Origin of the sequence: Xylanibacter ruminicola Ga6B6 (assembly GCF_000687715.1) — a bacterium.
Taxonomy (GTDB): Bacteria; Bacteroidota; Bacteroidia; order Bacteroidales; family Bacteroidaceae; genus Prevotella; species Prevotella ruminicola_B.
On record NZ_JHXD01000001.1, the window covers coordinates 344,997 to 402,667 of the forward strand.

47 protein-coding genes and 1 tRNA gene (2 of these 48 cut by a window edge) are annotated in these 57,671 nt (G+C 48.2%); 22 read left to right on the forward strand and 26 right to left on the reverse strand.

Annotated elements, in window-relative coordinates:
* On the forward strand, window positions 1–536 hold the 3' portion of the coding sequence (gene upp / locus T500_RS0101445; protein ID WP_028906643.1) for a uracil phosphoribosyltransferase. 148 nt of this gene lie to the left of the window's left edge; 536 of the gene's 684 nt are visible here — the last part of the coding sequence; its start codon lies off the left edge, out of view; its stop codon occupies window positions 534–536.
* Window positions 537–579: 43 nt separating this feature from the next.
* On the opposite strand, the gene T500_RS0101450 is transcribed toward upp, so the two are convergent.
* From T500_RS0101450 to T500_RS0101480, 7 genes are all read right to left on the reverse strand, one after another.
* Entirely contained in the window at window positions 580–2,085 is a 1,506-nt protein-coding gene (locus T500_RS0101450; protein ID WP_080694741.1) for an SLC13 family permease, read from the reverse strand.
* Window positions 2,086–2,282: 197 nt separating this feature from the next.
* Entirely contained in the window at window positions 2,283–3,290 is a 1,008-nt protein-coding gene (locus T500_RS0101455) for a 2-oxoacid:ferredoxin oxidoreductase subunit beta (protein WP_028906645.1), read from the reverse strand.
* A 46-nt stretch (window positions 3,291–3,336) separates the two neighbouring features.
* A complete protein-coding gene (locus tag T500_RS0101460) occupies window positions 3,337–5,181 on the reverse strand; it encodes a 2-oxoacid:acceptor oxidoreductase subunit alpha (RefSeq protein ID WP_028906646.1) in 1,845 nt (614 codons plus the stop codon).
* Between the two features lie 167 nt (window positions 5,182–5,348).
* Window positions 5,349–5,421 (reverse strand) — tRNA-Pro (locus T500_RS0101465).
* 90 nt (window positions 5,422–5,511) lie between these two features.
* Entirely contained in the window at window positions 5,512–7,566 is a 2,055-nt protein-coding gene (locus T500_RS0101470) for a hypothetical protein (protein ID WP_155267383.1), read from the reverse strand.
* Window positions 7,544–8,389, reverse strand: coding sequence for a hypothetical protein (locus T500_RS0101475; protein WP_051611808.1), 846 nt, complete (start codon window positions 8,387–8,389; stop codon window positions 7,544–7,546). The genes T500_RS0101470 and T500_RS0101475 overlap by 23 nt, the downstream gene beginning before the upstream one ends.
* A gap of 63 nt (window positions 8,390–8,452) precedes the next feature.
* Window positions 8,453–9,811: a UDP-N-acetylmuramoyl-tripeptide--D-alanyl-D-alanine ligase gene (locus T500_RS0101480; protein WP_028906649.1), complete on the reverse strand. Its 1,359-nt coding sequence runs from the start codon at window positions 9,809–9,811 to the stop codon at window positions 8,453–8,455.
* A gap of 87 nt (window positions 9,812–9,898) precedes the next feature.
* On the opposite strand from T500_RS0101480, the gene folP reads away from it, so the two are divergent.
* Genes folP through T500_RS0101500 form a run of 4 tightly spaced genes read left to right on the forward strand, consistent with a single transcriptional unit; the run spans window position 9,899 to window position 13,760 of the window.
* Complete coding sequence (folP, locus tag T500_RS0101485) at window positions 9,899–10,699, forward strand: dihydropteroate synthase (protein ID WP_028906650.1); 801 nt, start codon at window positions 9,899–9,901, stop codon at window positions 10,697–10,699.
* Between the two features lie 2 nt (window positions 10,700–10,701).
* On the forward strand, window positions 10,702–11,484 hold the full coding sequence (gene cdaA / locus T500_RS0101490) for a diadenylate cyclase CdaA (protein WP_028906651.1): 783 nt from the start codon (window positions 10,702–10,704) through the stop codon (window positions 11,482–11,484).
* 39 nt (window positions 11,485–11,523) lie between these two features.
* On the forward strand, window positions 11,524–12,534 hold the full coding sequence (gene pta / locus T500_RS0101495; protein WP_028906652.1) for a phosphate acetyltransferase: 1,011 nt from the start codon (window positions 11,524–11,526) through the stop codon (window positions 12,532–12,534).
* A 32-nt stretch (window positions 12,535–12,566) separates the two neighbouring features.
* Complete coding sequence (locus tag T500_RS0101500) at window positions 12,567–13,760, forward strand: acetate kinase (RefSeq protein ID WP_028906653.1); 1,194 nt, start codon at window positions 12,567–12,569, stop codon at window positions 13,758–13,760.
* A 54-nt stretch (window positions 13,761–13,814) separates the two neighbouring features.
* Here the strand turns inward: T500_RS0101500 and T500_RS16220 are convergent, their stop codons facing one another.
* The 5 genes from T500_RS16220 to T500_RS0101525 form a co-directional block, all read right to left on the reverse strand.
* Entirely contained in the window at window positions 13,815–14,300 is a 486-nt protein-coding gene (locus tag T500_RS16220) for a hypothetical protein (protein WP_155267384.1), read from the reverse strand.
* Window positions 14,297–15,469 carry a porin family protein gene (locus tag T500_RS0101510; protein WP_028906654.1) on the reverse strand — a complete coding sequence of 391 codons (1,173 nt, stop codon included), beginning with the start codon at window positions 15,467–15,469 and terminating at the stop codon, window positions 14,297–14,299. Before T500_RS0101510 ends, T500_RS16220 begins: the two co-directional genes overlap by 4 nt.
* Window positions 15,466–16,005, reverse strand: a complete 540-nt coding sequence (locus tag T500_RS0101515) for an RNA polymerase sigma factor (protein WP_028906655.1) — start codon at window positions 16,003–16,005, stop codon at window positions 15,466–15,468. Before T500_RS0101515 ends, T500_RS0101510 begins: the two co-directional genes overlap by 4 nt.
* 6 nt (window positions 16,006–16,011) lie before the next feature.
* Window positions 16,012–16,698: a hypothetical protein gene (locus T500_RS0101520; RefSeq protein ID WP_155267385.1), complete on the reverse strand. Its 687-nt coding sequence runs from the start codon at window positions 16,696–16,698 to the stop codon at window positions 16,012–16,014.
* Between the two features lie 70 nt (window positions 16,699–16,768).
* Window positions 16,769–17,791: a sugar kinase gene (locus T500_RS0101525; protein WP_028906657.1), complete on the reverse strand. Its 1,023-nt coding sequence runs from the start codon at window positions 17,789–17,791 to the stop codon at window positions 16,769–16,771.
* Between the two features lie 161 nt (window positions 17,792–17,952).
* Between T500_RS0101525 and T500_RS0101530 the strand changes: the two genes are divergently transcribed.
* The gene (locus T500_RS0101530) at window positions 17,953–18,498 is read left to right on the forward strand and encodes a hypothetical protein (RefSeq protein ID WP_196243446.1); all 546 of its coding nucleotides are present in this window, start codon (window positions 17,953–17,955) and stop codon (window positions 18,496–18,498) included.
* Between the two features lie 401 nt (window positions 18,499–18,899).
* Here the strand turns inward: T500_RS0101530 and T500_RS0101535 are convergent, their stop codons facing one another.
* The 5 genes from T500_RS0101535 to efp are packed head-to-tail and all read right to left on the reverse strand — an operon-like array spanning window position 18,900 to window position 22,247.
* Window positions 18,900–19,664, reverse strand: coding sequence for a UDP-2,3-diacylglucosamine diphosphatase (locus T500_RS0101535; protein WP_028906659.1), 765 nt, complete (start codon window positions 19,662–19,664; stop codon window positions 18,900–18,902).
* 1 nt (window position 19,665) lies between these two features.
* Complete coding sequence (locus tag T500_RS0101540; protein WP_028906660.1) at window positions 19,666–19,986, reverse strand: metal-sulfur cluster assembly factor; 321 nt, start codon at window positions 19,984–19,986, stop codon at window positions 19,666–19,668.
* A gap of 19 nt (window positions 19,987–20,005) precedes the next feature.
* Window positions 20,006–20,695: a RadC family protein gene (radC, locus tag T500_RS0101545; RefSeq protein WP_028906661.1), complete on the reverse strand. Its 690-nt coding sequence runs from the start codon at window positions 20,693–20,695 to the stop codon at window positions 20,006–20,008.
* Entirely contained in the window at window positions 20,692–21,681 is a 990-nt protein-coding gene (locus tag T500_RS0101550) for a glycosyltransferase (RefSeq protein ID WP_028906662.1), read from the reverse strand. The genes radC and T500_RS0101550 overlap by 4 nt, the downstream gene beginning before the upstream one ends.
* Window positions 21,681–22,247, reverse strand: a complete 567-nt coding sequence (gene efp / locus T500_RS0101555) for an elongation factor P (RefSeq protein WP_028904062.1) — start codon at window positions 22,245–22,247, stop codon at window positions 21,681–21,683. The genes T500_RS0101550 and efp overlap by 1 nt, the downstream gene beginning before the upstream one ends.
* Window positions 22,248–22,421: 174 nt before the next feature.
* Here efp and rpmH point away from each other — a divergent pair, with 174 nt between their 5' ends.
* From rpmH to T500_RS14885, 6 genes are all read left to right on the forward strand, one after another.
* On the forward strand, window positions 22,422–22,577 hold the full coding sequence (gene rpmH, locus T500_RS0101560; protein WP_013063965.1) for a 50S ribosomal protein L34: 156 nt from the start codon (window positions 22,422–22,424) through the stop codon (window positions 22,575–22,577).
* Window positions 22,578–22,683: 106 nt separating this feature from the next.
* Window positions 22,684–23,334, forward strand: a complete 651-nt coding sequence (locus T500_RS0101565) for a PASTA domain-containing protein (protein ID WP_028906663.1) — start codon at window positions 22,684–22,686, stop codon at window positions 23,332–23,334.
* Entirely contained in the window at window positions 23,331–24,374 is a 1,044-nt protein-coding gene (locus T500_RS0101570) for an RluA family pseudouridine synthase (RefSeq protein ID WP_028906664.1), read from the forward strand. Before T500_RS0101565 ends, T500_RS0101570 begins: the two co-directional genes overlap by 4 nt.
* Window positions 24,375–24,395: 21 nt before the next feature.
* Window positions 24,396–25,388 (forward strand): D-alanine--D-alanine ligase, encoded by a 993-nt coding sequence (locus T500_RS0101575; RefSeq protein ID WP_028906665.1) that lies wholly within the window; start codon window positions 24,396–24,398, stop codon window positions 25,386–25,388.
* A gap of 3 nt (window positions 25,389–25,391) precedes the next feature.
* Window positions 25,392–26,534: a hypothetical protein gene (locus T500_RS0101580; RefSeq protein WP_028906666.1), complete on the forward strand. Its 1,143-nt coding sequence runs from the start codon at window positions 25,392–25,394 to the stop codon at window positions 26,532–26,534.
* A complete protein-coding gene (locus T500_RS14885) occupies window positions 26,531–27,187 on the forward strand; it encodes a hypothetical protein (RefSeq protein WP_036908130.1) in 657 nt (218 codons plus the stop codon). Before T500_RS0101580 ends, T500_RS14885 begins: the two co-directional genes overlap by 4 nt.
* 3 nt (window positions 27,188–27,190) lie before the next feature.
* On the opposite strand, the gene T500_RS14890 is transcribed toward T500_RS14885, so the two are convergent.
* Entirely contained in the window at window positions 27,191–29,449 is a 2,259-nt protein-coding gene (locus T500_RS14890; protein WP_036908132.1) for an alpha-xylosidase, read from the reverse strand.
* A 9-nt stretch (window positions 29,450–29,458) separates the two neighbouring features.
* A complete protein-coding gene (locus T500_RS16225; protein WP_051611810.1) occupies window positions 29,459–31,213 on the reverse strand; it encodes a glycoside hydrolase family 5 protein in 1,755 nt (584 codons plus the stop codon).
* A 333-nt stretch (window positions 31,214–31,546) separates the two neighbouring features.
* Between T500_RS16225 and T500_RS0101600 the strand changes: the two genes are divergently transcribed.
* The 3 genes from T500_RS0101600 to T500_RS0101610 are packed head-to-tail and all read left to right on the forward strand — an operon-like array spanning window position 31,547 to window position 38,178.
* Window positions 31,547–34,810 carry a SusC/RagA family TonB-linked outer membrane protein gene (locus T500_RS0101600; protein ID WP_028906667.1) on the forward strand — a complete coding sequence of 1,088 codons (3,264 nt, stop codon included), beginning with the start codon at window positions 31,547–31,549 and terminating at the stop codon, window positions 34,808–34,810.
* Between the two features lie 24 nt (window positions 34,811–34,834).
* The gene (locus T500_RS0101605) at window positions 34,835–36,694 is read left to right on the forward strand and encodes a RagB/SusD family nutrient uptake outer membrane protein (RefSeq protein ID WP_080694742.1); all 1,860 of its coding nucleotides are present in this window, start codon (window positions 34,835–34,837) and stop codon (window positions 36,692–36,694) included.
* Between the two features lie 32 nt (window positions 36,695–36,726).
* Entirely contained in the window at window positions 36,727–38,178 is a 1,452-nt protein-coding gene (locus T500_RS0101610; RefSeq protein WP_155267386.1) for a hypothetical protein, read from the forward strand.
* Between the two features lie 242 nt (window positions 38,179–38,420).
* Here T500_RS0101610 and T500_RS0101615 read toward each other — a convergent pair whose 3' ends face one another.
* Both T500_RS0101615 and T500_RS0101620 read right to left on the reverse strand, forming a co-directional pair.
* Window positions 38,421–39,056 (reverse strand): AAA family ATPase, encoded by a 636-nt coding sequence (locus T500_RS0101615; RefSeq protein WP_028906670.1) that lies wholly within the window; start codon window positions 39,054–39,056, stop codon window positions 38,421–38,423.
* 60 nt (window positions 39,057–39,116) lie between these two features.
* Window positions 39,117–41,474 carry a glycoside hydrolase family 9 protein gene (locus tag T500_RS0101620; RefSeq protein WP_028906671.1) on the reverse strand — a complete coding sequence of 786 codons (2,358 nt, stop codon included), beginning with the start codon at window positions 41,472–41,474 and terminating at the stop codon, window positions 39,117–39,119.
* A gap of 123 nt (window positions 41,475–41,597) precedes the next feature.
* On the opposite strand from T500_RS0101620, the gene T500_RS0101625 reads away from it, so the two are divergent.
* Genes T500_RS0101625 through T500_RS0101645 form a run of 5 tightly spaced genes read left to right on the forward strand, consistent with a single transcriptional unit; the run spans window position 41,598 to window position 48,306 of the window.
* On the forward strand, window positions 41,598–43,064 hold the full coding sequence (locus tag T500_RS0101625; protein ID WP_036908135.1) for a DUF6057 family protein: 1,467 nt from the start codon (window positions 41,598–41,600) through the stop codon (window positions 43,062–43,064).
* Window positions 43,061–44,527: a TolB family protein gene (locus T500_RS0101630; protein ID WP_028906673.1), complete on the forward strand. Its 1,467-nt coding sequence runs from the start codon at window positions 43,061–43,063 to the stop codon at window positions 44,525–44,527. Before T500_RS0101625 ends, T500_RS0101630 begins: the two co-directional genes overlap by 4 nt.
* A gap of 2 nt (window positions 44,528–44,529) precedes the next feature.
* Window positions 44,530–45,183, forward strand: coding sequence for a DUF4369 domain-containing protein (locus tag T500_RS16230; protein ID WP_051611812.1), 654 nt, complete (start codon window positions 44,530–44,532; stop codon window positions 45,181–45,183).
* The gene (locus T500_RS14905; protein WP_051611813.1) at window positions 45,164–46,840 is read left to right on the forward strand and encodes a DUF6057 family protein; all 1,677 of its coding nucleotides are present in this window, start codon (window positions 45,164–45,166) and stop codon (window positions 46,838–46,840) included. Before T500_RS16230 ends, T500_RS14905 begins: the two co-directional genes overlap by 20 nt.
* Complete coding sequence (locus T500_RS0101645; protein ID WP_036908137.1) at window positions 46,837–48,306, forward strand: TolB family protein; 1,470 nt, start codon at window positions 46,837–46,839, stop codon at window positions 48,304–48,306. Before T500_RS14905 ends, T500_RS0101645 begins: the two co-directional genes overlap by 4 nt.
* Window positions 48,307–48,320: 14 nt before the next feature.
* On the opposite strand, the gene T500_RS0101650 is transcribed toward T500_RS0101645, so the two are convergent.
* From T500_RS0101650 to T500_RS0101660, 3 genes are read right to left on the reverse strand one after another with little or no spacing between them, the layout of a single operon-like run.
* A complete protein-coding gene (locus T500_RS0101650) occupies window positions 48,321–49,727 on the reverse strand; it encodes a TolB family protein (protein WP_028906675.1) in 1,407 nt (468 codons plus the stop codon).
* Complete coding sequence (locus tag T500_RS0101655) at window positions 49,724–51,130, reverse strand: DUF6057 family protein (protein WP_028906676.1); 1,407 nt, start codon at window positions 51,128–51,130, stop codon at window positions 49,724–49,726. Before T500_RS0101655 ends, T500_RS0101650 begins: the two co-directional genes overlap by 4 nt.
* Window positions 51,127–52,155 (reverse strand): threonine aldolase family protein, encoded by a 1,029-nt coding sequence (locus T500_RS0101660; protein ID WP_028906677.1) that lies wholly within the window; start codon window positions 52,153–52,155, stop codon window positions 51,127–51,129. Before T500_RS0101660 ends, T500_RS0101655 begins: the two co-directional genes overlap by 4 nt.
* Before the next feature lie 104 nt (window positions 52,156–52,259).
* On the opposite strand from T500_RS0101660, the gene T500_RS16235 reads away from it, so the two are divergent.
* Together T500_RS16235 and axeA1 are read left to right on the forward strand one after the other, a co-directional pair.
* A complete protein-coding gene (locus tag T500_RS16235; RefSeq protein WP_051611814.1) occupies window positions 52,260–53,234 on the forward strand; it encodes a DUF3089 domain-containing protein in 975 nt (324 codons plus the stop codon).
* 18 nt (window positions 53,235–53,252) lie between these two features.
* Window positions 53,253–54,695, forward strand: coding sequence for an acetylxylan esterase AxeA1 (gene axeA1, locus T500_RS0101670; protein ID WP_028906678.1), 1,443 nt, complete (start codon window positions 53,253–53,255; stop codon window positions 54,693–54,695).
* 40 nt (window positions 54,696–54,735) lie between these two features.
* Here the strand turns inward: axeA1 and T500_RS0101675 are convergent, their stop codons facing one another.
* Window positions 54,736–56,715, reverse strand: a complete 1,980-nt coding sequence (locus T500_RS0101675; protein WP_080694743.1) for a sensor histidine kinase — start codon at window positions 56,713–56,715, stop codon at window positions 54,736–54,738.
* An 81-nt stretch (window positions 56,716–56,796) separates the two neighbouring features.
* Window positions 56,797–57,671: the 3' portion of an acetylornithine carbamoyltransferase gene (locus tag T500_RS0101680; protein ID WP_028906680.1), read on the reverse strand. Its footprint extends 91 nt past the window's final position; 875 of the gene's 966 nt are visible here — the last part of the coding sequence; the start codon falls outside the window, past its right edge; its stop codon occupies window positions 56,797–56,799.

The following is a 57,671-nucleotide window of genomic DNA, read 5'->3' on the forward strand; positions in this document are numbered from 1 at the left end:
CTCTGGAGTACAAAACCAAGACTATCACCACACCTCTGGGAACAATTGATATTCCCCTGCCAAAGGACGATATGGTGGTAGCTACGGTGCTGCGTGCAGGACTGCCCTTCCATGAGGGATTCTTGAATGTGTTCGACAAGGCTGACAACGGTTTTGTGTCAGCTTTCCGTATGTATATCAATAGAGAGCATACCGAGGTGGGTGTACATACAGAGTATATCGCCACACAAAGCGTGAAGAACAAAACACTATTGGTGGTAGACCCCATGCTAGCTACCGGAGGAAGTTTGGCTGCTGCAATTGAATCACTATTGGAGTCGGGAAAACCAAAGAAAATTCATTTGTGCTGTGTGATAGCTGCTCCCGAGGGAATCGAAGTGGTGAAAGAGGCATTGCCTGATGGTTCTACTATCTGGTGTGCGGCCATCGACCAGGGTATGAACGAACAGAAGTATATCGTACCAGGATTTGGCGACTGCGGCGATCTGTGCTACGGTGAAAAGCTACAGAGTTTCCGTAAGCACGCTGATAAATAAAAAAAGAAAATCCCGCTCAACCGAGCGGGATTTCTTTTTCTATTTAGATGAGGTGAAGTGTTCCCATCAAGTAAACCAGACCGAAGCCTAATGCCATTGAAATGATACCCATGATGATACCAATCTTAGACATTTGTGACTGCTTTACATAGCCTGTTGCAAATGCCAGAGCATTTGGTGGGGTAGAGATAGGCAGAATCATGGCTGATGATGCTGCAATAGCTACACCGATCAGTATGGTTGGTGTGCCGCCGATGGGTGCCAGCTTGTCGCCCATAGCACCGCAAACCATAGCCAAGATAGGCATCAGCAGAGCTGCAGTAGCTGAGTTAGAGATGAAGTTACTGAGCAGATAGCAGATTGCACCACCAATCATAAGAATTACCAATGGTGAGAATTCTCCGAATGGGATGCTTTCAACAGCGTTGGCTGACAGACCGGATTTGTCCAATCCGTAACCCAGTGCGAAACCGCCGGCTACCATCCAGATAACACTCCAGTTAATCTGCTCCAGGTCGCGCTTATTGATAACACCCGTGAGGGCGAAGATACAGAAAGGAACCATAGCTACTGTGTTGGCGTTGATACCTGTGATTTGGTCAGAAAGCCAAAGCAGTACAGTAACGATGAATGTAATGATGACTACTGTTGACTGGAAGCCCTTCTGCATACCACCATCAATCTTCAACTCAATGGTCTTCTGACTGAATGGGAAGAACTTAAGCAACAGACGCCAGCTGATGAACAGCAGCAGAATCACAAGGGGGAACATGAACATCATCCACTGTCCGAAACCAAGACCCATATTCAATCCCTCAGGGTCGTTCAGGTACTTCAGGGCAATAGAGTTAGGAGGTGTACCGATAGGGGTTCCCATACCACCAAGGTTGGCAGCAACAGGGATAGACATGGCCAACGCAATTCGGCCCTTACCCTCGGGAGGCAGCTGGTGGAATACTGGGGTGAGGAATGTCAGCATCATAGCAGCAGTAGCTGTGTTAGATACGAACATCGAGAACAAACCGGTGATGAGCAGGAAGCCTAACAGTACCATCTCACTGCGTGTTCCGAAGGGACGGAGCAGGACTTTGGCCAACTGTGCATCGAGACCTGTCTTGGTGGCAGCAATGGCCAGTACGAATCCGCCAATAAACAGCATGATGATTGGGTCGGCAAACGAAGCCATCACACCTTTGTGTGAGAGAAGTTTTCCCACTACCTCAGGGTCTACCATCGGTTTTATACCGCTATCCGAGCAGAATAGCAGCATCAGTACGATGATAGCAATAGATGTGGCCCACGATGAAACAATCTCAAGGATCCACATGAGCGTGGCAAAGGCAAAGATAGCGATGACGCGCTGCTGGATAACGGTGAGGTTCTGGATGCCATACCATTCAGCTGGCATGTTCCAGAGTAATAAAGTGACGAGCGCTACCAAAGCTATCTTGATAGCACGTTTGGTACCATCAGCAGGATGGTATTTACGCTGGTGACGCATTTTGTGATACGTCTCAACGAGATGAAATCCTTCGTAAATGTGAAACATATGTTATAAGTTATTATTTAATATTTGGTTTTAAGTAAAAATCGAGCGCAAAGATAATCATTTATTGAGAAATTAGTTTTATAGTTGAGAGAAAAAACGATAAATGAGTGTATTTTTACACAAAAATCATCCCCACGACAATTTGCCATGGGGATGATTGATATGTGGAGTTTACAAACTCGCGGGTTATTTAGAGGTTATTTAACCTCCCAAATGTCATTGGTCTCGAGCAGCTCCTCAAAGTTGTGATACTTCTTCTGAGCAGCTACCTCAGCCAGCTGAGCATGAACGGCATCGTTGTAGGTAGGAGCCTCTACATCGCGGATTACACCGAGAGCGATGGGGAATCCATCCTCAGGTGTCATCATGGCCAGCTTCAGCTGCAGAGTGTTATCCTCGCAGTGAGCGTCGTGAACCAGTACGTCGTCGATGGTGTAGCCATCCTTACCGATCTCAACAACCTTCAGTCCGAAGCCCTGCTGTACCAGTCCGAACTCATTGTTCTCACCGAACACGAGCTTCTCACCGTGCTTAACGTAGATAGCGTTCTTCTTACGGCCCTCGTTGTTATATACTACATCGTGGCAGTGGTCGTTGAATATTACACAGTTCTGCAGAACCTCAGTAACGCTGGCACCTTTGTGCTCGTAGGCAGCCTTCAGTACCTCAACAGTACCCTTGGCATCAGTAGCCACGCAACGGGCAAAGAAGTGTCCGCGTGCACCGAAGCAGAGCTCTGCTGGGCGGAAGGGATCCTCAACGGTTCCGTAAGGGCTCGATTTTGATACGAAGCCACGAGGTGAGGTGGGTGAGTACTGACCCTTAGTCAGACCGTAGATGCGGTTGTTGAGCAGGATCATGTTGAGGTCGATGTTACGACGGTTGGCGTGGATGAAGTGGTTACCACCGATAGCCAGTCCATCACCATCACCTGATACCTGCCATACGGTCAGGTTGGGGTTAGCCACCTTAGCACCAGTAGCGATGGCAGCGGCACGACCGTGGATAGTGTTCATGCCGTAGGTAGCCATGTAGTGTGGCAGACGGCTTGAACAGCCGATACCTGAGATGACTGCTACGTTCTCGGGAGCTACGCCAATCTCGGCCATAGCCTTATGGAGTGAAGCCAGGAAGAAGTGGTCGCCGCAACCAGGGCACCAACGAGGCTGGCCTTTCTTAAAATCTTGTGCTGTATAACTCATAATAGTTTACTTCTTTTAGTCGCTACGCTTTGTAAAAGCGCTAAAGCGGTTACTTTAAAATTTCCTCGAATGCGTTCACTAACTCTTCTACTACGAAAGGCTGACCCTTAACCTGATTGAACTGGTAAGGTACGAAGCCGTCAACCTTCATGCGGAGGTAAGCGGCCAGCTGACCCATGTTCTGCTCGGCTACTACCACCTTCTTGTATTTAGTAAGAACGGCAGTAGTGTTCTTTGGCAGTGGGTTCAGGTACTTGAACTGTGCCTGAGCTACCTTGTAGCCCTTAGCCTTCAGTTCATCCATAGCAGAGTGCAGGTGGCCGTAGGTTGAACCGAAACCTACAATCAGCAGGTCGGCATCTGCAACGTCGCCGTCAACTTCGAGGTCGGGCACCTGGATATTGTCGATCTTCTGCTGGCGCAGACGAGTCATCAGGTCGTGGTTCTCAGGGTTGGTAGAGATGGCACCAGTGTTAGAGTCCTTCTCCAGTCCACCGAGGATGTGAGCGAAGCCCTCGCGACCAGGAACTGCCCAGTAGCGTGTTCCGTTTTCGGCACGCATGTATGGTGTCCACTTACCCTTCAGCTCCTCAGGAACGTAAGGAGGATTGATGGCATCGAGCTTAGCCATCTCGGGCAACTTAAAGGCACCCGAACCATTAGCGATATAAGCATCGGTAAGCAGTACAACAGGTGTCATATGCTCCAAAGCCATCTTGGCTGCTTGGTAAGCAGCGTCGAAACAGTCGGCAGGACTGGTAGCAGCCATTACAGGCATGGGGCTTTCACCGTTACGTCCAAACAAAGCCTGCAGCAGGTCGGTCTGCTCACTCTTGGTTGGCAGACCAGTAGCAGGACCACCACGCTGTACGTCGAGTACTACGAGTGGCAACTCCATAATCACAGCCAGGTTCATGGCCTCGCTCTTCAAGCAAACACCAGGACCAGAGGTTGAGGTAACACCCAGTGCGCCGGCGAACGAAGCACCGAGAGCCGAGGCGCAGCCTGAAATCTCATCCTCGCACTGTACGGTGATGACACCGCACGACTTGTGCTTACTGAGCTCGTGCAGCACGTCGGTTGCAGGAGTGATAGGATAAGAACCTAAGTAAAGGCGCAGACCAGCCTTCTCGGCAGCAGCGATGAAGCCGTAAGCGGTAGCCTTGTTACCGGTGATATCCATATAGCGTCCAGGAGTTTTCTCCTTGGTTTCTACGCGATAAACATTGATAGCGCTTGAGTGGGTGTTGTGACCGTAGTCCCAACCAGCCTGAATCACCTTGATGTTAGCCTCGGCGATAGCAGGTTTCTTGGCAAACTTTTCACGCAGGAAGTTAGCTACGAGGTTCAGGTCGCGATCGAAGAGCCAGCAAACCAATCCGAGCGCGAACATGTTTCTACATTTCAACATAGCCTTGTTGTCCATACCGCTGTCGGCCAGACAATCCTTAACCATGGTAGTGAGAGGGCACTGGATCACACGGTCGGGGTCGATACCCATCTCGCCGAGGTAATCCTCGGTGGCAAACTGGGCCTTCTCCAGATCCTTAGGACCGAATGAGTCTGTGTCGATGATAATCGTTGCACCGGGCTTGGCGTAACGATACTGAGTCTTCAGGGCGGCTGCGTTCATGGCTACGAGCACGTCGCACTTGTCACCAGGGGTGTAAACTTTACCAGCACCGATGTGTACCTGGAAACCTGATACGCCAGTGAGCGAACCTTGCGGGGCGCGGATGTCGGCTGGATAGTCGGGGAATGTTGAAATGCCGTTACCAACGGTGGCACTGACCGTAGAGAAGATGTTTCCAGCAAGCTGCATGCCGTCGCCGGAGTCACCAGAGAAGCGTACGACCACTTGGTCAAGCTCCTTCACTTCCAATGTTTCTGCCATAATATTCAGTTTTGTTTCTAACGTTTCTAACTTACGGGGTGCAAATTTATTCAATTTTAGCGGAATATCCAAGGAAAAACGCAAAAAAATGCATTTCTGGACGAAAATTTATACATAAAGCAATAAAAAAGGTGGCCGTTTTACACAGTCACCTCTCTTGCTCTAGGTCGGGATGAGGCGACTCGAACGCCCGACCCCTACGTCCCGAACGTAGTGCGCTACCAACTGCGCTACATCCCGATTTTGCGGGTGATCCCGAAGAATCGCCTGCAAAGGTACATCTATTTTTTGAAATACGTGCACGAAAAGGGATAATTTTTACTAAATCCCTTATTTATGCTTACTGTAGTATTGACGGAACTGGTCGTACTCATCACACTTGGTAATATACGCTGGTTTGTTGGGCGTATTCTCAACCATATTGTACAGATTCTGGAAGGCACGGAACTGCCACGATTCGCGGTTATACTGCCTGATATAGTCGGCTGCCTGCTCGTTCCATTCATTGCTGGTCCACAGCTTGGCACCAGGTGTGGCATTATAGAGTTCCTGCCAGCCCATGGCAAACATAGCTTTCAACTTCAGGTTCTTATCTTTTGTCATGGTTGTTTTCTGCAACAGCTCAACAGCTTTAGCACCAAAGTCAATTTCGTTTACACGTACCGAGTCGTAGATATTCTTCGAGTTGCGGAGCAGCCACCAGCAGTCGCCCTTCAGGCTGGCTTGAGCATAGCGTACGGCCAGGTCGTAATAACGTTGGTCGAGGGCTTTGTCTTGTAGCAGGTTCAGCGAACTTTCCATGGCCTGCATCTCCTTACAGAATTCGAGTTTGATGTTTTTGTCCCACTTCTGCTCGCGCTTGTAGGCATTGCTGCTATCAAGCCACTGGCGTGTTATCCAAGGTTCAACATCGTACTTGCGTGCTGTAGAATAATAAAGGTATTCCTGACTGTGGTGATAGTTAAAGTATGTCAGGGGCAGTTTGCTGAGCCACTCGATGGCTTTGTCCCATTTGGCTAAGCGCATGTACTTGGTGCCAATGAGTTCGATGTACGATGAGTCGTTAATCTGGAATTGACGCTGCAGGAACTGGTCGAAGGGCTTGTCGCCTGGTGTCTTGGTGTAATAGAAAAACTTCTCCAGGTCGGTCACAGGCATGGTTTCCATACGCTCGATGTAATCGGTGTTATTAGTGATGATCATCAGTGCCAACTGCTGCTCGGGTTTGTTCTGATAGTGGGGCACAATAGCCTGATACGAGAGTCGTCGCATTGCACTGTCAAAGAATCCGTCGGCTGTTTGCTGCTTAGACTGCAGCCATGTCAGCTCTTCGGTAAAATACGTGTCAAAACTGTCGTTGGGTTTAGCTGTGGCGGTAGTCATGAAGAATTTCAACACGCGGGCATTATCCTTCATACGCTGGGTACCTTCCATTTGCATGGCGGCATTGATATCCTTCAGGGCTTCCTGTTTCTTCCCTGCCAGGTATTCTAGCCAGGCTTTGGCACTTTGCCACATGATGGGTGTTTCGGTTTTGCCTTCGCGTACCACTTTCTGACAGAACTGCTGCATCTGAGCCGACTCCTGCTGGTTGATGTCGCGGATAAAGAGCTTACCGCCCAAAGCACCTTCGGTCTTGGCATCTTCGGCTTCCTGAGCATTGTTTACAAAGTCCTGCAACAGGAATGGTAGCACCTTGGCATTGGGATTTTGCTGGTATTGCTGACTGATGGCCTGGAACGAGCGTTTCTTATAATAGATGGTCATCAAACTCTCGTAGTCGTCCATCTCGGCAAACATCTCGCCAGCTTCGGCTGTGCGACCGCTCTTATACAGGGCGCCGGCATAGATGTTCTTCATCATATCCTTATATACGGTCTCGATGAACTTGCTGGCTGTTTGCTCCCAGAAATTGATGTTGTCCTGATGGCGACCCAATATCATGTTACATCGCATATAGAGCAGGGCGTGCTGCGAGCGCAGTTTGGTCTTGGTTTTGCCAAGGGCATAGGTGCGTACAGCTAGCAGGTCGAGTTTCTGGTTGTTGATGTCCTGAGGTGTGGGGTAGTTCCACTCGTATTGCTTGCGCTGTTCAATATCTACGCAGTTCAGATATTTCTTCAGGTTCTGTAGGTAGCTCACCATCAGGATATCGCCTTTCTTTCGGGCGGCCTTGATGGCATCGTCGGCATTAAACCAGAAGTACTCCTCGGTAGATCCGAGATAGGCTTTCCAGTTGTCGTTGCAGATACGCTCCACACGGTTCTTAAAATTCTTCTGTTCGTACATGCTGAACAGATAAGAGTTGGTGGTGTCCCACCACAAGCATGCCATCATGGGCATGGCGAATACACATAAAAGGCTAATGATGATAAATCTCTTCATAGGTCTCGGTCTTATATCTGTTAATGTTATCTGTTTCCAAATGATAGGTAATGACAGCCTTACTCAGGCTGGGGCGCTCTTTTTCCAATGCTTTCTTTACTTTCAATATTTCGGCCGCATCAACGGTATGTTCTATCCTTACGTTCTGTATGTTGCGTATCCATTGGTAAACGGGGTAGGCTGCAGCGAGGGGTAATTGATATTGAGCCAGCTTGTTGAGGTATGGATACACATCGCGGTAGTCGAGAATGGGATTCCTTTCCTGCCATTTACGTGGATCGCCTGTGTTGTAAACCATCAGCACGCCATAATCCACAGGTGGCACGGGCATAGATAGCTGGTGCAGGCGGATGGTGGTGGATAGATGATAGGAGGTGGGTGATAGGTGATGGCGTACTTGCTCCAGAAACTCATAGTACGTGGCGCGACTCTTTGAGGTGTAATCGCAGTCAATCTGTATCTCGTGAACGTTGCCGATGTGGTTGGTCTCGTTCATCTGCTGAATGCGGTTCACCAGTTTTTCGGCCAGGTCCTTGTGGGGCTTGTGCATACAGTCCTCGGTAATGTAAACGGTGGGGATGAGTTCGATGCCGGCTGGCAACGTATCAGTAAAAGCGATGGTGGCATTGGGCTTGGGCTCAGTGCCATCATCGTTCATCACTACATCAAAATAGCGGCAATATACCTTGCTGATATGGTGCTGCCTTAAAAAGGCGCGCTCGGTAGAATCGAGATGCAAGTCGGTGCGCCAGTAATACACACCATTACTCTGCTCAAGGCTCTCGTCTTGATACCTCTGCTTTCCGCAACTTGTCAGTAGCATAAGCAGACAAAAGTATGTTATGCACCTCTTAATTCTCAATTGTCAATTCTTAATTGTCAATTGTTACAGCAGTTCGGGCAGTTGATAGAGTTTGGTGCTGTTTGAACCCTTGATAAGGATGTAATGGCCTGCTGGCTGTTCGGCAGCGATGGCGGCTTTTACCTCCTCTACATCCTTAAACTTACGGAAGTCGCACTGGGTGTCCTCGAACTCTTCGCCTACCAACCATACAGTCTTGATATCCGATGTCTTCAGATAGTCAACCACATGCTGGTGCTCCTCAGCCGATACCTCACCCAGTTCGCGCATGGCACCAAGGATGGCCATCTTGTTGTCGGCCTGCATAATCTTGAAGTTCTCAAGGGCTGCCTGCATCGATGAGGGGTTGGCATTATAGGCATCCACTATCAGGTGGTTCTTTTCGGTAACGGTCATCTGACTGCGGTTGTTAGATGGTTCGTAAGCTTCGAGGGCGGCTACAATTTTTTTGCGATCTACACCAAAGTTGATACCTACGGCGATGGCTGCCAATAGATTGTCGATGTTATACGATCCAATCAGCTTGGTCTGTACCTTATGCCACTTGGTGCTGCGACCCTCTTCTTCGAGTATCATCAAAGGCTCGCGCCAACGGAACTTCAGGAATGGGTTGCACTCCAAAACCTCGCCGCTGATGCACGAGTACTGGTTGTCGGGGTCGGTAGAGTAGGGCGATAACCACATCTCCTCGTCGTCGCTAATCTGATCTATCAGATGCTCGTTGTCGGCATTGATAAAGATAAGACTATCCTCGCGACTGCGCAGGAAATCATACAGCTCGCATTTTGTTTTAATCACACCCTCGAACGAACCGAAGCCCTGTAAGTGGGCACGACCAACGTTGGTGATCAGTCCGCAAGTAGGCTCTGCGGTCTCGGCTAGTGTCTTGATGTCGCCAGGATGACTGGCACCCATCTCAATCACGGCTATCTCATGCTCCTTGTTCAAGCGGAACAGGGTCTTGGGTACACCTACATCGTTGTTAAAGTTGCCCTGGGTGTAGAGCACATTGTATTTCTGTGAGAGCACAGCGGCAATAAGCTCCTTGGTAGTGGTCTTTCCGTTGGTGCCTGTGATACCGATTACGGGGATATCAAACTGGCGGCGATGCTCGCGGGCCAGGTCCTTGAAAGTCTGCAGCGTATCATCAACTAGGATGATTCGCTTAGCTAGACTATCTAGAGGGTCTAGGTTCTCTAGAACACTTGCTTCATCCACGATGGCATAAGCACAGCCTTTTTCGAGTGCCTGCAGGGCAAATTTATTACCATTAAATGACTCACCTTTCAGTGCCAGAAAGATGCTTCCTTCGGGGCAGTCACGACTATCGGTTGTGATGCACGGATGCTGCTCATACAGCTTGTATAGTTCCTTAATATCCATAAACTTCGTTATTTTTGGTGCAAAGATAGTGAAAATTCTTAATTCAGGATTCTTAATCCAAAAAAAATGTGTATCTTTGTGGGCGATATGAACGAAACGATTCAAATTCGAGGCAAATTAGTGGATCTCAGCACCCCGCAGGTGATGGGAATCCTGAACGTTACGCCCGACTCTTTTTATGCAGGGAGCCGAGTGCAGACTGAGTCTGAAATTGTGCAGCGTTGTCATCAGATTATCGACGAAGGTGCAAGCATGATTGATGTGGGTGGCTATTCTACCCGTCCTGGTGGCACCGAAGTGTCGGAGGCTGAGGAGATGGAGCGCCTGCGCTTTGGTTTGAAGATTATTCGTCGCGAGTTGCCCGATGCCATTATTTCGGTTGATACGTTCCGTCCCGATGTGGCCCATATGACGGTTGAGGAGTTTGGTGCCGATATCATTAACGATGTGAGCGAAGGCAACGAAACCATGTACCGGTTAGTGTCGCGCTTACGCGTACCTTATATATTAATGTCGCAGCAGCCCACGCTGAAAAGCATGCTGATGTCGTTTGCCCGACAGGTACAGCAGTTGCGTGATTGTGGTGCTTGCGATATCATTCTTGATCCTGGTTTTGGTTTCGGTAAGACACTGGAGCAGAATTACGAGATTATGAACCAGATGGAGCGTCTGCACGTGATGGAACTGCCCCTGTTGGTAGGCATCTCGCGTAAATCGATGATTTTTAAACTCTTGGGTACAACGCCCATGGAGTCGCTCAATGGTACTACGGTACTTAACACCATTTCGCTCATGAAGGGGGCTCACATCCTCCGAGTGCACGATGTCCGTCAGGCTGTAGAATGCGTAAAAATGGTGCAATCGTTAAATAGTCAAATCGCAAAATAAACATGTTCTTCGAGTTTGGCATAAAGGACTTCATCGACATCCTGCTTGTAGCTATGATACTTTACTACATCTACAGGCTGATGCGCGAATCACGTTCGCTTAACGTGTTCATAGGCATTCTGATGTTTGTGATTACGTGGCTGTTCGTGTCGCAGGTGGTCGAGATGAAGTTGCTTGGCTCGATACTCGATAAGTTGGTGAGTGTGGGTGTTATTGCGCTCATCGTACTTTTCCAGGACGAAATCCGTAAGTTCCTTTATAACGTAGGTGCCCATCGTCGTATGCGGGCATTTGCCAAACTGTTCACATCAAAAGATGTGGGCGAAGAGGATAAGAAGGCACTCAAGGAGATTATCATGCCAATTGTGATGGCATCGATGAATATGAGTCGTGGCAAGGTAGGGGCGCTCATCGTGATCGAGCGTGCGATGCCACTCGATGAGATAGCTGTGACGGGCGATCAGATCGACTCCAACATCAATCAGCGACTCATCGAGAACATCTTCTTTAAGAACTCACCCCTGCACGATGGAGCCATGATTGTATCCAAGAAACGTATCAAGGCCGCAGGTTGTATCCTGCCGGTAAGTCACGATATGGATATCCCAAAGGAGTTGGGTTTGCGACACCGTGCTGCCATGGGCGTATCGCAAGAGAGCGATGCTGTGGCCATCGTTGTATCCGAGGAAACGGGTGGTATCTCTGTCGCCGTTAAAGGTGAGTTCCATCTGCGTCTCTCGGCTGAGGAACTGGAGAGTATCCTCACCAAAGAATTAGAACAATAAAGAATTCATATATATAACATTTTAAAACAAATCAAAGTTATGGATCTATTAAGTTCAATTGTAGCGCGTGCTAAAAGTGATAAGCAGCGCATTGTGCTCCCTGAGGCAGAAGAGGAGCGTACACTCTGTGCAGCCGATAAGGCTCTGGCCGACGACCTCGCCGACATCATCCTGATTGGTAACCCTGCTAAGGTTGAGGCTCTGGCTAAGGAGAAGGGACTCACCAATATTGGTAAGGCAACCTTGATCGACCCTGAAAACTACGACAAGAGCGAAGAGCTTGCTGAGAAGCTGGCTGAGATTCGCAAGAGCAAGGGTATGACTATCGAGGAGGCTCGTAAGCTCATTAAGAATCCTCTGTACCTGGGTTGTATGATTATCAAGACCGAAGGTGCCGATGGCCAGATTTCTGGTGCACTCTCTACTACTGGCGATACACTGCGTCCTGCCCTGCAGATTATCAAGTGCCAGCCTGGTATCACCTGTGTAAGTGGTGGTTTGCTGCTCATCTCTAAGCAGAAGCAGTATGGCGAGGATGGCGTATTGGTAGTTGGCGACGTAGCTGTTACCCCAATGCCAGATGCTGCTCAGCTCTCACAGATCGCTGTATGCACCGCTCAGACTGCTAAGAGCGTGGCTGGTTTTGCTGAGCCACGTGTGGCAATGCTCAGCTTCTCTACTAAGGGCTCAGCTAAGCACGAGGTAGTAGATAAGGTAGTTGAGGCTACTCGCTTGGCTAAGGAACTCGATCCAGCACTCAAGATTGATGGTGAGTTGCAGGCCGATGCCGCTCTGGTTCCATCAGTAGGTGCTAAGAAGGCTCCTGATTCTGATATCGCTGGTAAGGCTAACGTACTGGTATTCCCTAACCTCGAGGTAGGTAACATTGGTTATAAGATGGTTCAGCGCCTGGGCGATGCTATCGCTATCGGTCCTATCCTGCAGGGTATCGCACGTCCTGTAAATGACCTGTCGCGTGGTTGCTCTATCGACGACATCTATTACATGATTGCTATCACTGCTTGTCAGGCAATGGACGCTAAAAAGTAATTGATAATTGAGAATTGAAAATCGATAATAATATGAAAATTCTTGTATTGAATTGTGGCTCTTCATCTATCAAGTACGCCCTGTACAACATGGACGATAAGAGTGTGATGACCAGTGGTGGTGCTGAGCGTGTAGGCTTGGACAATGCCTTTGTAAAGTTAAAGCTGGCCAATGGCGAGAAGAAGCAGATTATGCACGATATCCCCGAGCATACCGAGGGTGTTAAGTTTATCTTCTCTCTGCTTACCGATCCCGAAATCGGTGTGATCAAAGATCTGAAGGAGATCGACGCTGTAGGTCACCGTATGGTGCACGGCGGCGAGAAATTCAATAAGAGCGTGATTCTTACCGACGAGGTTCTGAAGGCTTTCGAGGAGTGCTCTGATCTGGCTCCCCTGCACAACCCCGCTAACCTGAAGGGTGTTAATGCTGTTAAGGAGCTGATGCCAGGTCTGCCTCAGGTAGGTGTGTTCGACACCGCCTTCCATCAGACTATGCCTGCTAAGGCTTATATGTACGCTATTCCTTACGATCTGTACGAGAAGTACGGTGTGCGTCGCTATGGTTTCCACGGCACCTCTCACCGTTACGTATCAGCTCGTGCTTGCGAGTTCCTGGGTATCAAGGCCGAGGGTACAAAGATGATTACCTGCCACATCGGTAATGGTGGTTCTATTGCTGCTGTTCTGGATGGCAAGTGTATTGATACCTCAATGGGTCTTACTCCACTCGAGGGTCTGGTAATGGGTACTCGTGCTGGTGATATCGACGGTGGTGCTGTTACCTTCATCGAGAAGAAACTCGGTCTCGACGCTGATGGTATGAGCAACCTGCTCAACAAAAAGAGTGGTGTAGCTGGTATCACTGGTGGTTCGAGCGATATGCGCGACGTAGAGAACGCTGCTAAGGCTGGTGAGCCAAAGGCTGTACTGGCTCAGCAGATGTATTTCTATCGTATTAAGAAGTATATCGGTGCTTATGCTGCTGCCATGGGTGGCGTAGATGTAATCGTGTTCACCGCTGGTGTTGGCGAGAACCAGATTTCTATGCGTTCTGAGGTTTGCAAGGGCCTGGAGTTCCTGGGTGTGAAGTTCGACGACGAGAAGAACAATATTCGTGGTGAAGAGGCCATCATCTCTGCCGACGACTCAAAGGTTAAGGTTGTTGTTATCCCAACCGACGAGGAGCTGATGATTGCTACCGATACTATGAATCTGCTGAAGTAATTTAGCTAATAATATTAATATGACGATCCCCGCCCAACCGGCGGGGATTGTTGTTTAAAAGGCATAACCTACGCTGATGTAGGGATATGGCATAATAAGTATGCTGGGGGTTATACCTAATCGCAGGGTTAAACCACGCTTAGGTTGCACTCTGATGCCTGCATTCAGGAACGGAATAAAACTAAAACCGTTCTTAATTTCCTTGGGGTCTTTCGCATAATCCCTTGTATGATAGTAACCAACCGTGGAGCCAAAACCCATCTCAAACTTCAGCAGTTTGTTTCCAAGGAGATAGTTCAACTCTAAGGGAGCGGATACACCGTGTATCTCACAATCCTGGGCAGGAAAAAGAAAGGCATAGCTTAATCCTACGCGATAGCCGGCACCCTCGTTGCCTTTAAATCGTGAGTCGTAGTTAATACCACAACCTTGGTGCGGACCTAGAAACTCTACTGAGATGCTCCTGGCAGGCTTTTCGCTGGTTTGTGCGCTTGCCGTCAAAGAGAAGGCAAGTAGTGAGAGTAATAATAGTTTCTTCATTTTGGTGAGTTTAAGTCGAATCTGAGTCCCAATTGTAGATTGAAACTCGTAGGTTTATCTTTAAAATAATTATTGATAGTACTACCATTATCCATATAGTGACGAACACCAGGTTCGGCATACAAACTCAGCTGAGGGATGATATGGTATGCCAATCCCAGACTGCCACCTACCGACCACTGCATGCGATCCTTGTCCATTACCTGATTCACCCCATCGGTGTTCGATTCGGCCTTGATATTCCAGTCGGCTTGGGCGCCTGCAGTAAGATAAATACTGATGCCATGCCATTGCAACAGGTGGGCCTGAAGGTTAAGGGGTACGCCTATGTAGTGGAGCTTCTGATGGCGCTGTATCTGATGGTTGGGCATCAGGGTGGTAAAGGTTGAATTCTGCCTGGTATAAACCAAACCCGAACTGAGCGACAACCAGCTATTGAGTGGATATCCAACAGAAAGACCGAACGATATGGGTTGGTTGTGGCTCTCTTGCTCTTCGTAATCTGCTAGAAAAGCACGCGATGCTGCCACTCGATGCAACAACTGTGGGTTCATCATCACCGCATTCTTATTGTTCATATCGTTGGTGTTGCCCTGAGCAAACAGTCCCATGGTAAGGCGCATCGGCTTTTGCTGATGATGCTTCGCATGAGAATATGCCTTAGGCTCTGCTGACAGTGGGTGATGTACCTGCGGGCTTGGTGTATCTTCCTTGGGTTTGTTAGCCGTTTCATCGGGTTGTGTGGCCTTCTCTGTTGGTTCAGAAACTACGTTTTCTGGTAGCATAGCTGTTTCTGCTATCTGTGTAACTGCTTTTGCTGCTGTTAATACCTGAGCAACCAGTTTCTCTTGAGCCTTTACATCTGCATCTGGGGTGATATCTGCTTGGGTGGCTACGGGCGCTTCTTCCTTATCGGCATGATTGGTAGCCTTAACCTGTGCCACTTGTGGCTGTACGGGCTCGTTGTTCCACATCAGATAGGCACCACCAAACAGCACACCAATGATAGCAGCTGCCATTAGCCAACGACGCATAGCTATGTGGTGCACCGCCCCTTTAGCCTGCTTATCGAGCGAAGCCTCTATGCCCTCCCACAAGTCGCGTGTTGGCTCCTGGTGGTAGTCTTTCAGGTGGTTGTTAAGCCTTTCGGCCCATTCTTCTTGCTTCATATCTCGTGTCGTTTGATGTAATCTGTTATCATTTGGGTGAGTATCTGTCGCGCTCTCGACAGCTGTGAGGAGGATGAACTCTCTTTGATGCCTAACTTATTGGCTATTTCGCGATGAGAGCAATGCTCGAACACATACAGGTTTAGTACCATTCTGTAGCCTGTAGGTAGCTTGGCAATCATCGCCGTCAGCACATTGGGCGGTATCCGTTCTATCTCTGGCTCTTCGTCCTGTGTATCAGGGATGACATCGGTAAACGTCATGCGCTCATGATGTTTCACAAAATCAAAGGCCTTATTAGCAACAATCCTGCCTATCCAGCCTTTCAGCGAACCCTCGCCTCGGTAATCGAACTTGCCGATAGAGGTAAGGATGGTCACAAAGCTGTCCTGCACCACGTCTTCCACGTCGCTCACTTCGGGTATATACCTTAGTCCTATAGACATGGCATAGCCCTTGTAGCGTTCGTAGAGTTGCCTCATGGCAGCACGATCGCCTTGGTTGATGGCTGATAGCAGTTGCTGTTCGTTCTCCACTTCTTTTTACTTAACTCTTTCGATACTGGTGAACTTGAGCTGCATCGTGGGATTGAGCGTCCTGCTTTCTTTCTGCCCATCGATGATGGTTTCTATCTGCGTTACCGTTAGTATGTTTGTGAACGATGCACCGCTACGATCAAACAAAGCGGTAGATTCGGTAGGTGCTATCGTCAGTACTACTGCCATCAGCGTGCCGTCATCCTTGGTTACGATAAATGGCAGGTATATGGTGCCATATGTTTCGCTGGGCATCATCTCCAGATAGAACGATAGATCTGATATGCCGATAATGCGATAAGGAACGGCGAGGGTCGACTCCAGGCAACTTCCGTTTCGATAGTCAATCAGGGTCTGCATCCAAAGCTCTTCTTCGGGTGTTGGTGTGTTGCCATAGGGTGCTTCAGCCGAAAGCTTGGCCACCTTTACCTCAGGCAGGAATTTCTCCATGATAGCTGCGTAAGGATAATCCGCGCAAGCTACGTTGTTTTCGCCTTTAAATCCTAATACAGTACGTATATAAGTCTCGTTGCCTTTCACGTTGTCAACCATCCATACACCTTTGAAAGTGTAATCGAGTGATGGTTGGTCAGAAGGGTCGAGATGTGGGTCACCTGTTTCAAGCATATCGCCACCAGGACTGCATGATAGCAGCGTGACTAATACTATAAATAATGGAAATATTCGCTTCATATTTGTACACGTTTTATTGCTTCTTTATCCATTAAACGATGAAGAAGGCCAAATACTGCATCAAGAAATGTTAAATTTTCACATCAAGAATCTCTTCTTCGGTCGAGAGGTTGAAATCGCCTGGGATGGTGTTCTTGAGGGCTGCGGCAGCTAACGAGTAATTCAACTGCTTCTGCATGTCGTTGGGGAACAGACTGATGGCATGCAGCCAACCACCCATAAAGGCATCGCCCACACCTACAGGCTCCACCACATCAGGGATATCCATGATAGGTGCCTGCAACAGTTTATTGTCGGTATAAAGCAGGGCTGTCAGGGTGTGATGGTTCGAGCTTACGATATTACGCATACCCATCATCCAGTGTTTTACACGGGGGTAGGTAGCATGCAACTCGTCGAACCACTCTCCATACTCTTTCATCTGCATAGTGAAGTTTGAGTCGGTAGCCGTGAATGGTGGCTGTGGATGCTGCGACAGCCAGTCGAACTCGATGGCATCGCCAAACATCATATCGCAACGCGACAGCATGCGGCTCAGGGTTTTACGTGGCTCAGCACCTTCGTACTTCCACAGGTTCTTGCGGTAGTTGATATCGAAGCATACAGTAATACCCAACTCATCGGCCACGTCGAGTGCCTCGAAGGTGGCATCAGCAGCCTGTTGCGAGATGGCTGCCGTGATACCCGACACATGGAAGTAGCTGCAATCCTTCAGTATCTCGCGCCAGGGAATCATGCCAGGCTTCAGGTCGGAATAGGCCGAACCGTTACGGTCGTAAATCACCTTGGCAGCACGCATGCCGGCAGCAGGTTCAAAGTAATAGGTGCCAATACGCTGTCCGCCATAAAGCACACGGCTGGTATCCACACCAAGCTCTGCTAAGCTCATGGCTCCTGCATGACCTACTGGCGTATCAGGCAGTCGGGTAATATAGGTTACATCTTCGCCCTGGGTAGCCAACGATACGGCCACATTAGCCTCGCTACCACCATACTTACTGGTAAACAGGTCGCCCTGAGTCAGTCGCAGTTGTCCGGGCTTCGAAAACCTGAGCAACAGCTCGCCAAACGTTACTATCTTCTTTCTGTTCATGTTGGTCATTATCTGATAACTTCGCTGCAAAGATACATATTTTAATTCAAAAAGACTTAATGTTACATTAATTTTTATATCTGTAAGATAATATAATATTTCATTTTGAAAAGATATGCAGAAAAGTATTACATTTGCACCCGTATTGAAAAGACTAAATGATGAAACTGTATCTGATCATATGGTTAATGTTGTGGTGCTCTGAGGTGTTTGCTCAGCGCAAACTGGTGGTGGCCAGTTTAGAGTCGAAAGCGCCGCAGCGTGATATCAAGGTTCGTGTTGATAATGGCGATGAGATTGTTACCCCATGGAGCGGCGAGATAGAGGTGCCCGACAGTTTTAAGCGCATCACCCTCAGTCATCCCAGATTCCAGCATCGTTATGTGCTGGCCAACGAGCTGCATGGCGATACCATTTACTTGATACCAACCTTGCATGCCATCGACGAGGTAGTGGTGTTTGGAACCGACCGTAGCAAACAGATGATGGCCAACATCATGCGTCCTGCAATCCCTAAGGAAGTGCCACTGCCACAAGTGGTACCAGCTGGTCCCAATGTGTTAGCCATGTTAGGCTGGCTATTCGAAAAGACCGTGGCCCCAAAGATTGAGGCCAAACAGCGTAGAAAGAGAGCCCTGAAAGTAGTACGCCAGAAAGAGCAGGAGTATGAAGCCAAATGGGATGCCCTAAAGGCTCCCCAGAAGTGACCACGATACTCTTTAACATATTTTGATGCAGTATTCTGATTTTTGATGTCATAACGTCATATCTGATGTAAACATCTGTAAAATAGTAAATTACAGATGATGATATTATATGATATTAAATTCTTTAACGTCATATTGTGGCTGTTATATGACATTGAGATAGGTTGTATAAAGTGTTTCATCCGGAGAAACACTTTGTTTCTCAGGGCGAAACACTTTGTTTCTACTGATGAAACATGTTGAAAACATAGGTTCTTTTATGCAGTGATGTACCTTGTATGACATCATGTGTTTTAATATGACATCATAACGTCATATATAACCAACTAAAAGTCAGATGGTTATAATGAATATGACGTTATGACGTTAAAAATACGAATAATTTGCAGTGAAGTGCTTTTTCATGGGCGACTCTCGCCTTCGATGTATTGCGAAAGGAGCAGGTGCTCGCCATCAAACATTACATAGGAGAACTGACTAATCCAGTCGCCTAAGATAATCATGCGGGCTTTCTTGGTGAGCTGCAGATCTACTTCGATGTGACGATGACCGTAGATGAAATAATCTACGTTAGAGTGGTACTGGATGTACTTTTTGGTAAACAGTACCAGATGCTCGCGGTTCTCGCCCATATAGGCAGGCTCTTCGCCGTTAGGACGTTTCATGCGACTGTGCTTGGCCCAGTTCAATCCAAACCACATGCCCCAACGGGGATGTAATGACGAGAAGGCCCACTGACAAGCCTTGTTGTGGAAGATACTCTTGATAAGTTTGAACTTCTTATCAGGATCGCCCAGTCCGTCGCCATGCGCCAGGAAGAACATCTTTCCGTATATCTCCGTGGTCTCAGGTTTCTTATGCAGAATCACCCCGCACTCCTTTTCCAGATATTCGTAGGCCCAGATGTCGTGGTTGCCGGTAAAGTAATGCACCTCGACACCCATGTCGGTGAGCTCCGAGATTTTTCCAAGGAAACGGGTATAGCCCTTGGGTACTACATATTTATATTCGTACCAGAAATCGAACATGTCGCCCAGCAGGTAGATGGCAGCCGCCTTCTCCTTGATGCTATCGAGAAAGCGAACCAGTCGGCGTTCCTGCATGCGCTGGTGCGGAATGGCTAACGAGCCCAAGTGGGCATCGGAAAGGAAATATACGTTCTTCATATTAATCGAATCCAAGTTCAACTCTCGCTTCTTCGCTCATCATACTCTGATCCCAAGCGGGTTCGAACACGAGATTAACATTGGCTCCCTTTACGCCATCCACACTCTCTACCTTGGTGCGGACATCCTCAAGGATAAAATCTGCAGCGGGACAGTTGGGGGCAGTAAAGGTCATGTCCAACTCAACAGAACTGTCGTCCTGTACATCTATCTTGTAAATCATTCCCAGGTCGTAGATATTGACGGGAATCTCGGGATCGTAAACGGTCTTCAGTACATCTACAATCCGCTCTTCTATCTGTGTTTTCTCTTCCTGTGTCATAACTGTATATGTTTGTTTGTTAGCATTTTCCTTGTTCGTGGTAGCTGTAGTAGTGGCCATCGGTAACGATGACGTGATCGGCAAAGTGGATGTCCATCAGCTTACAGGCATTCATGATGCTGATGGTTAACTCATCATCCTGTTTGCTGGGCGTGATGCCACCCGATGGGTGGTTGTGACATGCCACCAGCTGTGTGGCGTTGCAGAGTACTGCCTCGCGGATGATAAGGCGAATATCTACTGCTGTTGCGGTAATGCCGCCACGGGCAATACGCAGTTTTTTTATCAATCGGTATTGCTGGTTTAGCAGCAGTACCCAGAACTCCTCTACATCCAGATCCTGCATCACTGGGTGCATGTGGTTGTAGATACGAGTGGCTGTGCCCAAGTCGGGGCGTTCTTCGGGTGTTTCCATCTGTCGGCGCTTGCCCAGTTCGCAGGCTGCCAGGATGGTGATGGCCTTGGCCTCGCCCACGCCATTGTACTGGCACAGGTCGTGAATGGATTTCTTGCCTAAGGTGTTCAGACTGTTGTTGCAGTCGGCTAAGATGCGCTTCATTAAATCTACGGCGCTCTCTTTGGTTGAACCCGAACCAATCAGTATGGCCAATAGCTCTGCGCTGCTCAGTGCCTCGGCACCCTGCGTAGCCATCTTTTCGCGAGGACGATCCTCTTCGGCCCACTGATTAATGTTCAGTTTCTCGTTCATTTGTAGAAATTCTTTTCGAAAGCGGTAAATTCGTCTTGCTTCAGTACGCAGCGTTTCCACCACGACTCGATGAAGCCGAAACCGTAGCCCATCAGCTGTACAAAGGCGGCGGGGATGCTGAGCAATCCTACCCACAAGCTCTTGTTCTTGATGCTTGAGTCGATGCAGAGCAACAGACTATATAATATAATAGGAACGCACGCGAGTGCCCAGAAAAGCGAAATGAGCAGCAACCCGATGACACCCAAGGTGAATACGGTTGGCAGTAGATGCACTAACTTCATAGTGCCGGGATGGCGCTTCTCGAGATTGATACGAGCGATACCGCTGTTGTACACCTGACGGAAGAACTTACGGAAATCGGTACGGCGCTTGTGCCACACCCATGCCTCGGGGAAGAGACGTGGCATAAAACCTGCTTCCACAATACGGTATGAGAAGTCGATATCCTCGCCAAAACGCATCTTGGTAAAGCCGCCCAACTGAAGATACACATCGCGACGGATGCCCATGTTGAACGAACGGGGATAGAACTTATCGAGCTTAGCCTTTCCGCCGCGGATGCCACCTGTGGTAAAAAAGGATGTCATCGAATAGCTGATGGCCTTTTGTATCGGGGTGAACGATGGGTGCGTGGCGTCGGGACCGCCGAAGGCCTCGCATGGGTTCTGCTTGAGCTCGTCTTCTACTGCCTGTAGATAGCCTGCGGGCAGTACCACATCGCTGTCTAAGATGATAACATACTCACCGTTAGCACGTTCGGCACCATAGTTGCGACTCTGACCGGGGCCGCTGTTCTCCTTGGCGTAATAATGCAAATCAAGGATGCTTGCGTATTTATCGCAAACATCCTTGCATGGTTTTACTGATCCGTCCTCTACTATCAGAACCTCAAAATCCTTAACGGTTTGTTCACAGAGGCTCTGTAACAGTTCGTCTACCTCGTCGGGACGATTGTAGACGGGAACGATGATCGAGTATCTCATTATTCCTTTACACGCTGCAGGTAAGAACCGTCGCGAGTGTCAACCTGAATTAGGTCGCCCTCGTTGATGAACAGAGGAACACGAACCTCAACACCTGTCTCCAGAGTAGCAGGCTTCAGAGTGTTGGTAGCTGTGTCGCCCTTAACACCAGGCTCAGAGTGAGTAACGCGGAGAACGGTCTTAACAGGCATCTCAGCGTAAAGGATAGTACCATCGGTAGTGTCAGAAACAACCTCCACGATGTCGCTCTCCTTCATGTACTCATGACCGATTACGAGCTCGTTGTCGATGGGGATCTGCTCGAATGTCTCCTGATTCATGAAGATACGACCAGACTGGTCCTCATAGAGATACTGGTAAGGACGACGCTCGATGATTACATCCTCTAGCTTCTCACCGATGTTGAAGCGACGCTCCAGTACGCGACCGTCTGAAACGTTCTTAACCTTGATAATCATGATGGTGTTACCCTTACCTGGCTTGCGGTGCTGGAAATCGATGCACACCCAGATGCCACCGTCCATGCGAATGGCGGTGCCCTTTTTAATGTCTTGTGAATTAATCATAAACCTTTAAAATGTTACTTTTATATCGTTTTCGGGTGCAAAGGTACTGCTTTTTTGGAAAAAAACATAAAAAGTTTAGCTAAAAATCGTATAAAATTTGCGTAATTCAAAAGAAATGAGTACTTTTGCACCCCAAATCGGTAAATAAATAACAAAATTAAATAAGTATTCACAATGAAGAGAACATTTCAGCCACACAATCGCCGTCGCGTAAACAAGCACGGCTTCCGTGAGAGAATGGCCACCAAGAACGGTCGTCGAGTACTGGCTGCTCGTCGCGCTAAGGGCCGCAAGAAGTTGACAGTTTCTGACGAGAATCACGGAAAGTAATCCGAGAGGAACTTAGAAAATGAGTTAAAATAGAAAGAAGTAGAGTGAAATCTTTGCTTCTTTCTGTTTTTTTATGTACTTTTGTACCGAAATAGAGAAGTAAAAGATGAAAACAAAAGAATTCTTCGGCAAGTTCTGTAGTAAGTTCCTGATTTGGAACCTGATAGCGATGGCACTCGTGGTCATCCTGTTGGTGGTAGGTGTGAACTACGGACTGGACTGGTACACCCATCACGGTGAGAGTATCAGAGTGCCGAATATAGAGGGTATGCGAATAACCAAGGCACGCGAGATGATGGAAGAGTGCGGACTGGAGATTGTGGTAACCGATTCGGGTTACAACAAACGCTTGCCTGCCGACTGCGTACTGACGCAGAGCCCTGGTGCCGGACTGACTGTTAAGTCGGGGCATACCATTTATGTAACCATCAACTCGTCGAACTCGCCATCGGTAGCTATTCCCGATGTGGTGGATAACTGCAGCTACCGCGAGGCCGAGGCAAAACTGATATCATTAGGATTCAAGGTACTTCCGCCACAGTATGTAACAGGTGAGAAGGATTGGGTTTACGGTGTATCGTGCAATGGTCGAAAGGTATCAACTGGCGAACGCATATCCATCGAACAGCCCCTGACGCTGCTGGTAGGTAGCGGACAGTATGGTTCCGATGAAGAATTGAACGTAATTGGTGGCGACGATGCTCTGATGCAGAGCGGTAATGGCGAAGTGGATGATTTTGAGGAGGTAACAGAATGACAAACGAAACCATCGATATCGAAGAGCAGGAGCAAGAAGACTTGCTGTACGAACACTTTCGTATGGAGGTTGATAAAGGACAGGTGCCTATACGTATTGATAAGTACCTGGTTGAACATCAGCCACACTCCAGTCGTAACCGTATCCAGCAGGCTGCCGATGCGGGTTTTATTCATGTAAACGAAAAGCCTGTAAAAAGTAACTATAAGGTACGCCCGGGCGATATCATCACACTGATGCTCGATCGTCCGCATTACGATACTACGATAGAACCCGAGGATATCCCCTTGGAGGTGGTTTACGAGGATGCCGACCTGATGGTGATTAACAAGCCTGCAGGTATGGTGGTTCACCCGGGATGCGGCAACTTTAACGGCACCTTGGTAAATGCAATAGCCTGGCATCTGAAGGATTTGGCCAGCTACGATCCTAACGACCCAGAGGTGGGTTTGGTGCATCGCATCGATAAGGATACCAGTGGTCTGTTGGTAGTAGCTAAAACGCCAGATGCCAAGACGTCACTAGGAAAACAATTCTTTAATAAGACCACCCATCGCAGTTATAATGCCTTGGTGTGGGGAAACTTTGTGGAGGACGAAGGACGTATCGAAGGAAATATCGGTCGCGATCCCAAGGACCGTCTGCGTATGGAGGTTTTTCCACCCGATTCGGAGATAGGAAAACCTGCTGTAACCCATTACAAGGTGTTGGAGCGTTATGGCTATGTAACGCTGGTGGAGTGTATCCTCGAAACAGGTCGTACCCATCAGATACGTGCTCACATGAAACATATCGGACACCCGTTGTTTGCCGATGAGCGCTATGGCGGTACCGAACTGCTGCGTGGCGAGCGCACTGCCAGCTACAAGGCTTATATCCAGAACTGTTTTAAGCTCTGTCCGCGTCAGGTACTGCATGCCAAGACCTTAGGTTTTGTACACCCCACCACGGGTAAGCAGATGGACTTTACATCGGAGTGGCCTGCTGATATGACGGCTCTGATTGATAAATGGAGAAAGTATATAAAGGCAAAAGAATAAGAAGTAAAAACATAAGATACAATGGAGAACTTAAAGAGAACGATTGCCATCGTATGTGGTGGCGACTCATCAGAACACGACGTTTCTCTGCGCTCGGCACAGGGACTTTATTCATTTTTTGATAAGGAACGCTACGATGTGTATATCGTAGATATCAAAGGACAGGACTGGCACGTGGAGTTGTCAGATGGAACTACAGCTAAGATTGACCGAAACGACTTCTCGTTTATGGAAAACGGCGAGGCCAAGGTTTTCGACTATGCTTATATCACCATTCATGGTACCCCAGGCGAGAACGGTCTGTTGCAGGGCTATTTCGATCTGATTGGTTTGCCTTACAGCACCAGCGGCGTACTGGTTGAGGCTATGACTTTTGATAAGTTCGTGCTGAACCAGTATCTGCGTGGCTACGGTGTAAAGGTGGCCGACTCGCTGCTGATTCGTCAGGGCTACGAGGAATTGGTGAGCGATGATGAGATTGAGGAGCGTATCGGTATGCCATGTTTTGTAAAGCCTGCTGCCGATGGTTCATCATTCGGTGTATCGAAGGTGAAGGAGAAGGATATGCTGGCTCCTGCCATCCGCAAGGCCATGCTCGAGAGTCCTGAGATTATGGTTGAGAGCTACCTCGAAGGTACCGAGATCTCTATCGGTGTTTATAAGACCAAGGAGAAGACCGTGGTTCTGCCTGCCACCGAGGTGGTTACCAGCAACGAGTTCTTTGATTACGATGCCAAGTACAACGGACAGGTACAGGAGATTACTCCAGCCCGTTTGCCCGAGGATGTAACAGAGCGCGTACGCCAGATTACCTCGCATATCTACGATATCCTGCATTGTAATGGTATCATCCGTATCGACTTTATCATCTCGAAGAAGGGTGACATCTCGATGCTTGAGGTTAATACCACACCAGGTATGACTGCTACCAGCTTTATTCCTCAGCAGGTACGTGCAGCAGGTCTGTCGATGACCGATGTGCTGACAGAGATTGTTGAGAATCAGTTTGATTAATATATGAGAGAAGAGTTCGACGAGATCCGACCTTACGAGGCGGGAGAGATGAAGCAGGCGTTCGACGACTTGCTCAACGACAGACAGTTCCAAATGATACTGAAGGGTTTTACCCCTTGGTTGCCTAAATCGATGCGTAACGCTTTGTTGCGCTTGGCATTTACTGGTATCAAAACACCACTCGATTTCCAGAAGCGTTTTATGAAACCTGTGGTTAACTACATCATCCGCAAACATACCGACGGGTGCTCGTTCCAGGATTCTTCGATTGCAGCTTACGATAAGAGTCAGCGATACACATTTGTGTCGAATCATCGCGATATCGTGCTTGACTCGGCATTCTTGGATGTAAAGCTGGTTGAAGCAGGTTATCCCACTACCGTTGAAATAGGTATTGGCGATAATCTGCTTATCTATCCGTGGATTAAACGATTGGTGCGTATGAACAAGGCCTTTACCGTACGTCGTGGCTTGTCGTTGCGCGAAACGTTGGCAGCCTCGCAACTTATGAGTCGTTATATCCACTATGCCGTAACCCAGAAAAAGGAGAATATCTGGATTGCCCAACGCGAGGGTAGAGCCAAGGATTCGAGCGACCGTACCCAGGATGCTGTGCTTAAGATGCTGGCGATGGGGGGCGACTTGAAGGAGCTGAACATCGTACCGCTCACCATCAGCTATGAGTTCGACCCTTGCGACTATCTTAAGGCGCAGGAGTTCCAACAGAAGCGTGATAATCCGGCCTTTAAGAAGTCGCGTCAGGACGACCTTGATAACATGAAGACCGGTATCTTTGGCTATAAGGGTCGAGTGGTATATCGTCCGGCCGCACCTATCAATACCTGGATAGATGAACTGAGTGATCTGCCCAAAACAGAGTGGTTCAAGGCGCTGGCCGAGCGGATGGACCGCGAGATTCATCGTGGCTATGAGCTTTACCCCTGTAACTACATCGCCCTGGATGAGTTGAATGGCAATCAGGCCAATGCAGCCCATTATACCGATGCTGATGTGAAACGTTTCAATCAGTACTTAGCTGGTCAGATGGCTAAGATACAGTTGCCAAATAAGGATGAGGCATTCCTGCGTGAGCGCATGCTGACGATGTATGCCAACCCTGTACGAAACTTAATGGCTGCCCAATGAAAAAGTTGCTTTGCATAGTATCTACCTTCCTCATCATCTCGTGCTCTCAGGATGTTTACGATAAGGGTGAGGGGAAGTACTCTTTGTTGCGAGGCGACTTTGCTGAGGCTATAGTGAACAGCAACCAGCAGGTAACAAAGATTGTTACCGATGATGGCGACGAACTGTCGCTCACTGCACCTTATACTGCCAAGTGGGTGAACAAGGCCGATACCACCTATCGCTGTATGCTATACTATAATAAGGTGAACAATCAGGCTGAGGTGGTTTCGATGGGCCAGGTGCCATGTGCTTTCATTGCTTTGCTTTCGGATTTTGATAAGCCACTGTTGACCGATCCTGTGAAGTTCGAGAGCACCTGGATGAGTAAAACGGGAAAGTATCTGAACTTGAGTCTGCAGCTAAAAACGGGTGTTACCGATGATTCTACTGCCGCCCAGAGCTTAGCGATTGTTAGCGATACACTGGTTAAGCATGCTGATGGCAAGCAGATACGTCATCTTATTCTGTATCACGATCAGGGTAACGTGCCAGAATATTATTCAACCAAGGTGTACATGAGTATCCCTACAAACAGAATTGATGCCGACTCCGTTAGAATCAGCATCAACTCCTACGATGGTGAAGTCATCACCAAGCACCGTATCCGTTAATTTTTAATTCGCTTTATATTTCTTGTTCTCTATCGCGTTCCAGTTAATCTGGTCGGTGCGCTGGGCCAATGGGGCGTGTGGTATCACGCTGCCATCCTTAATCAGGATGATACAAGGTATCTCGCCTGCCTCGATAGTTTGGTATCCGCCCTCGTAAACCTTACCTGTCTGATAGTCAATCCACTTGCCTTTGGGTAGGTACACATTGCGACTGTTACCGCTCTCCAACAGTGGAGCCACCAGCATCTTTGAACCAAACATATACTCATCCTCTACATACCAGGCTCCCTGGTCGTGTGGGAACTCTACCAGCAGGGCACGTACCATGGGGAGTCCTAACTTAGAGCATTCCTTAGCCTGCTCCCAAATGTATGGCATCAACTTATACTTCATTTCGGCACAAGCACGGAAGGCATCGGTAAACGATTCGGAGATGAGCCAAGGCTCTGTGGGAGGGGCACCATGGGCACGGGTGTGACTGCTCAGGAATCCGAATGGCAGCCAACGACGATAGATATCCTCGGGCGAGGCCGTCACAAACCCACCCATATCGTGACTCCAGAACGAGAAACCACTCAGTCCGAAACTCAGTCCGCCTCGCAGGTCGCCCAGCATACCGGTGTTGGTAGTGGCGGCATCGCCACCCCAGTGCAGGGCATAGCGCTGACTGCCTGCCCATGCCGAACGTGCCCAGATGATGCCTTCGCCTGGATGATTGCGCTCAACCACCTCCCAAAGGGCTTTGTTATAGCGCAGCGGATAGAGGTTGTGCTCGTAGAGTCCGCCCTTGCCGCTATGATAGAAACCATTGTAGGGGGCTGCTTCGCCAAAGTCGCACTTGATGGTGGATACACCCTGTTTCATCAGTCCTTCTATCTTCTGCTGATACCAGTTGACGGTTTCGGGGTTTGAGAAATCCAGAATGGCATCCTCAACAGGCATACCGCCTGTAGCGTTCTTAACGTTCAAGCCCTTGTCGATAATCTCGTTAAAGAATCGGTTCTTGGGTGTGAAGTAGGGGAGCTGCCATAAGCAGGTGTGGAATCCGTCCTTAGCCAGTTGCTTCAGCATCCTTTCGGGATTCTTAAATCGATCTTTGGCAAATTGGTAGTCGCACTGCCAGTCGGTGCCAAACCAGCCCGTATCAAAGTGTATCACATCGGCAGGGATGCGGTTGGCTCGCAGTTGACGGGCTATCTCCAGACCCTCTTCCTGTGAGAAGTAGGTGATGCGACTCATCCAGGTGCCGAAACTCCACAGCGGGGGTAGGGGCGACTTACCTGTAATCTCGGTATATTCGTAAAGGATGTCTTTGGGCTCTCCCAAGAATACGAAGAAGTCCATCTGCTCGTCGGCCATAAACAGGCGGTCGGCGCCGATATATGATGCCCCGAAATCGCAGGTGACTGGTGCAGAGGTGTGCATAAAGATACCGTAGCCTCGATTTGAAAAGAAGAAGGGCACGGGCTTATACTGTCCGTCGGTCTCAGGTCCCTGTGGGTCGGTCACGCTCAGGTGTACCTTTTGTCCCACCTTGTTCAGCGAGGTGAACGACTCACCGCAACCATAGATGCGCTCACCTGGTGCTAATGTCAGTACCGGGTTGATACTGCGACTGTTGTCGCTGCCTCGTTTGATAAACGAGAAAGGCTGCAGTTTTACCTGCGACGAATCGTTATCGATGATGTGGCGCGTCTGTGTCAGCACCTTACCGTGAGCATCCTTAATCACCAGTCGCCAAGGGTACTTCTTGATCTCTATGCTGCCATACTGTGATTTGTAGCTAATGGCATCGCCAGTCTGCGATGTTTTCCACATCGCTCCTGTACCTCTGGCCTTAAACCCGTCGCAAAACATCACATCATCCTGGTCGCTGTTCTTAGGCTCCACAGGCGAAGTAAACATGCGGATGCGTGCTGTTCGGGGTGTGATAAACTCAATTTTGAACTTCAGATTGGGGTCGTTGTCGTAGGCCGCATCGGGGAAATCGAGCATCTGCATGCGTACTGGCCAGTAGCCATTCAGGTTAAAAGCCTGTCGTGGACTCATACGGTATCGCTTCCACTGTACCTGTCCTTCGCCTTTGGCAGCATCGAAACTTACCAAAGAATCAGCAAAAAAGTACGTGTTCGACAGGTCGTAGAAGTCTGTCGACATATCTTTTTGCATACACTGCAGGTACTGCACACCTGCGTTTGTCTGAATCTGTGCTGCGGCGTGTAATCCCCATGCAGCACACATTATTAATAATAAGCGTTTCATTGTTAAAGGTTATTTGGCTATAAATTTCTTTCCGTTCTGGATGTAGATGCCCCTTTGTGGCTTAGCTATCTGCTGCCCTTGCAGGTTATAGATGCGATCGTTGGTGTTGACTGTGTTAATCGTGCAGATGCCTGATGTTGATTTGATGGCCTCGCCTGTTACCTCGCATCCCCACCCCACAGCAACGTTGCCAGCCATCTCGGTTCCGTCAGCTTTAATCAGCTTGGCACTTTTTACTCTTACCGATTGTTTTCCACCAAGTGTTTGGAGTGTAATGCGGTAGATGTTGGTACCTAACGTTGAGGCGTTGAATGTAACGGTTGTGGTGCTGGAGCTCGATGAAACCTTTGCTTCTTGCGTCTTGTATTGTATGTTGCCATCTTTGTCCTTGCCGTTCTTGTCGCCATATACCTTTATCTGCAGCTTATCGCCATAGGCTTTATCCAGTTCTACGCTGATACTTTTGTAATCGCTTACTTTGATGGTGTTGTCGCTCCAGTCGCCATACAGAAAAGCTTCTGCCCAATCGCTGGTGTATTTAACAATGTGTTCAATAGTTGCCGTTGGATACTCGCCATGGTAGTTGTCGCCATGATAGGCTTTTACGATGCGTTCCGCCAAATCGGCCTGGTTAAAGGCTGGTATTTCGCGATAAGCACCGTCTGACAAACCCATCCAATAGAAGGTGGCCATGCCAAGGTCCTTGGCGCTCTTTACCCAATAGTCAACAAACTCAAACATAGCATCCCTACGTACGTCGTAGTCGGTCTTGCCAGTGCCTTTATCTACATTACTGGTTCCCCATTCACCAATGATCACAGGAATACCTTTCGATACAAAGTTTGTGTTAAGTGCGCTATACATATCGTCCACTAAACTCTTATAGCCATTGATACCTTTTTCTATGCTGGGGTAGGCATGTATCTGTACGGCTATGTGATTGGTTTCACCCTCGGGGATGGTCAGGTTGGTTAGCGGGTCCTTCAGATGGGTGTTCCAGGTGTCGTAGCCATTGCAGGCACCATAGGTGTTGACCACCAGATTGCGGGTGGCGTTGTTGCCGCCTGTGTTGCGAACAGTAGTCACAAAGCTCTGGGCATAGCTGTTGATGGCATTGTAAGCCGACTTGGCTACTGCTGCGTCGTATTTGCTGGTCGAAGCAAACGAGGCAAAGCACCATGAATTCAGTTTGTCGAGCATCTCGTTGTAGCTCTCAAACAGCAGATGCTCGTCGTAGTCCTTAAACTCCTCGGCTATCTGAAGCCACAGGTTCTCGTATCTGCTTTGGTTCTGACTGAAATTGGCTTCGTCGGCTTTAATCCACGACTTAAAACTGTCGCTGTCGGCTCCAGTATCGTGGTGCACGTTGACGATGCAGTACAGGCCTTGGTTGATGACATAGTCCACCACCTCGTGGACGCGTTTCATCCATTCGGCATTCACCTTGCCGTCTTTGTCCATGTGGTTATACCAGGTCACAGGTACACGGATGGCACCAAAACCGGCATCCTTCATCATCTTGATGAGCTCGGGCTTGGCTTTGCTCTGGCCCCAACAGGTTTCTGATTCCAGTCCCTGCTGTCCCCAGTAATTGTCTTTGGTTACATCGTAGTATGTCTGACTGTTGGCCTCAAGGGTGTTGCCTAAGTTCCACCCCACGCCCATATTCTTTACGGCTTGGGTGGCTGTTTCAAACTCCTGAGCCAGCAGATGCATACCGCACATCAGCAGTAAAGCTAAAATAGTATTAACTCTCTTGTTCATATTGTTTTAGATTGATAATTATGGGGCAAAGGTAAACACTTTCTATCATATTTTGGGTGGTTTTTACGTATTTTAAATGTTAAAAAACGGCATTAGGTAAAAAAGTATCAGTTTTGGGCAAACAAAATTGTTTTAGTTTCTTAAATTTTGCCTATCTTTGCCCCCGAAAACTTAAAATAAAGAAAATTATGACCCGAAACAATTCGTCTTAACTATTGAGTCATCGCGTACCTATTTATATAATTAGGCCTGCGTTCAATAGGAGTATTACTAAATACTCGCTCCAACTAAGACATCATAACAAACCAATTTTCTATAGTTTAAAACTTAAGTATGAATCGAAATTTTAGAAAGACAGCGCTGCTGATGGGTACTATGGCCTGCTTAGGTCTTGGTTACTCTTCAAATGCCTATGCCGCCGGAGCTCCTCAGGAAATCCAGCAGGCAACGAAGAAGATTACAGGTACTGTAGTCGATGCATCAGGCCCCGTTATCGGAGCTAGCGTAGTTGAAAAAGGTAAGTCAGGTAATGGCGTTATTACCGATTTCGACGGAAACTTCTCTCTCTCAGTGTCACCTGGTGCAACACTTGTTATCTCGTACATCGGTTATGAGACACAGGAAATCAAGGTGGGCAACCAGTCGAACTTCAGCATCACCCTGAAGGAGGACAATGCCCAGCTGGATGAAGTGGTAGTTGTTGGTTACGGTACTCAGAAGAAAAAGTTGGTTACCGGTGCTACCGTTCAGGTTAAGGGTGAGGACATCGCCAAACTGAATACAACCAATGCACTTACAGCCATGCAGTCGAGTACGCCTGGTGTACAGATTACCCAGAGTTCTTCTCAGCCTGGTAAGGGATTCAAGGTAAACATTCGTGGTGTCGGTACTATCGGTACCTCTTCACCATTGCTGATCATCGATGGTATCAATGCTGGTACTGCTGATGATGGTTTGAATGGTTTGAACCCAAATGACATCGAGAGCATCGACGTACTGAAGGATGCTGCTTCGGCTGCCATCTATGGTGCACGTGCTGCTAACGGTGTTATCCTGGTAACAACCAAGCAGGGTAAGGCTGGTAAGATTCAGATTCAGTATGATGGTTACGTTGGTTGGTCGAACGCATATAAAGTTCCTGGCACAGTGAATGCTAAGCAGTATATGCAGTTGATTAACGAGACTAACTTTAATACTTACGGAACATCTACCAACTGGTCAAGTCTCGTTCCTCAGCAGGTTCTCGACAGAGTGAACCAGGGTTGGGATGGAACCGACTGGTTCAAGGAGTATGAGAACAAGAATGCTTTGCAGTTCAGTCATGCTGTCACACTGACAGGTGGTTCTGAGAATTCAAAGTTCTCTATGAGCTTGAACTACAGTTCTAACCAGGGTATCATGGGTGGTGCTGATCTGTCATCTGACTACAAGCGCTATGGTGGTCGTATTAACTCTGAACACATCCTGCTCAAGGCTAAGGATCATTCAATCATCACCATTGGTGAGAATGTTAGCTACTGGTATCACAGAAGTCACGACTTGGCTGAGAGCAACGGTTACTGGAACATCATGCAGGCTGCTTATATCGCATCGCCTCTGGTTGATCCATACGATGCTAATGGTAATCTGGCTTCGTATAAGAATAATGGCGCTGGCTATAGCACCATGATTTATAATAACCCATTGAACCACTTCCTGAATGGCGGTTTCAATTCTATTAACCAGAATCGTGACTTTGGCGTGGGTGCTACTTTCTATTGGATTATCGAACCAATTAAAAACCTGAAGTATCGCGGACAGTTCAATACTGGTTTCAGTGCCAGCAACAACCGTAGCATCTCTCTGCCTTACAGTGCCAGCTCTACCAGCTCAAGTGCCAACTATGGTATGAACATGGGTGAGTATGAGAGCAGTAGCTTTACTTTGGAGAACACGCTTTCGTATGTTCTTCCTAAGTTGGGTAAGCACAATATCGATGTACTCGTAGGTCAGTCAATCGAGCGTTCTAACTGGAGTACTGGTATGAATATGAGCTTTACTGTTAGTGAGGAGAATCTGAACTCGCTGGTTCGTAACGGCTGGGATTACAATATTCCTGCTAACTACGAGACACAGTATATGACTGGTCATGGTGGTTACGCCAACCCCATGCAGGGTAGCATCGCTTCGTTCTTCGGACGTTTGAACTGGAACTACGACGAGAAGTATATGGCTACTGCCATTATCCGTGCCGATGGTTCTTCAAACTTCGCCCGTGGCAAGCGCTGGGGTTACTTCCCCTCATTCTCGGCTGGTTGGGTGATTACCAACGAGAATTTCATGGAGAGCACTAAGGGTTGGTTGGATTTCTTGAAGTTCCGTGCTTCTTGGGGTCAGAATGGTAACTGTAACATCAGTAACTTCTACTATCTTTCAAACATTGCCTTCTCGCCAACGGATTATGCCGACTATGGTTATAAGTTCTCAAGCGATATGAACAATACGGTTGATAGTAATATCTATCAGACTGGTGCTTACGCTAAGAATGCACCTAACCCCGATGTAACATGGGAGACTTCTGAGCAGATCAACGTAGGTCTCGATGCCCGCTTCATCAGTGGTAAGCTTGGCTTGAACTTCGACTGGTATGTTAAGAAGACTAAGGACTGGTTGCTTCAGGCTCCTATGAACGAGGTTCTGGGATACGAAGAGTCGGCCATGATTAATGGTGGTGATGTAAAGAACACTGGTTTCGAGATTGCTCTTTCTTGGCGCGATCAGGTAACTAAGGACTTCAGCTACCATGCTAACGTAAATGTTGCTACCAATAAGAATAAGGTGACTCGTATTGCTAACGATCAGGGCTTGATTAATGGTCAGACCAAGGCTCTGTTCGAGAACTCTTCATACGTATCTCGCGTTCAGGAGGGTCATGCAATTGGTTACTTCTATGGTATGTCATATAGCGGTATCTGGCAGAATCAGCAGCAGATTGATGATGCTAAGGCAGCTGGTAAGGCTGTTCTTGATGGTGCTGTTCCTGGCGACCCCATCTGGGACGACTTTGATAATGATGGTGTTATCGACTATGATAACGACCGCCATGAGATTGGTAATCCTCATCCCGATGTAACCCTTGGTGTTAGCCTGGGTTGCGAGTGGAAGGGCTTCGACTTTGGTATCACGGGTTCTGGTGCATTCGGTATGCAGGTTATGCAGTGCTATCGTACCGCTCTGCTGGCTAACCAGTACAACAGCTATACTGTTGACGCATTCGATCGTTGGCACGGTGAGGGTACCAGCAACAAGTATCCTCGTCTGACAGTTGGTCAGATTGCTGATCAGTGGGTATCTACACGCTATATGCAGAATGCCGATTACTTCAAGATCCAGAATATTACCCTGGGTTATAACTTCAATAAGCTGTGGAAGAACTCTCCATTCAGCCAGCTCCGCCTCTATGTACAGGCTCAGAACCTTTACACCTTCACTGGTTATACAGGTGTTGACCCAGAAGTTGGTTCATCAGGTGGTAAGGACTCTTGGGCACGTGGTATCGACGTAGGTCTGTATCCTTCAGCCCGTACATTCGTCGTTGGTGCAAGCATAAAGTTCTAATAATATAATAAGGAATATAAGAATATGAAAAAGATATATTTGATGGCAATCGCGATGCTCTTCGCCGTAGGACTTACTTCTTGCGAAGACTTCCTCGATTCCAAGAATTATACGCAGGCTAACAGTTCTAACTATCCTGCTTCAGCAGATGACCTGAATAAGGAGCTCGCAGCCTTGTATGGTGTGATGAATCAGTTCAGCACTAATCCACTTGAGACTCCTTGGTTCGTAGGTTATATCATGTCGGATGATGGAAACGGCGCTGGTGGTACCGGCGACGTTGAGGCACACGCTATCGGTCACTTGATGGCTAATAAGGAAGATTTGTTTGATAATGCCTGGCATAATACTTACGTAGGTATTGCTCGTGCCAATGCTATTATCTATGCTGTAGATGCTTTCGATTGGACTGGTCAGGAAACTACTCGTAACCAGTTGCTTGGTGAGGCTTACTTTATGCGTGGTTTGTTCTACCTCTGGGGCGTTCAGTTCTGGGGCGATATCCCTGCTTACTGGGCTTCAGCTGCTCCCGATCCATGTCCTCAGGTAAGTGCAGAGGATGTGATTATGCCACATATCCTGGCCGACTTTACTTCGGCTGCTAACCTGATGAGTCACGGTGCTACAACTCGTGGTGACGGTCACGCTACTAAGGGTGCTGCCGAGGGTTATCTGGCACGTGCTTATATGTTCTACGAGGGCTTCTATAAGAAGGCTGGTGAGCTGGCTACTGCTAATCTTGCTGATGTTACTTTCGACTTTGAGCAGGAGGGTGCTGGCACTTCTCTGAGCAAGGCTCAGGTAGTAAGCTTCCTTGAGGATGCAATCAATAATGGTGGTTACAAGTTGGTTGACGACTTCCGTTTGCTTTGGCAGTACACCAATGAGTACACTGTTCAGGACTACAAATTTGTTGCTGATCTGAAAGCTGCTGGTAAGTCATGGGCTGGTAACGGTAACGATGAGGAGATGTTCCAGGTTCAGTATATGAACGCCGGTTCTTGGAATGGTACTATCGGCATGGGTTTTGTAAACCAGGTTGAACTGTATTGTGCTCTTCGCTGCGATGATGATGGTGCTGGTACAGCTAACGGTGATTTGAATACTTTCCCATTCGGACAGGGTTGGGGTCAGGGTACCATCAATGCAAACCTTTGGGATGACTGGAGCGATGCCGACCCTCGTAAGAAGGCTACCATCCTCGATGCTCAGGCTGAGTGTGACAAGTTCGTATTCACAACATCTTGCTCTGAGGATGCTGGTTATTACAACAAGAAGTGGATGGCTATTACTTGCGCAAACTCTACTTGGGATGATCATAACGATGCTTATATCTGGTGGGGTGTTTATCGTAAGAACAATACATCTGCTGCTAACAATAACGGTAACTCTATGCAGGGCGACCACTTCTCTGATATCGTACTGCTCCGTTTGGCTGATGTCATGCTGATGCACTCTGAGCTTACAGGTACTGCCGACCAGATGAATAAGGTACGTGCACGTGCTGGTCTGGATGCTACTACCTATTCTTGGCAGAATATCAAGAATGAGCGTCGTTTTGAGTTGGCTGGTGAAGGTCTCCGTTTCAACGACCTGCGTCGTTGGTCAGGTAAAGGCGGTGGTTCCTCTTGTGAGGCTGCTGTTGCTCTGCAGCGCCAGGACGGTTCTCGTGTAAACTATACAGGTCACTGGACAAAGATGCACCATGGTCAGGGTGTAGGCGGTAGCAGCTGGGCTCAGCGTTATGCCGATACCGATGGTTTCATTATGATTCCGCCTGCTCAGATCAGTATCATTGGCAATCCTGAAATCCTGAAGCAGAATGCTGGTTGGGGCGCAAGTGCCGCTGGTGCCAATATGTCAGGTTGCCCAGTTTATGACTAATAAAGAATTAATAATTAAGAATTAAAGAGATTATGAAAAAATCAATATTATTGTTCGCAGTAGCGCTGGGCATGCTCACAGCTTGTGATCCTATTAAGGATAGCAAGACACTGGATATCGACAGCTATACCAGCAATAGCCTGCTTGATGGTGCTGAGTTCTCTCAGTATGCCGATCAGGCCTGCACTACTCCAGCAGCTGATGGAAACTGGATTAAGTATAATATCCCCAATGCCTCGGGTATTTATATCTACTATATCAAGGCCGATGGCTCTGAGTTCAAACTCACAAGTGGCGCATCGGGTGGTGTGTTCAACTTTGTGCCTTCTCGTGGTTCTGATCCTAATCAGACAGTATATTTCAAGTATATCAATGCTAATGGCGATGAGGTAGTGGCAAGTCACGAGTTTACCGTTGCTGTTGCAGCCGAACTGAAACCGGAGATCCGTTTGATTGCCTCAAACGACTATGGTAAGAAAACTTGGAAGTGGGACCCCTCTATTACAGGTGCTGTTTGGGGTAACATGGGTTATCAGCCTGGCGATGGCGCTTCTGTTGGTATCTCTGGCAACGGCCAGTGGTGGGGTGTAACCTCTACCGACGAGTTTAATGGTCAGCTTCAGCATACTCACAATGGTATGAACAATGGTGATGGCGACCTCGATGCCTATATGGTATTTACTGAGGATGGTCTGATAAAGAGTTATGACGCAAGCGGTAATGTTATACGTTCTGGCTCGTACGAGATCAAGAACTATAATCCTAGTGGTGAGTGGAAAGTTGGTGACCTGGTTACCGATGCAATCCTGTGGCCATATGAGATTAACTCTAACGGAAACATTCCTGGCACTTACGAGATTTGCTATCTTACTTCGGATAAGATGACCCTCGTCTATCCTGACGGTGGTTCTATAGGCTCTTGGGGAGAAGCCACATTCTGGCATTTCTGCAGCGATAGCGATGCAAAAGGTATGGCTTATGGCTATGACAATGGTAAGGATTGGACTTGGGACTATGATGGCGAGCATCCCGTTTGGGGTAACATGGGCTATCTGCCTGGTGATGGCGCTTCTGTCGGTACTGCCTATAATGGCATGTGGTGGGGTTGCAAGACTGAAGAAGAATTTGCAGGCCAGCTGCAGCACAGCAACGACGGTAGTCTGCATGGTGACGAGGGTCCGAATGCTTACTTCACATTGACTCCTGATGGTACCATTACACGTCATGCTGGCGACGGCTCAGTCATCAATAGCGGCTCGTTTGAGATTGATGAGAGTGTTAAGAGCGAGTGGAAGGTGGCTGACTTGAAGACCACTGCAGGTACCATCCTGTGGCCCTATGAGATTAACTCTGGTGGCAACATGCCCACATGGTTCGAGATTGTCTATCTGACTGGCGATAAGATGTGTCTTGTTTATCCCGATGGTGGCAGTCAGGGTGCATGGGGTGAAGCTACATTCTGGCACTTCAAGGCTAAGAAGTAAATTCCAACTTGAGTATATAAAAACTCAATAATCAATCAGCCGCCCCGCAACTGTTTTATCAGTCTGCGGGGCGGTTCCTTTTTATAACCTAAGGTTTGGTGGTACAAATACTAAGGAAAGCAGGTACAAGCAGTAAGGTAAACAGGTACAATAAGCCTACTAAACAATCGTTTGCCTATACGCAAACGATTGTTCGCGTACAGGCAAATTTATTGTATAAATTCGGATGTTTTCTTTTATCGTTATTTGCTTGTGCGATTGACGTAATCGATGATAATCTCTGCGGCATCATTCTCGGTCAGGTCGTCCATCGAGATAACGAGTTGGTAGTTGCGGGTGTCGTAGCGTGTGGTATCCTCATACTTCTTGATGTAGGCCTCACGGGTGGCATCCATCTTGGCGATAATGTCGCGGGCTTGCTCCATCGTTACATTCTTACGGTTCATAATGCGCTTGATGCGATGCTCCATTGAGGCCTGGATGAAAACGTTCAGATGGTTGGGCCATTCGCGGAACACTATGAAACCCGTGCGACCAGCTACTACGCACGATGACTGCGTAGCCAGCTCCTGCAGGATACGCTTCTCGGTCTCGAACATGGTGGCATTGTCGAGCCTCACCTCAGCGTCCATAGGCAGACTGGTGCTGTTCACAAGCGTCTGGTAGTAGTTGTTAATATCGTTCCACCACGATTTTTTCTGTGCCTTGATTTCCTCGATGCGCTCTGGTGATAGACCAAACTTATGGGTCAGTCCTTCTATCACAGCTTTGTCGCAGTACTTCACGCCTAATTTCTCGGCCAGTATCCGGCCTACGGTGCGACCACCCGAACCGACTTCGCGATTAATGGTGATGACAAATTTTTCGTTTCTTTTCATTGTCTGATTGTTTTTTGAGTTATTATTATCGGTAATCTATATCAGAATGAGTGTCCCGTTCTACCTAATCGCATAGAGGTAGGCCAGGAGGGCCATCTTGCCACGCATGGTTTCGCGGGGAGTGAACTCACCGTTTACCCAGAAGTAACGCTGGTTGAAGTACGACTCCTGACGGGGCCAACCGCCATTGTTCCAGTCGGGATAGCAATAGGCTAAGATAACACGGGCATCGCCGCCATTATGACCAGGCGACCAGGTCTCGGTGCCGTTGAAAGGTGTCTGACCTGGGTGGGTGCCAGGTGCACCATCGTTGCGACCTGTAGAATATACATCGGTGATGTGACGCTGACCAAGGCCTGTCATCTCAACAATATTACCAGGATTGCGACCTAAAGCCCAACTGGCCTCGGTGTACAAGGCGTGCTCCAGTTGTTTGCGCTCTGCCTTGTTGGCTATGTAGTGGGCCAGCATCACTAACTGCAGGTTCTGAGAGGTCTGCCAACGGTCGTCGTTGGCTGAACGGCGACTAGGACGTTGGGGCATGTGCCCAAAATTGTAAGCCTCGGCCTGGCCCTTGATGCTGGCTTTCAGGTTTTGGTAAAGCTCGCCATAGTGGCGTGTATGTGGACAGGTAAGATAGGCTGCTGCTGCCCAGTACTGGCAGAAGGGAACTAACTGCTTACTCTCCTCGTGCATCACACCTACACCAAAGAAACCGTGCTTGCCTTTGCTGAATACCTGTGAGTTAGGACTCTTAATCATACTCTCATCAGCAAATATCTTTTCCCACTGCTCATCACCAGTCAGATTATACAGGAAGGCTGCTGCCATCTGGCGGAAGTCGCGTCCACGCATCTGCATAGAACCTACATCCTGCAGGTCGTCGAGCTGCTGATTTTCCTGCTTTGATGCAAAGCTAAATGCTTTGATGGCCTCGGCAGTATAGTATTGACGCAGGCTGTCGTTGCCGTTCAATCTGAAGGCCTCGGCCAGAATGGCGCAGTTGGCAGCATTGGCCCAAGCTGCCATGGTGGTGCAGCCTGCCTGGAACATCACGCTCCAGTCGGCACAAGGGTTGGTGACACCCTGTGAGTAAGCCTCGCCATCGCGGATAGAGAGGAAGAAATCTACCTCGTTGCGGGCCTCGTCAATCAGGTCGGGGATACCATTACCACTCTCGCGGATACCTAACTGATCTTCGTTCAAACGTCCCCCCGAGAGGATATAAGGCAACAGCATGTCGTAGATGTTGCTGACATGTGCCAAGTGGCGATCCCAGTCGAAGGCATCAGAGTGCCCGCCTTTCACCTCGGTATTCACAGGATTGCCAGGCAGGCGATGCTGCCAGAAGATGGATTGCTTAAGCTGCTTAAAGTGGGGCTCGTCCCACACATCGGTGTGCAGTTCGCGCCAACCTGGGCTCCAAGGATGGAAGTCGGTCTTATAAACGGTAAAGCCCTTGGGATCGGTCTCAGGAATAAACTGTGGCTGGCGTGGGGCAGGGAATACCTTGGCGGTGTCGATAGGTTCGCCCAAACGCATGTAGTAATAACCGCGAACCGAGTAGCGATAAGGCTCGTAGTAAATGTCGTTCTTTACCTCGAAGTCCATACTACAGCCTACATCCTCTACTACCAATCGATAACAACCTGGTTTGTTGGCGCTGAAATCGATGTTCCATACATCGGTACCTATCAGACTCTTACCGCCGGCTTCTTTCTTGGCAGCTGAGGCTGGTTGCCAGAACTTTACGGTGCCCACCTTCTGCTTTTTCTTGGTATTTACATTATAGAGCCAAACACCCTTTCCCTCCAGTTGTTTGTAATCGCGCTGACCGCCATCGCCTAACCATTGGTAAAGGTCGGCAGCATGAACAGACTCAAAAGGCGAATAACCTATTATATTAATGTGTACGGCTTCGGATTGGTTGTTCCATACATCGAAGCGGATAGTGGCCTCGGTCTTGTCGGAGCCTATGCCTGCGGGGATGGCAACTTTGTATGTGCAGCCCTGTTTCATGGCCTTAGGCATCTGCAAAAATAGCCAATGGTCTAACTCGCTTGTCAGTGTATTGTCGGTGTTCATTGGCTTGGATTTACGCCAAACGGCTAAGGGTTGCGCTGTAGCAAAGGTCTTGTCGTCGGACGAGCTGATCTTCCACAAAGCGGCGTTCTGTGCCTGGGCTGCTTTCAAACGCTCGCCGAATACCAATAGGGTATCGTCGCCTTCGGCAAACGAGTGACCTAAATAGGCGCTGGGACCTGTGCCGTTGTCGCGATAATGCACCTCGCCGTCGCGGAAGTGTAACATAAGATAATCCTTGTCAATTACTTTAATGGCGATGAGCTTTGTAGCTTTCATCGGCATGGCTGCCATCAGAAATAGGCCTGTTAGCAGGGTTAAGAATGATTTTTTCATTGTTTGGTTTGTTACTGATATGAGTTATTTTGAGTGCAAAGTTACAGAAATTTGTTGAAGTTTGTGTATTATTTGATTAAAACTTTTGTTAAGTCAGATTTTTATGCTACTTTTGCATCGTTTATGAAGAGAGCGATAACTAAATACTGGAACTTGTATTTGTCGATACTTGTTGGTATCGGCGTATTTATGTTTTGGTACGTGGCATATTCCCATGCCCTGTCGTATCAGGAGCAATATCAACTGTTTCTTTGGACTGGCGACTATTTCGCTGAACGTGTGAGTGTGCCAGGTGGCTTGGCCGATTGGCTGGGCGAGTTTATCGTACAGTTTTATTATGTAGAATGGTTGGGGGCTCTGCTGTTGGCGTTGCTTTATGTAGCTTTACAGCGCTTAACGGCTCGATTGCTGCCGCAAAAGTGGGGGGTGCTTAGTTTGGTTCCCGTTTTGATGCTATGGTGGTTGATGGGCGATATCAATGTACTGTTATCGCTGCCCGTAGCCATCGTCTTGGCATTGGCATTAGCTTGTGTTATGCCTCGACGTTATTCATGGATAGATGCGGCCGTGCTGCCCGTGGCCTATTGGCTGATAGGACCGATAGTATGGTTATATATAGTGGTACGTGCGATACAGCTGGGATGGAAACACCTGTGGACGGCTGGTTGGATGGTGGCTGTGCAACTGATGGTGTATGCTTGGCTGTTACCACAGTGGCCTTTGCAGCAGGCGTTGACCGGACTGAACTATTACCGCATACCTCTTCACTATCCGCAGTGGAGTGGCTACGATAAGGATATGTATGAGCTGATTCGCATGGATTATCTAGTGCGCCATGAACGCTGGGATGATATTGTGAAACGTGCCGGCGAGTATCGGGTGAATACCCCATTCTGGTCGAACTGTGTGAACTTGGCTTTATCGCAAAAACGCTTGTTGGCCGATAGGATGTTCGACTTCTATCAGAGTGGCGAGGATGCTTTGGTGATGCCTCGTACACGCGATCTTACCTCGATGTTGCCATCGGCTGAGGCTTTCTGGCGTTTGGGTATGGTTAACTCGGCACAGCGCTATATGTTTGATACACAGGAGTCGATACTGAACGCCCGAAAGAGCGGTCGATGCACCAAGCGTATAGCAGAGTGCATGCTGGTGAACGGACATTATACGGCTGTCAAGAAGCAGTTGGACTTGTTAAAGAAGAGTCTGTACTATAGTTCGTGGGCAAACAGCGTGATATTAAGTGATGATTGGGTAAATGCACAGCCCGAATACCGCCGCTTGCGCCAGTTGCGCTATAAGGAAAACTTCTTGTATAGTTACGAGGAGATGGACAAGATGTTCGGATTGCTGTTTATGAACAATACCGATAACAAAATGGCGCTGGATTATTTCCTGGCTCAGATGCTGCTGAAAGGCAACCTGAAGGGATTCCAACAGTATTTGGGCGCAGCTCAGCAGTATGGTGGCTATCGCCAGATGCCGTTGTGCTATCAGGACGTGATGCGCTGCATACAGATGCAGGGTAACGTGCATGGTTCGCCGTTTGCCAATTACGCTAAAAGAATGATGGGAGGACAACAACAATGAATAAGATAGGTTATTGGTTGATGGGTGTTGGTTGTTGGCTGATGGCCAGTTGTGCCTCAACCCCCGAACAAGTCTCGAAGGTTAATCAACTGCCTGATATCTACCCAGATTATATAGGTGTTACGATACCTGCCGATATAGCCCCGTTGAATTTCAACCTCGCCGATGAGGATATTGATTGTATGGATGTGGTGGCTCGTGGTAGTAAAGGTGGCGAGTTGCACACTAACGGCGATTGGGCCGATTTTGATATTGCCGATTGGCAAGCGTTAACCCAACAGAACCAAGGCGGAAAAATCACCCTCACGGTATGTGTGGAGAAAGATGGCCAATGGACGCAGTATAATGATTTTGATATCTATGTAAGCAAGGATAATATAGACGAATGGGGATTGACCTATCGCCGTATAAAGCCAGGCTACGAGGTGGGGGGCGATATCGGCATCTACCAGCGTAATCTCAGTAATTTTGATGAGACTGCCATCCTTGCAGAGACCGTTGTGCCTGGCCGTTGTTTCAATTGCCATACAGCCAATCGTACCAATCCCAATCGTATTACCCTGCAGATGCGTGGCGAGGGTGGGGGTACCATGATACAGAAAGATGGTAAGCAGGCTTGGGTAGAAACCAAAACCGATTCGACCAAGGCGGCAGGCTCTTACAGTTACTGGCATCCGCAGGGCGACTATGTGGCAATGGCTGTTAACTCTGTGCATCAGAGTTTCTTTACTGGCACAGGACAGCGTATTGAGGTATATCACAAGTTCAGTAATGTTGAGGTGCTTGATACCCGTACTAACGAACTGATACTTTCGCCCCTGTTGCAGACAGAAGATCTGGAGATATTCCCCGCTTTCTCGCATGATGGCAAGTGGCTGTACTACAGCACCTCGAAACCTTGTAAGGTGCCGGCCGAATACGAGAAAGTAAAATGCTCTATCTGCCGTATTGGTTTTGATGCTGAAAAGGGACAGTTCGGACTGCAGGTTGATACGCTGTTGAACGGTCCGGCAACTGATAAAAGCTACGTGCTGGCCCGTCCCTCGTACGATGGGCGCTGGTTGATGTACTGTGTGAGCAGTCGTGGTAATTTCCCCGTGAGTCAGGACGATGCCGATTTGTGGTTGATGGATCTGAAAACGGGTAAAACCAGAGCGTTGACCGAGGTAAACAGCCAGCAGTGTGAGGCCTATCACAACTGGAGCGACAACAGTCGTTGGTTCGTGTTCAGCAGTAAGTGCGAGGATGGTATGTACACCAAACTCTATCTGGCTTGTATCGACGAGCAGGGACGTGTTTCAAAGCCATTCCTGTTGCCTCAGCGCAATCCACGCAAGTATTATCAGGAACTGATGGATGCTTACAACGTGCCCGACTTTACCAAAACCAAGGTGGAGTTGGATGCTCACGAGGCTTATCGACAGGTGTTTGACAACAAACGAGAACAAGTAAAAATTAAATAACTATGAAGAAGATTCTTTTGTGTTTTATGACATTGGCAACTGCTACGATGTTTTACAGTTGCCAGCAAAGTAGTCAGGTGTGCCATATCGAGGGCACCGTGAATGGCGAACAGTACGAGGGGAAACGTATATTCCTGGTTCCATTTAAGGGCCCCAAGACTGCCGAGTTCGTTGATTCGATGGAGATTAAGGATGGTAAGTTCCATTTCGAAAAAGATACTACCCAGATGTACACCATCCTGATGGATTACCATTACCGTTTTGGATTGCAGCCATTGTTGGTGGTAAGCGAGCCGGGCGATGTAAAGGTTACTATAGATAGTATCAGTCATGCCATGGGTACTCCTCAGAACGACTCGTTGGAGAAATGGAAGGTGCGTACCGAGATACACAACCGTGAGTTGATGAAGATGCGTAAGTTTGCTGCCGAGTTGCAGGCAAAGGGCGACAGCGTGCAGGCTAAGTACATTGCACAGCGTGCCGACAGTTTCCATCTGGTATATAAAAACTATACCCGTCAGCTGGCTAAGAACATGAAGGAGGGTGTGCTGCATGATTTCCTGAAGGATATGTTCCCCTTAACCTATCAGCGTAAGTATCCTGATGGACGTGTGGTAACGATGAATGCCGATACACATGAAGAAATTAAGCAATAAACAGTGGGCGTGGCTTGTAACGCTGGTGGTAGGCGTGTCGGTATTCCTGTTTTGGAGCTACCGCTATCCCTTTGCGCTTACCTATCAGGAGCAGTTACAACTGTTCTTGTTTGATGGCGACTACTTTATAGATCGTCTGTCGGAGCCTGGTGGCTTGGCACGATACGTGGCTGAGTTCCTGGTGCAATTCTACAATGGTGTTGCCATAGGTGCAGCCATCATAGCCGTGCTGTATATGCTGATACAACGCCTTACGTGGCGATTGATGAAGGTGAAGAGTCATTACATACTGAGCTTTATGCCAGTAGCCATGCTATGGTTTGCCATGGGCGACGAGAGTGTGATGCTGACGTATGCTGTGGCACTGGTAATGGCCTTGGCTGTGATGATAGCTTGGAACAAACTGGCACCACAAAACATAGTGGCCAAGGTGGTGGCTGTGGTAATCTTGATCCCCATTCTTTATTGGCTGATAGGTCCGCTGGTGCTGATGGTGGCTGTATGGATGATGCCCCTGTCTGTTATCTATGCCTTGGCCTTGATGTTGCTGAGTGCGCACTATCTGCCATTCCCAATGATGAGGGTGATGCTAGGCATCAGTTACTACCGTATCCCAGTGACATTGCCCTACGTACTGATGGCAATTCCAGTGGTGGTGCTGTTGTTAGGATGGCTGACCAAGCGTTTGCCTGAACCAAAGACATGGGTGCTGACTGCTGAGGCTTTGTTGTTAGCTGTATTGGTTGTGGTACCCCAGCAATTTGGTTTTGATGCTAAGAAATACGAACTGATGGAGTACGACTATCTGGTGCGTATAGGTGATTGGAACGATATTATCGCCAAGGCCGAAAAAAAGACGCCTGATTTGCCGATGAGCGTGAGTGCCACTAATTTGGCACTGGCAATGACAAACCAGCTTGGCGATAAGGCTTTCGACTTTTTCCAGCGTGGTTCGGAGGGCTTACTGCCTAAGTTTGAGCGTAATTTTGCTACCACACAGCTTACAGGTGAGATATATTTTAACTTAGGATTGGTGAACACCGCCCAGCGACTGGCTTTCGAGGCGATGGAGGCTATTCCTAACTATAATAAGAGTGCACGTGTGGTGAAGCGACTGGCCGAGACCAATCTGATAAACGGTGAGTACAAGGTGGCCGAGAAATATCTGAAGATGTTGGAGAAAACCGTTTTCTACCGTCCATGGGCACAGCGTACGTTAGCTATGTTGGGTAACGAGAAGGCCATTAACGAGCACCCACTGTATGGCACATTGCGTCAGTATCGCTTGCAGGACGACTTCTTGTTCAGCGATAGGGAACTGGATAAAATCTGTGGACTGCTGTTTATGCATAACACCAGCAATATGGTGGCTGCACAGTATCTGCTGATGATGCCGCTGATGGATAAGGATATCGCCCGTTTTATGCAGTATGCGCCTGTAGTCCAGAGTAGAGTACAGTATAATCCCCGCCATATTCAGGAGGGTATTGCCTTGGCCTTTATGCAGAAGCGACAGCAGCCTCCACAGGGCGTGGTGAGTCAGTTTATGTTGCAGCAAATGAATGAGTTTGCTCGTATTTACTCTACCAATCAGCAGGCCCCTGAGTTGGCAAAGTTCAAGAATACACTTTGGTATTATTTAATGGTTGGAAAATGAAGAAGAATACTATTTGGTGTTGGGTGATTGGTGTTGGGTGTTGGCTGATGGCCAGTTGTAACTCAACTCCCGAGAATGTATCGAAGGTTGATCAACTGCCCAATATCTACCCTGATTATATCGGTGTCACCATTCCTGCAGAGATGGCGCCCCTGAATTTTGATTGTCCTGATGCCGACTGTGTGGATGTGGTGGTAAAAGGCAGTAAGGGGGGCGAGCTGCACGTGCAGGGCGATTATGCCGACTTTGATATTGCCGACTGGCATGAGTTGACCCAGCAGAACAAAGGCGGACAACTGACGTTTACAGTTTGTACCAGAAAGGACGGTCAGTGGCAGCAGTATAACAACTTTACGGTAAACGTAAGTACCTATGCACTTGATGAATGGGGACTGACTTATCGTCGTATAGCCCCAGGCTATGAGGTGTTCAGTAAGATGGGACTCTATCAGCGCGACCTGGCTACATTCGATGAGTATCCCATTATCGAGAATACTCAGGTGCCTGGTATGTGTGTGAACTGCCATTCTGCGCGTCAGACCGATCCATCGAAGTTCGTATTCCATGTGCGTGGCGATCACGGTGCAACCATGTTCCAGATAGATGGTCAGCGTGAATGGCTGAAAGCCAGCAACGAGCAGTTAGGTGGCTCGATGGTGTATCCTTATTGGCACCCCAATGGCAAGTACTGTGCTTTCTCTACTAACCAGACGCGTCAGGGATTCCATATGGTTGCTCATGAGCGTATTGAGGTGTTCGACTTGTCGAGCGATGTATTTGTGTATAATCCCGCTACTCATGAGATTATTAAGGACTCGCTGCTATCGACACCCGATTGGAGTGAGAACTCACCAGTATTCTCGCCTGATGGTAAAACCTTGTATTACATGACTTGCAAGCAGCAGGAGTACCCTATGCATTATAAGGACGAGAAGTACAACCTGTGTAAGATTGCATTCGACCCCGCTACAGGTAAATACGGCGAGAAGGTGGATACCATCTTTAATGCGGTGGCGATGGGTAAGAGTCTGACTTGGCCCCGTCCGTCGTACGATGGCAAGTACATCCTGTTTACGCTGATGGATTACGGCTACTTCTCAATCTGGCACCAGGAGAGTAACCAGTGGCTGCTGAACTTGCAAACGGGGGAAGCGCGCGAGTTGAAGGAGATAAACAGCGAGAAGGCCGACAGCTATCACAACTGGAATGTAAACTCGCACTGGATTGTCTTTACCAGTCGCCGTGGCGATGGACTTTATAGTCATCTCTATCTGGCTTGTGTGGATGACAAAGGACACTTCTCAAAACCATTCCTGTTGCCTCAGCGACATCCGAAAGAGTACTACGATGAAAGTATTTTCTCGTTTAACGTACCCGACTTTACCAAAACAAAAGTTGTTTTCGACGCTTACAATGCCGGTCGTGAAATAGCTTCCGATCAACGTGTTGAAACGAAGGTGAAATAAAAAAGAATCCGTGACTATTTAAAGGTCACGGATTCTTTTTTCATTGCTTTTGCCACATCTTCAACATCGAACGGCACCTTGCCTTTACCTAGCTCTGGCGCATTGAACGACTTCAGATTGTTGTCGTAGAACGAAGGATGTGCCTGTGGCAGGCAGAAAGGCTTGTGGGCTTTACCATGCTTGTCAGTATAGCAGAAGTAGGGTTTGCCATACAGACCGTCGTCGCGTTTCGAGGCAAACACAAACCAGCGGCTATTGCTGCTCCAAGAGTGATAAGTATCGCTCTTGGCACTATTCACGATGCTAAGTGTATCAATCTTACCCGTTTGCAGGTTCATCATCTGCAAATCGGCCTCTGGATGCCAGATGGGGAAGGTGCCGTAGTCGGCTACGGTATAAAGAATGTATTGACCGTCGGGGCTGACACGTGGATGGCACACACTACGTTGCTGGTAAAGTGTATCTACCTGAGTGCCGATGGTGCCCGTTTTCTCGTCAAAGGCGATGCGTACCAGACTATACTGCAACTGTTTGATATCGTGAGGCAGACTCACACTATCGGCCGCACAGTAGTAGATGTACTTGCCATCGGGCGAGAAGGTAGGGAATGTCTCGAACTTCAGACTGTCGGAAAGCAGTGGTGAGGTAAAGATACGATGCTCCTGCATATCGGCCACGCATACATTCGACTCCGAATCGTACACTTCCAATCGCTTGCTGGGGTCGCTATGAAAAGCGGGAATAATCTTCTGGGTAGAATAGGTGATATAGCGGCCTGTGGGACTGAATCCGAAGTAAACACTGCCAGGGATGTTCAGCTTGCTGAGTATGCCGTTCTCATTCAGAATGGCACCGCCACCAGGACCACGCACGTACATCATGGATAGCTGTGGGTTCTGGTTGGCAAACGTGTGACAGTTCATACAGCGGTTCTCCAACTGCTCGTAATGTCCTAATGCGTTTACATCGAAGTTTTCTACGCAACGCTGTTGAATCTGTACGTTGTTCCATATCTCGTAATCGGGCTCGATGAGGCGGTAGGTGAGATAGGGATCTACCTTGTCGCTTACTACCTGCCAGGTGAAGGGCCTGTAGGCCGTCCACTGCCCGTTGATAAGGGCGCTGACGGTAACCTCTATACTCTTATCAGCAGATTGCTGTAACAGGGCTTTCCAATCATCGATGTCGAACACAGCCTCATTGCCACGGGCGTTGATGGTGATATCGCCAGCCTTTACCTCGATGGCCTCGCAATCGGCACGCAACAGGAAGTTAAGGGGGGCAATATTCTGTGGGATAGTTACATCGCAATAGTCGGGATAAATGGGGGGCAGGGCGTTGCTCTGCTGCACGTTCTCGGGTGTTGGCGTGCATGAGGCAAGTACTGTTAGTATGGTCAGTAAGGATAGTATTTTTTTCATATTTCAGGTGCTTTTATCTTATCGAAGTAATACCAATAGGTGTCCTTGAAATTGGCATTACCACGTTGTTGGTTATACTGTTGGAAACGCTGGAACACATCGCCGCGCTTGATGTATTTCTCCCACTCTTGTTGTGGTGCGTCGGTACCAGCCAGCCAGATGCAAAGAGCTTCCTGGTAGAGCGTTTTTAAACGCGGGTTGTTGGTGTCGATGCAATAGCGGTCGTAATCGCGCTTGAAGCTGGCAATATCCTTTAATACCAGTGTGCTGCACAGAATGTAATCCAAGGCTATGGTGTTGTTCGGATTGGCATTGAGCAACTGCATCATGAGCAGGTGGGCATTGTCGGTAATAGAGATGGTGTCGTGGCGATTTACCATCTGCATCTTCTGCTGATAGATGGTCTTGCCATTCTGGCGAACGTTATCGGCCCAACGGGCATATACAAATGTCTTGTCGAGAATACGTAAGTATTTCTCGGCTGCTAACGAATCACCACTCACGTAATTACACTCGGCCAAACGTTGCATCATTCGCACGTTACGGTTGTTGTGCGAGAACACGTTCGTCATCATGGCTGCACGCTCGGTAAAGGTCATATCGCCTAAGGCCCAATACAGCTCGTTCATGTTACGGATAATCAGCATTGGCGTTTCGGGACCAATCTTGTAGAAGGTTCCCAACTGGGTAGGAGTGAACTTGAGTAGGTGGTCGGGCAGCTGACCGCGTTGTGCTTGTGCCAGGTTGTAGAAGAACACCATCTGGTCGGTCCATCGGTCCTGACCTTCTACCATCTGTATCACTTTATCGTAATGGCCAAAGTGGTATTCGCAGTCGACAGCAAAATCCTTCTCTAAAACCAGATCTGGCATCTGCAATTGCTTGATGACAGGACTGCCAAATAGCAGATAACAGGGGAGCAGGCCACAAGCTAATACCGACAGCTTCAGGGCGTTTTTTCGGATGCTTGATACCCCCCATAATAAGAGCAGCCATCCCATGATAGAGATTGTAGATGAGAGGCGATAGCTGGTGCTGAAATGGCATACGGCCACGAACACCATCACAAACAGCGCCAACAGCAGGGCAACAGGTTTGCTAACCTTAAAGTTGGTGAGTGCCTTGTAAAGCAGACATGCGATGATGAGCAGGCAAGCGGTAAGGATCGTAGCTCCTGCAAACAGGTAGTAATAAAACTGTGTGAGGAAATCACCCACAAGACTTGCCAATCCACCTGACTTATCAGTATAGGTGGAGATATAATCCCACGACCAGAGGAATATTTGATTCTGCTCCTGGAAGAAGAAGTGATAGGGATACCAGAACTGAAAGAAACACCAGATGATAATGGCGCAGAGAATAATTGCGGCTGTAGGGTAATATTTATAGTATAGGTTCTTCATCCGAGTATCTTCTCTAATTCGTCTAATTCTTCTTCGGTGGTGGCCCAACTGGTTACGAAGCGACAGATGGTGTGGTATTTGTCGGCCTGACCGAAATGAGTGAACTTCATCTTCTGACTCAGTGCCTCAACCAGTGTGTTGTCCATAATTACAAACTGCTGGTTGGTGGGTGAGTCGACATAGAACTCGAAGCCTTTCTTGATGAATATCTGTTTCATGCGTATAGCCATCTTGATGGCATGTTCTGAGAGTTTGAAGTAGAGGTCGTCAGTAAACAGCGCATCGAATTGCAGGCCTATCAAGGCGCCCTTGGCAATCACGGCACCATGCTGTTTCTGGATAGAGAAGAAATGCTTGTGGGCATTCTGGTGCGTAAATACCACAGCCTCGCCGCAAAGGGCACCAATCTTAGTTCCACCGATATAGAATACATCGCAGTGGCGGGCCAGGTAGGGCAGGGTGATATCGTTCTCTTCGGCCATCAGTCCATAGCCTAAACGGGCACCATCTATATAAAGTGGTATCTCATAGTGCTGACATACCTGGTAGATGTCGTCAAGTTCCTTTGCTGTGTAGAGAGTTCCAAACTCGGTGGGGAAAGTGATGTAAACCAATCCTGGGTGTACAGCGTGGTCCTTGTTGCCGTCGTGCATATAGTCGTCGAGATACTTGTCGAGTTTCTTGGCTTCCATCTTACCATTATTATCGGCAATGGTTATGATTTTGTGTTCGGTGAACTCAACGGCACCTGCCTCGTGCACGTTGATATGACCACTGCCAACGCAGATCACACCCTCGTACTGATACAGCATCGAGTCGATAGTGGTGGCATTAGTCTGGGTGCCGCCGGTGAGGAAGAATATCTGGGCATCGGGCAGTCCGCAAGCCACACGGATGCGCTCTTTGGCGCGTTCGCTAAACTCATCAAAACCATAAGGGGTTGGTTTGGCATCGTTGTATTTAATCAGGTTCTCCAAAACTTTTGGATGAGCCCCGTTGTTGTAGTCACATTCAAATGAAATCATATTGTTTATTAGTTGTTTTTGCGTGCAAATTTACATAAAGTTTTGCGATTTATTTGCTAACTTCGCTTGAAATTTGTATTTTTGCACGCAAATTAGTCAATTATATGTGTACGAATAGACTAAAAACGGCTTTTGTTGCGCTTTCTTGCGTATGCGCTTCGCTATTCTTCGGTTCGTGGGATAGTGATAGTCAGTCGGTTATCGGTCCAATTCCCCCATCACCGCATTACGATGATCCCAGCCAGTGGTTTATAGTTAACCGCCAGGGTGAGGCCGATTTGTTTTATATCATCTCTACAGAAACAGGCGACCATATGATAGGTAGTGATACCTGCCATTTTGCCGACACTTACAATGCTGGTCAGCGTGGACAGATGAGGATTGAAATGCATGCTGTGGATTCGTTTTATTCAGGCAAACTGAATTACTATTCGCCTTATTACCGTCAGGTGTCGCTACAGTCGTGGTCGTCAACCGAAACTGCGCTTGCACGTTTGCCATTAGCCATGTCGGACTGCGTTCGGAGTTGGGATTACTATATCAAACATTTGAATCAGGGGCGCCCCTTTATACTGGCAGGCTTCAGTCAGGGAGCTCATGCTATGTTGGAGATTATGAAACGTATGCCGGATGATGTGGCCGACCGCATGGTGGCTGCCTATTTTATTGGTTATAGGATTACTAAGGAAGATACGGCCTGTTGCCGACATCTGCATCCGGCTTGCAAGGCTAACGATACCAAGGTGTCGATTTGCTTTAACTCGGTAAAGACACCTGAGTGCGAAATACCAGTGGTAAGTGCGGGTAATCTGTTCTGTATTAATCCCATCAACTGGCGAACAGATACGGTAGGCGCGTCGTTTGTGTATTACGACAAGGAGCATCAGAATGATACGCTCTCGGCACGACTCGACCCGAAGAGCAAGTTACTGTTGATAGGTGGCTATAAGAATGATGAACCGATGCCGGTAATCGGTATTCCGGGAAACTATCATCACATGGAACTAAGATTCTACTACCCTTATATCAGGCAGAATATGGCTGATCGTGTGGAGGCATTTATTAACAATAAAAACTAAATAAAATAAAGTGTAACTATGAACAGAAAACTATTCATGACTGGTCTGTTGATGCTTGCTATGACTATGCAGGCCCAGACCGCAAAGAAGTTTACCCTGAACCTGACCGATGACGGAAAGGCTCAGATGGTTTGTTTCCTGCCAGAGAATCCCTCAGGCAGAGCTATTGTTGGCGTGCCTGGAGGTGGCTACTCTATGCTTTCGAATACGCATGAGGGCTATCAGGCTTCCGATTGGTTGAATAAACAGGGTATCGCTTATTTCGTGGTAAACTATCGTTTGCCGCATGGTGACCGTACCATTCCAGTAGGAGATGTGGAGCAAGGCTTCCGTATCGTTCGCGACTCGGCTAAGGTCTGGAATATTAATCCTAACGATGTGGGCATTATGGGCTTCTCGGCAGGTGGACATCTGTCGTCGGTCATCTCAACGATGTCGCCTTATGAAGTGCGTCCTAACTTCTCGATACTATTCTATCCAGTAATCTCGATGGATGAGCGTGTATCACATAAGTGGTCGTGCATCAACTTTCTGGGTAAAGAGGGGTATAAGGATCCTAAACTTATAGGACAGTACTCAACCCAGAATGCCGTTCGCAGTCATCTCACGCCACCTGCTTGTATCATCAGCGCTAACGACGACCGTTTGGTGCCTGTGGTAACCAATGGCATACAGTATTATTCGGCTATGCGCAATGCCGGTAATGAATGCAGCTTGTTTATCTACCCTTCGGGCGATCATGGCTTTGGCTTTGGCACGTGGTTTAAGTATCACGACCAACTGTTGCAGGACTTAGGTAACTGGCTTAAGTCGATTCCTGCCCCCAAGGAGGATGCTATCCGTGTGGCTTGCATCGGTAACAGCATCACTGATGGATTTGGTATTGATATGCGTGCCAAGTACGGCTATCCCGCACAGCTGCAGGGTATCCTGGGTGATGGCTACTGGGTAAAGAACTTCGGCGTGAGTGCACGTACCATGCTGAACAAGGGCGATTTCCCTTATATGAACGAGATGGCATGGCGTGATGCTTTGGCATTTAAGCCCGATGTAGTGGTGATTAAACTGGGTACTAACGACTCGAAACCTGAGAACTGGCAGTATGGCGCTGAGTTTAAGCAGGATCTGGAACAGATGATTAAGACCTTACGCCCAGATTTGGTTCAGCCTGCCAAGAAAGGCAAGAAGAAGGGGAAGGCTGTAGCGCAGCCAGTAGGACCAAAGATTCTGCTTTGCACACCTATTCCTGCTTTCAAGCCCAGTTGGAAAATCAACGATAAGGTGATTACCGATGAAATTATCCCCATCCAGCAAGAAGTGGCTAAACAGTATGGCTTACAGGTTATCGATCTGCACACACTGATGCTTAACGATGGCGATAAGGTGGTAGATGATGGTATTCATCCCAACGAAAAAGGCGCTAAGAAGATGGCCGAGATTATTGCAGCAGCCATCAAATAAATACAATAATCCCCGTTCACAATCGAACGGGGATTATTGTTTAGTTTAGTCTAACCACAAACCGGGCACCTCGCGTGTATGTAGTGTCGAGTGTCAGGGTGTATCCCATCGAGGTGGCTAAGCATCGGGCTAATGGCAAGCCAACGCCAAGTGTATGCTCGTCGGGTGACAGACGTACAAACGGCACAAAGATACGCTCAGCATCACTCGCGGGAATGGTGGGACCTTCGTTGCTTACAGCAATGGCATAGGTTCCATCGGTTAGCGTGTGGCAGCTTAGTTGCAGTGTATCGCCTGTAGCATATTTTACTACGTTGTCGAGCAGGCAGTTGATTAGCTCCTGCAGCAGCATATTGGTGGTAATCTTCACATCATCGGCCACATCAGTTACAAACTCAATGTTCTTGGGCTGGCTTTTGATATGCTGGTCGTAACTGTTCAGAATGGTATGTGCCATCTCATTAAGACCAATCTCGTAGTTCATGGGGATAGGATAGGCATCGCCATAAAGACTGAATAATACCAGCTTGCGGGTAGATGTAGCTACGTCGTAGGCATCACGGCAGATAGCTGAGCGCAACTGCATATACTCATCGTGGGGCAACTGTCCGTCGGCATCGATGATAACTTCTGCTGTACCTATCAGTGTTTGTAACGGCGAGCGGAGGGCATCCTGACAAATACGCTTTTCCTCATCAGAAATTCCTAAATCGCCACGTGAGTAAGAATCAAGCACAGGGTCCATCAATGATTCGATGTTCTTGGCGGCTGCTACAATATCGCGGTAACGTTTACTGCGCTCCTCGGGCTTGAGCTTGAACTCTGGGTCGTTGAATATGCGTGCATAGTTTAGCAGCGAACTGATAGGTGATTTGAGCTTTTCAAAGATGGTTGTTACAAAGGCACGACGGATAGCCTGACCGGCCTTAGCACGACGGCGGGCCTCCTGTAACTCATGGAACTGCTCTTTCAACTTGAGATTTTTGAAATAGCGATAGATAAGTATGGCTATAAGCAGTAAGATGATGACTGTAGACAATAGACCTCCCAACATTAATTGCTTGTGGCGCAGTTCGCCTTTCTCCTGTTCGGCTTGAAGCATATCGATGCCGTGCGAGATATCCATGATATCATCCTCGAGCACCTCGCGCTCGTCAATCTGTTGAAAACTGTCCTTGAGTTCGGCGGCACGGAAGGCATGTTGCCAATCGCCCATTTTTTCATATACATCCAGTCGCAGCTCGTTTGCCATCATCGGCACATCAACAGAGTCGCACCAAGCCAAAGCGTGCTTATAGTCGTTTTTCAACATATAATGACAAACCATTACCTGATACAGGTTGGCAGGATTAAACCCTGCAGGATTATTCTGGCGAATACTGTCGTAGCGGGCATAGTAGCGGTCGAATGCCTGGCGGTCGCCTAGGCGGTTGGCGATGATGCAACGAAAGCCCAGCACGCCGCTATCGTACATCGGGTTATCGAGCATTTGTTTTGGCAGACTGTCGAGGCATGCCATGGCCTCGGTAGGATGGTTGCCGCTAAGTGCTTGAGCCAAAGATAGGTAGCAATTGAATACTGATATGGGTTCTTTGTTGGCATCTACTCCCTGAAGAGCCTTACGAAAGTATGTCTCACCCATTTCTGGTTGGTTTCTGCCGAAATAGAAGAAACCCAGACACATGTGGGGGATATACAGATATTTCTCCTGATGGCGATCGCGGATATCTTCGGTAATGTGATGAATCTCAGTATAGGCACGGTGGAAGTGCTTGTGGTTAACATCGTAAATAACGCGGTTCATCCAAGCACGGTAGTATTTGTCCCAAGCCTGGTTCTGTTCCAGGTGGTTGAGAAATAACTTTTGAGCATTGTAGAAGTCGGAATCGCTGCCACTTACCTGCGCTTGTTGAACGCGCATGGCTAGTTCCTGTTCTATGTTATCGGTATCAGCATAGATCTTGTTGCTACCGAGAAATGCCAAGGTTAAAAGTACAAAAAGGTATAGATAATGTTTCATGATGTTTTTGGGGTAATGGATGCCCCGCGCACTTCATTCATGATGACGCGGGGCATTGTTATTGGGAATTATTGTTTGCGGTTAAAGGGCTTCGAGCATGCGCTTGATAACTACCGAACAGCTAATCTCGCGGTTGGCTGCCTCGGGGATAACAAGGCTGTTGGGGCTCTCAATCACATCGTCTGTTACAATCAGGTTACGACGAACGGGCAGACAGTGCATGAACTTACCATTGTTTGTCCATGACATGTGCTCGGTGTCAACTGTCCACGACATATCCTTGCTGGTGATCTTTCCATAATCGGCAAGGTTTGATACACCTGGGTTACTCCAGTTTTTTGCATAGATGAAATCGGCACCCTCGAAAGCTTTCTTCTGATCGTACTCTACGCGGGCATTACCTACGAACTTTGGATCGAGTTCGTAACCCTCGGGGTGGGTGATGACGAAGTCAACATCGGGAGCGGCGTTCATCCACTGGGCGAACGAGTTAGGTACAGCCTGAGGCAATGCACGGCAATGAGGTGCCCAAGTGAGGACAACCTTTGGTCGTTCTACTACCTTATGCTCCTCGATGGTGATGAGATCGGCAAAGGCCTGTAGGGGATGAACTGTAGCTGTTTCCATTGCAAATACGGGACGACCGCTATATTTGATGAACTGTTGCAGCACGGTCTCGGCATAGTCGTACTCACGGTCGGTAAGCCCGGCAAACGAGCGTACACCAATCAAGTCGCAGTAGCATCCCATTACAGGAATAGCCTCAAGCAGATGCTCGCTCTTGTCGCCATCCATAATCACACCACGCTCGGTTTCCAACTTCCAGGCACCAGCATTCACATCAAGCACAATCACATTCATGCCTAAGTTCATTGCTGCCTTCTGGGTGCTGAGACGGGTGCGGAGCGAATTATTAAAGAAAATCATCATCAGGGTCTTGTTCTTACCCAGATGCT

Excerpts from the sequence above, each read along its gene's own strand:
- T500_RS0101565 (WP_028906663.1), top strand. The coding sequence starts at position 22,684 with ATGAAAACAAAAGAATTCTTCGGCAAGTTCTGTAGTAAGTTCCTGATT.
- T500_RS0101570 (WP_028906664.1), top strand. The coding sequence starts at position 23,331 with ATGACAAACGAAACCATCGATATCGAAGAGCAGGAGCAAGAAGACTTG.
- T500_RS0101480 (WP_028906649.1), bottom strand. The coding sequence starts at position 9,811 with ATGGATATTAAGGAACTATACAAGCTGTATGAGCAGCATCCGTGCATC.
- T500_RS16225 (WP_051611810.1), bottom strand. The coding sequence starts at position 31,213 with ATGAACAAGAGAGTTAATACTATTTTAGCTTTACTGCTGATGTGCGGT.
- T500_RS0101580 (WP_028906666.1), top strand. The coding sequence starts at position 25,392 with ATGAGAGAAGAGTTCGACGAGATCCGACCTTACGAGGCGGGAGAGATG.
- T500_RS0101650 (WP_028906675.1), bottom strand. The coding sequence starts at position 49,727 with ATGAAAAAAATACTATCCTTACTGACCATACTAACAGTACTTGCCTCA.
- T500_RS0101655 (WP_028906676.1), bottom strand. The coding sequence starts at position 51,130 with ATGAAGAACCTATACTATAAATATTACCCTACAGCCGCAATTATTCTC.
- pta (WP_028906652.1), top strand. The coding sequence starts at position 11,524 with ATGGATCTATTAAGTTCAATTGTAGCGCGTGCTAAAAGTGATAAGCAG.
- T500_RS0101675 (WP_080694743.1), bottom strand. The coding sequence starts at position 56,715 with ATGAAACATTATCTATACCTTTTTGTACTTTTAACCTTGGCATTTCTC.
- T500_RS0101535 (WP_028906659.1), bottom strand. The coding sequence starts at position 19,664 with ATGAAGAACGTATATTTCCTTTCCGATGCCCACTTGGGCTCGTTAGCC.
- T500_RS16235 (WP_051611814.1), top strand. The coding sequence starts at position 52,260 with ATGTGTACGAATAGACTAAAAACGGCTTTTGTTGCGCTTTCTTGCGTA.
- T500_RS16220 (WP_155267384.1), bottom strand. The coding sequence starts at position 14,300 with ATGAAGAAACTATTATTACTCTCACTACTTGCCTTCTCTTTGACGGCA.
- T500_RS14890 (WP_036908132.1), bottom strand. The coding sequence starts at position 29,449 with ATGAAACGCTTATTATTAATAATGTGTGCTGCATGGGGATTACACGCC.
- T500_RS14885 (WP_036908130.1), top strand. The coding sequence starts at position 26,531 with ATGAAAAAGTTGCTTTGCATAGTATCTACCTTCCTCATCATCTCGTGC.
- T500_RS0101600 (WP_028906667.1), top strand. The coding sequence starts at position 31,547 with ATGAATCGAAATTTTAGAAAGACAGCGCTGCTGATGGGTACTATGGCC.
- axeA1 (WP_028906678.1), top strand. The coding sequence starts at position 53,253 with ATGAACAGAAAACTATTCATGACTGGTCTGTTGATGCTTGCTATGACT.
- T500_RS14905 (WP_051611813.1), top strand. The coding sequence starts at position 45,164 with ATGAAGAAATTAAGCAATAAACAGTGGGCGTGGCTTGTAACGCTGGTG.
- T500_RS0101510 (WP_028906654.1), bottom strand. The coding sequence starts at position 15,469 with ATGAAGCAAGAAGAATGGGCCGAAAGGCTTAACAACCACCTGAAAGAC.
- T500_RS0101550 (WP_028906662.1), bottom strand. The coding sequence starts at position 21,681 with ATGAGATACTCGATCATCGTTCCCGTCTACAATCGTCCCGACGAGGTA.
- rpmH (WP_013063965.1), top strand. The coding sequence starts at position 22,422 with ATGAAGAGAACATTTCAGCCACACAATCGCCGTCGCGTAAACAAGCAC.
- folP (WP_028906650.1), top strand. The coding sequence starts at position 9,899 with ATGAACGAAACGATTCAAATTCGAGGCAAATTAGTGGATCTCAGCACC.
- T500_RS0101540 (WP_028906660.1), bottom strand. The coding sequence starts at position 19,986 with ATGACACAGGAAGAGAAAACACAGATAGAAGAGCGGATTGTAGATGTA.
- T500_RS0101500 (WP_028906653.1), top strand. The coding sequence starts at position 12,567 with ATGAAAATTCTTGTATTGAATTGTGGCTCTTCATCTATCAAGTACGCC.
- T500_RS0101645 (WP_036908137.1), top strand. The coding sequence starts at position 46,837 with ATGAAGAAGAATACTATTTGGTGTTGGGTGATTGGTGTTGGGTGTTGG.
- T500_RS0101620 (WP_028906671.1), bottom strand. The coding sequence starts at position 41,474 with ATGAAAAAATCATTCTTAACCCTGCTAACAGGCCTATTTCTGATGGCA.
- radC (WP_028906661.1), bottom strand. The coding sequence starts at position 20,695 with ATGAACGAGAAACTGAACATTAATCAGTGGGCCGAAGAGGATCGTCCT.
- T500_RS0101660 (WP_028906677.1), bottom strand. The coding sequence starts at position 52,155 with ATGATTTCATTTGAATGTGACTACAACAACGGGGCTCATCCAAAAGTT.
- efp (WP_028904062.1), bottom strand. The coding sequence starts at position 22,247 with ATGATTAATTCACAAGACATTAAAAAGGGCACCGCCATTCGCATGGAC.
- T500_RS0101630 (WP_028906673.1), top strand. The coding sequence starts at position 43,061 with ATGAATAAGATAGGTTATTGGTTGATGGGTGTTGGTTGTTGGCTGATG.
- T500_RS0101450 (WP_080694741.1), bottom strand. The coding sequence starts at position 2,085 with ATGTTTCACATTTACGAAGGATTTCATCTCGTTGAGACGTATCACAAA.
- T500_RS0101625 (WP_036908135.1), top strand. The coding sequence starts at position 41,598 with ATGAAGAGAGCGATAACTAAATACTGGAACTTGTATTTGTCGATACTT.
- T500_RS0101530 (WP_196243446.1), top strand. The coding sequence starts at position 17,953 with ATGAAACTGTATCTGATCATATGGTTAATGTTGTGGTGCTCTGAGGTG.
- T500_RS0101575 (WP_028906665.1), top strand. The coding sequence starts at position 24,396 with ATGGAGAACTTAAAGAGAACGATTGCCATCGTATGTGGTGGCGACTCA.
- T500_RS16230 (WP_051611812.1), top strand. The coding sequence starts at position 44,530 with ATGAAGAAGATTCTTTTGTGTTTTATGACATTGGCAACTGCTACGATG.
- T500_RS0101460 (WP_028906646.1), bottom strand. The coding sequence starts at position 5,181 with ATGGCAGAAACATTGGAAGTGAAGGAGCTTGACCAAGTGGTCGTACGC.
- T500_RS0101525 (WP_028906657.1), bottom strand. The coding sequence starts at position 17,791 with ATGAACAGAAAGAAGATAGTAACGTTTGGCGAGCTGTTGCTCAGGTTT.
- T500_RS0101610 (WP_155267386.1), top strand. The coding sequence starts at position 36,727 with ATGAAAAAATCAATATTATTGTTCGCAGTAGCGCTGGGCATGCTCACA.
- T500_RS0101615 (WP_028906670.1), bottom strand. The coding sequence starts at position 39,056 with ATGAAAAGAAACGAAAAATTTGTCATCACCATTAATCGCGAAGTCGGT.
- T500_RS0101475 (WP_051611808.1), bottom strand. The coding sequence starts at position 8,389 with ATGCTACTGACAAGTTGCGGAAAGCAGAGGTATCAAGACGAGAGCCTT.
- T500_RS0101605 (WP_080694742.1), top strand. The coding sequence starts at position 34,835 with ATGAAAAAGATATATTTGATGGCAATCGCGATGCTCTTCGCCGTAGGA.
- T500_RS0101470 (WP_155267383.1), bottom strand. The coding sequence starts at position 7,566 with ATGAAGAGATTTATCATCATTAGCCTTTTATGTGTATTCGCCATGCCC.
- T500_RS0101520 (WP_155267385.1), bottom strand. The coding sequence starts at position 16,698 with ATGAAGCGAATATTTCCATTATTTATAGTATTAGTCACGCTGCTATCA.
- cdaA (WP_028906651.1), top strand. The coding sequence starts at position 10,702 with ATGTTCTTCGAGTTTGGCATAAAGGACTTCATCGACATCCTGCTTGTA.